The sequence below is a fragment of the Spirosoma arcticum genome (genome assembly GCF_054779955.1).
In genome coordinates this window covers 1-57,671 of the sequence record NZ_BAAGXG010000013.1, presented here as the reverse complement: position 1 = coordinate 57,671, position 57,671 = coordinate 1, and the positions used below count along the sequence as shown (strand labels likewise).

Sequence of the window (57,671 nt, the reverse complement as noted above, 5' to 3'; positions counted from 1 at the left end):
CCCAGAATCGGCACGTCGAGGTCGAACGTGCTGCGAACGGTGTAGGTCGTGCTGTCGATGTCTTTCTTATCCAATGTCTTCAGCACCGTTGTCAGTTTGTCGATCAGCACCTTCATGGGCAGGGTTACGTAGGTGCTGTCGCCGGATTTAATCTCGATGGGTTTTTCGTACGAATCGGTCACGACGGGCGTGTTTGCCATCAGTACGGTGTAGTTGAGCCGCTTTGCTTTGAAACCAACCGGCAGCGGATTGTCGATCAACAGCCGGACAGTCATGTCGATTTTGTCATCGTCAATGTTGGTGATGTTCACGTTGCCCATTTCCAGCCGGGGCTTCAGCGTACCGTCGTTCGGCCCACCCTCGGCCAGCGCGTTGTTTTTCAGCCGGTTGTACCAAATGTAAGCGCCGATGCCACCCAGCAGGAGCAGCCCCAATGCAATGATCCATCCTCTTTTCATATCGTGTCGCGAGTTGTAAGAAGAAGATTCTAACGAAGAACATGGGCATACTGTTTGTCGGGTGGGCAGTCGAATGAGCGAGCGCTACCCCACCAGCGCCTTCCGGTACATGCCCGGCGTTTGGCCCGTTACGGCCCGGAACGTTTTGTTGAAGTGCGACAGGTTGTTGAACCCCACTTCGGTACTAACGTCAGCAATGGTTCGGGCGGAGTGAAGCAGCCGCCGGGCCTGATTGACGCGGTATTCATTCACAAAATCGGTAAACGTCAGGTGCGTCATGCGTTTAAAATAGCGGCAGAATGCCGGTACGGTCAAGCTGGCGAGGTCGGCCACAGCGCGAACGTCAATCGGCTGGGTGTAGTGCTCCTCCACGTACTGACACACGCGGCTGATGCGCTCCTGCTCTTTCGGATTGAGGTCGAACCGAATGCCGTTGGCATGAAGCGGCTCCACATCGGGCGCTGCCGCGAGCGTTTCGAGCACGCGCAGTAGCGTTAGCATCCGCTCAAATGGCGACTGGCCGGGGAGCTGCGCCAGCCACGGTCCCACGCGCTGCTTGGTGTCGACCCCGAACGTAAGGCCCGTGTGCGCCCGCTCAAACAACCGTCGGATGGCCCCCAATTCGGGTTTTTGCAGGAATGTGTCGCCTAAGAAATTGTCGCGCATCTGCACCACTACTTCTTCGTACTGCCCCTCTCTGCCGTAACTGAAATTGAGGTGGGGCAGATTAGGACCAATGAACACCAGTTCGCCCGCGTCATAGCATGACACGTTCGTGCCGACCCGCCGTTGACCGCTGCCCGTTGGCATGTAAACGATTTCGTATTCGGGATGGTAATGCCAGTACACCCGGCACGTCTCGGCTTCGGTAAGGTGAATGACCCGGAACGAACTCCCCGCTTCGGGTTCTATTTTCTCGAATTGTAATTTCATAAACTATCTACTCACGTTGTCGGCTGGCCGACGTTGGCAGGAAACCGGAACCACGTTTCAATCGTTTATACCGTAACTGATTGATAACAAGAAACGATATGAAACGAATTCATTTATACGTGCTAAGCCTGCTGTTCGTGGCAGGTTGCACCCTGGCCCAGTCGAACGATTACGCACCGGCCAAACTGCCCGCTCCCAAGCCAGACGAGGCCGTAGCGACCTTTGCGGGCGGCTGTTTCTGGGCGCTGGAAGAAGGCATGAACCAGATCAAAGGCGTTCGCGAGGTGGTTTCAGGCTACGCGGGTGGCACCGTCAAAAACCCAACGTACGAACAAGTTGGCACCGACCGGACCGGCCACGCTGAATCCGTTCAGGTTTATTACGATCCTGGTGTCATCACCTATGCCCAGTTGCTCGACGCGTTCTTCGCGGGTCATGACCCCACCACGCTCAACCGGCAGGGACCTGACACCGGCCGTGACTACCGTTCGGTGGCTTTTTACCGGACGCCCGCCGAAAAAGCAGAAATCTTGGCCGCCATCAAGCGCACCAATGCATCGAAACACTACCCCAACCCGGTGGTGACGGAAGTGACGCCCATCACCGTGTTTTACCCCGCCGAGAACTACCACCAGAACTACTTTTCGCTGCACCCCGACCAGCCTTACATTCAGCGCGTGTCGCTGCCTAAGGTGGAGAAGTTACGAAAAGCGATGGCTGGTCACCTCAAAAATAATACGTCGTTAACAATGAATTAGGACATTTTGCTTTCGGGAAAGCAATACAGCATTAATAACGGATAATAGATTGGAAAAATAGCCGGTGAGTACCGGCTATTTTTGTACCATGAATACAACCATGATAGCAGAAAGATCGTACCGAAATCCGTTCGTACGGAACCTGCTGACTTTTTTTCTAAATCGGCAGGCGCTGGCCATTGGACTGGTCTTTGCGTCGGACAGCGTTCTGTTCGGTAGTTGGGTAGCGCACATTCCCTACGTCAAAGCCAAGCTACATCTCTCCGATTCGGAGTTGGGCCTGCTTTTGTTCGCCATGCCCGCTGGTTTATTAGTTATGAATCCGATCACGGGCTGGATTATTGCCAAACTCGGCGAAGCCCGGACGTGTTTCTGGTCGGCGATGGGGCTAACGGTGGCCATCTGCATACCGCTCAACGCGCCCAATCCGGCTGTGCTGGCCACTGGGTTGTTTCTGCTGGGTCTCAATGGGGCGCTTATCAACGTAGCCATGAACACGCTCGCTACTAATTTAGAGCGGTCGCAGGGCATCGTCATTATGTCGTCGTGCCACGGCATGTGGAGCTTAGGCGGGCTGTTGGGGTCGGGCGTTGCCGGAGCTGTAATTGCCCTGCACGCAGCGCCCCCGGTTCACGTTATGGTTATGGCCGGGTTGGTACTACTGCTGACCTTTGCATTGCAACCCACGCTGGCGCAGATACCATCGAGTAGTCAGCGCGAGTCGGGTGAGAAAACAGGATCGTCATTTGTGCGGCCCAACCGCGACTTATTACTGATGATTCTGATTGGTTTAGCCCTGGCAATGGGTGAAGGTGCGGCTTTCGACTGGAGTGCGGTGTACCTGCGCGAAACCCTCGAAGCCAGCAGTCAGGTAGCAGCTCTTGGCTTCGCCAGTTTCTCCCTATCCATGACGGGGTTCCGGTTCCTGGGCGATGCAATCATCCCCAAAATTGGCGCGAAGCGCTGGCTCCAGATTGGTGGTGTGCTGGCCGCGTTTGGACTATTGTTCGCTATTGCCCTGCCCTACCCGCCAACGGCCCTGATTGGCTTTGCAGTGCTGGGCGCGGGCTGCTCGCTGGGTGCTCCCATTCTGTATGCGGCTGCGCTGCGGATACCGGGCATTCCACCCGCTGCCGGATTAGCCACCTTTGCCACGTTCAGCTTCATCGGTTTCCTCGCCGGGCCACCCATTATTGGCTTCATAGCCGAAGGTTTCGGGTTATACTACGGACTGAGCTTTGTGGCGGTGATGCTGCTGATTTCGGCGGGATTGTCGAGAATTGTAAATTTATTTTAAGGGAGTAAAGGGACGAGCAGAACAAAACGCGGCAGCATCCCCTCCTCCCTCTCCTCCCCTTACTCCCTTCCATTATGAAAGCCGTTATTTTTGATATGGATGGGGTGATTGTGGATACGAACCCACACCACCGCACCGCCTGGCGCCAGTACTACCAACGCTACAGTAAAACGCTGAGCGACGAAGACTTTGTGGAGCACGTTTCGGGCAAGCACAACGCCCATATCGTGGCGCATTTGTTCGCGGGTCAGACGCTGACGCCCGATGAAGTGCAACGACTCAGCAACGAGAAGGAAGCGCTGTTCCGTGAATTGTACCGCCCCGACGTTGTGCCCGTCGCTGGTTTGATCGACTTTCTGAAGGCGTTGAAAGCCGGTGGTGTCATAACCGCCGTGGCAACCTCGGCCCCGGTCGAAAATCTCGATTTTGTGATCGACGCACTCGAACTGCGCCCTTACTTCGATGCTTTGCTGAACGAAAGTATGGTCAGCCGCCCCAAACCCGACCCCGAAATTTACCAGAAGGCGATGGCGATGCTGGGCGTAGAGCCGGGCGAAAGCGTTGTGTTCGAGGATTCGATGACCGGCATTCAGGCGGCAAAAGCGTCGGGAGCCACTGTTGTTGGAGTGGCCACCACCCAAACGCCCGACGAACTGCGCCCGTTTGTCAACGATGTAATCCGGGATTTCACGGCGATGACGCTGGACCGGTTGCTGCGGCTGGTTAACGTTTTTTAACGCCCTTCCTGCTGGTTACACCCCTAAAATTCATACTTTTACGCTACTAATTCGTGCCACGACGTCGGGTTGTGGCACGCTTTGTTTTGGCTCATTTCTCTTCGCTATGCGACACCGTCTGCTCCTATTTCTGCTTCTGCTGACTGCCGGTTGGTCGGGCAGAACTTGGGCGCAGGGGAAATACGTGATCGGGACGGTGATTGATCAGGTAACGAACAAAGCCGTGGACCGGGCAACGGTGGTGAATCAGCGCACCCGCCAACGCGCCCGCACCAACGTCACGGGCCGCTTTTTTCTGACGGTGCAGCCCGGCGACTCACTCATTCTGACCAGTCAGTTATATACGCGAACCGGTATTCGCTACGACGGTTCCGAGAATCCGACTATCGCGGCCCGTGCGCTGCCGCCCATGCCCTACCGCGTAATCGACCTGGCCGAAGTGACCGTAACGGCCAAGCGATACGAGGAAGTCAAACGCGAAATTGAGCAGATCTTAGCCGAGCCGACGGCCTCCCGCAAGGTGACGGGCGAGCAGGCGTTCGACCGGCTGGCCGACGGCGCGGGCGTCACGCTGTTGTACGAGATGTTCGGAAAACGACCCAAATCCGACCGGAAAGCGTACGTAATTATGCAGCAGGATCGTCGGCACGCGCTGGCCCTCGAACGACTCCGGCTGCTCATCGACCAGGCAACCGACCTCAAAGGCGACGACGTAGACCGCTTTGTGGACTTCTGCGAATTAGATGATGAATTTCTGCTCCAGGCTTCAGATTACGACCTCATCAACACCATCCAGCAACTCCGCAACCGCTTCCGGTACGGCTTTAACCGCCCCAGCCGGATTCAGGCCGACCCGGAGCAGTCGAAGCAACGATAGCAGTTGGCATAACCGTTACTTCATCGCCTATCCGAATCGTCCCGCCCCGAACTACCTTCGCCGTAAGCCCGCCGTGGCCGCGCATGGCGTTGTAGCCGCCCGGTCCCAGCACCGTTTCCATTTTAGAACAGGGATGACACTGACCGGTAATCTGAAGCACGGCATCGCCAATCTGTAATTGGTGATCTTTAAGGGCCAGCAGATTCAAGCCCGACACCACAATGTTCCGACGAACCAGGGCCGGGTCGAGCGAGTCGCGGCCGGTCAGGGCGGCTACCACGGACAGGTGTTCGGCCTGGATGAGCGTAACGTGGCGGCTGCCCGATTGCCCGCTGTAGTGGTCACCGATCAGTCCTTTTGTTTCCGAAACGTCGACAGATTGAACGGCCAAGACGGGTTCACGCCGTTCGGAACGGATACCGATCCACTCCACCCGGCCGGGGCGCGGAAACACGTTAAATAAGTCTTTGATGTTTTGCATTGTTGTCTGAACCGCACAGGCGGCCCTGCAGGATTAGCAGGATTCAACCGATTAACAAGATTTTGACACTTCACAGTCCCACTAATCGTTCAAATTTCGCACAACCCTACGTTACGCTCAATATTTTCGCAACAGCGCCAGCATTTTCTCGTCTAATTTCATACCCTCATGAATTTTGTAATCAACGTCGCTTCGATTGCTGTTGAGGATGCCAAACGCCCCCCGAAAATTCCACAGCGACCAGCCCCAGCCTGCCTCTTCCCAAAGTTTTAGCTGGTCTTCCATCCACCGCAACGCAATATCGTGGGGTGTTTTGTTGTAGCAGCCCCATTCGCCCACGTGTACGCCCACGCCCTGCGCCTGTAGTTTTTTCCACGGCTCAATGGCCACTCGTCGCAGCGTCCCGGTGTCCCAGCTTACGTTCATCCACGTAGCGGGCCAGGTGGGCGGGGGCAGGTCTTTGAACATCGGTGTCCACTCCGCTTTGTAATGGCTGACGTTCATCGGCAGATACCCACGGGTGCTTTGCCCCAGTTTTAACCCGGCTAATTTGGGCACCGGCTGATTGCCATACTGCAAACCATCGGCAATGATGAGCCGGTTGGGGTCGACGGAGCGAATTCCCTCAACCAGCGCCGTCACGACCCGGATATAGCTGGTTTCGTCGGTGTTGGGTTCGTTGATGAGGTCGAAGGTTACCTCCCGGTTGGATCGGCCTTTATAACGTTCGGCGAGGTGTTTCCATTGGGAAACGGCCGCTTCGAGCGCCCGCTCGTCGGTCCAGAGGTTGAGTGGTTCGGCGGGCGGATTGACGCAGTAACCCGGAATCCGGTGCAAATTCAGGTTGACGTGCAGGTTGTACTGCTTACCAAAATCAACTGCCTGATCAATCTCTTTCAAAACACGCTCGTCCAGTTTCGTCCAATGGGCCGGGTCAGGCGTGGCCCAGCAGTGGTACGACATGGGCAACCGCACGAAGTTGAACCCCCAGTCGGCAATCATGGCAAAGTCACGCTCTTTATATGGACCAGCCGGTTCGGGTCCTGTATTGCCCGCTACGAACTTTTCGAGCAGGTTGAAGCCCCGCCAGCGCGGTAGTTTCTCCGGCTTCGGTTCGGGCAGCGTCGCTGGTAGCATCAGGTTCAACTGGCTGATTCCGGCGGCTGCGGTGAGGGATGTTTGAATGAATGAGCGACGTTGCATAATGGTGTATCCAGGTGGTACGGCAACCCGGCGGCCACGTCCGGGTGGAAAAGGATTTCTTCACCCGGACGTGGCCGCCGGGTTGCCGTACCACCTGGATACGTTCATCGTCCGAACTTGAGTGTTGTGCCGATGCGGAAGCCCAGTCCCTGGTACTTCGCATTCTGCCACTGCGAGATTACCTCGACCCGGAAAAAGGGCAGTACCTGCGGAATCAGGCCATCCAGCCCGTAGCCAACTTCGGTGTAGTTTTTCGATGTTGGGGTGTACAGATAATGCACAAATACGTTTTCCTTTAAACCCGTCAGCCGCACTAAGGTTAGCTGCGTGATCAGGAATTTACGAAACTCGGCCAGTACGTGCGCTTCGGCAAACCGCTTGCCCGTGCTGTATTGATAGTACGGCAGCATCCGAAAGCCCGCCACGACGTCGCCCTGCTGAAAGAAGAACTTGTTGCCTGCGAAGTGCTTGAAATCAGGGAAATATAGCTTCCGGTCAGTCAGAAACGCCCCGGCGCTTAGGGTATAATTCAGCCGACTGCGGATGCCCGTCTCGAACGATTGCGAAATGCCCGCCTGCAAAAAGTCATAGTCAACCTGCCCAAACCCCTTCCGGTAGTTCACCGTCAGCAACGGGGCGTCGTTGTCGCGCCGGGCAATCCGCCGACCGTTGCGGATGACGTACTGTGTTGCGCCTAAACGCGTCGAGGCCGTCAGATTCAGGATAGTGGCCCGGTGGGTTGGAAAACTGGTTGTGGCCACTTCATCGTTGTTGGGGCGATTGGGGGTAAACGTGCGGTTGCGCCAGTCGATCCACGGTTTAATTCCTTCCTTAAAGTTTGCCAGTTCACTGCGTTGGGCGTATTCGAGACTTGCCGTTACCGTCAGGCGTTCCTTAAACGGTGATGCGCTGACGGTCAGGTTCAGAAACTCTTTCTGGTATAATTTCGCAAAGTTCTGCTCGAACAGCAGCGTCGTCAGCGTGTTCAGCGCGGGGCTAATGGGATTGTCGGGGTTGAACTGGTACAGATACCGCCCGCCCGACGCGCTGATTTTGGTCGTTTTGTACTGGTAAGTGGCCAGTCCGACGCCTACCAACTGCTGCCGCCCGAACTGATACCGCCCCGTGCCACCAACGTTCCATTCGCCCAGCGGAATCTTCGTAAACCGGTTCACTGAGTCCACCTTGGCGCGGTAGCGCAGGTTCAACGCACCCTCTACCGCATAGCCCTCCACGGTGTTGTATTCAATGCGCGTCAGCGGACTGGTGTATATCAGGGCGGTTCGTTTAGATAGGTTCCACGTCTTGCCAAACAGCAGTTGCTCCGGCGAAAACCGGTTCGGTGACTTGCGCGTGGTGTCACGTTTGCCGGTACTGTCAGTCTTGATTTTTTTGACAGTACCGACCGTGCGGACAATTTTCAGGCTGTCATTTTTCTGGTAACTTTTGACTTCAGCGGTCGTCAGCGGCACGGACCGCAGCGAATCCCAGAACACGTTCGAGCGTTTTTGCGCCAGCGAATCGACCACCAGTGAGTCGTCGCGCACGACGGTAACATCTTCCTTCCGATTTTTACGGGCTAATTTTTCCTGCTTTTCGTATTCCTTGACCATCTGCCGCAGGTTTTTGGTCGAGAACTCTTTCTGTTTTTTCACCAGCTCCTCTAACTGTTTTCCCTTAATGTCACCCTTGGCCAGCGTTTGAGCGGGTGGACCTTTCTTCTCGTCGGCCACCTGAATATCCTCCACAAACGCGGGATTAACCACAAACTCGTTGAAGGTGAGACTCCGCACAAACTGCGCGTTTCCTTTGACGCCGAGGTACGAACCGGCGACGTTGTAGCGCTGATTGGTGGGCATCCAGACACCCTTCACCGGGCTGCACAAATGCCGGATGATGAATGACAGACCGATATTATTAACTGTTTCCAACTGCAAACTATGGATCGCCCAGGTGTTTTCGATGATGAAAATCGTGCCCCGGAAAACGCCTTCTCCGTACTGGCGCGGAATCACCTGAATCTTGCTGATTTCTACCGGAGTGCCGTCGGCACCCTGCTCCCGAAACGTGCCTTTGTACTCAAATTTGTAATACGCGAACGCTTTCGGCGACAGGGGCGAAACAACGTCGGCTACCGTGGGCGAGTAAAAACTAACGTTGAAAAAGCGGCTTGGATTCAGAAAATCGCCCTGCGAGTTGCGGTTGGCAATCACCCGCTGCCGGTACGTATTGGGCTGACTAAATGCCACTTCGGACACATTTTCATTGATGATGGGCACCCCAACTTTAAAATTGAAATCACGTTCGGCTTCTTTCAATTGCTTGCGAAACGCCATTTCGGCGAGGTTTGGCAGGTCGGTAACCGTCGCGCTCGACTTGGTGTACACCCGCGCCCGGAACCGCGACACCTGCAACTGATGGAACCGGCTTTTGGCAATGGCCCGGCGCATGATGGTATAGGCCGGGTCTTCGTTGCCCGCTTTCGCCTGCACCTCTGCCAGCCGAAACGCTTGTTCCTCCAGCGTGGCGTCGAGCGTAGCGAAACCCGTGCTGACTTCCACTGGTTTCTGCACCGACTGAAAACCAAGAAACTGAAAGACAACGGTATAACTGCCCGGTGCCAGTGCAATTTCGTAGCGCCCCTCGGCATTGGTTATGGTTCCGTTAGGTCGGTCCGCCGATGCGGTGCCTTTTATAATAACGGCCGCGTAAGGCAGCACCTCGCCCGCTGCGCTTTTGACCGTTCCGCGCAGCCCGGTTTGGGCAGTTTGCGCATGGGTTATCAGACTGTATGTGAGTAAGAATAGAATCAATAAGCAGTGTTTCATGAACTAAGGGGGTGCGTTGGGCATCCGGCTATAGCAAACTAACGAAAGTACGGCGGTATTTCAGCTACAACCGGTCGATTTCGGGCAGTTGGCGTGGGCACGGTTCACTAACGGGGAAGATGCCGCTTTTCCGGGAATCGTTGCCCGTGTGTTTTGTTAAAAATACCTAACGGCCTGCGTATATTGCCCCAAACTGAGTTCAACTCCAATGATTAAATACGTTTACGCGCTTGGGCTTCTTGTGTCCGCTTCCATCCTAACCACTGCTCAGCCAGCCGCCACGCAGGACCACACCATTCTGCCCGAACGCGACCGGGCGCGAGTCGTGGACGACATCCTCGAAGACCGGTTCACCAACCTGCTGCCCCAACTCATGCGCCGGGAAGGGCTGGATATGTGGATCATCATCTCCCGCGAATACAACGAAGACCCGGTCCTGCGAACCATGCTGCCCAGCACGTGGCTCTCGGCCCGCCGACGCACCATCATGGTCTTTTTTGACCGTGGCGACGGTGATGCGGCATTCCGACCGACCGGGGGTGACAAGGGGATCGAGAAATTAGCCATTGCCCGCTACGACGTGGGTACGCTGCTCAAAGGCGCGTGGGACATCGACGTGCGGCCCAATCAGTGGGATGCGCTGGTAAAAATTATCGAAGACCGAAAGCCAAAGAAAATTGGGCTAAACACCTCCACTAACTACGCCCACGCCGACGGGCTGTCGTTTACAGAGCACAAAGAATTTTTAGAGAAACTGCCCGCCGAGTATCAGAAGCGCATTGTTCCGGCCGAAAAAGTAGCCATTGGCTGGCTCGAAACGCGGACGGAGAAGGAAATGACGCTTTATCCGATGATCTGCCGACTGTCGCACCAGATTATTCAGGAGGGCTTCTCGGAAGCAGTTATCCAGCCCGGCGTCACCACCACCGACGATGTGGTGTGGTGGTTCCGGCAGCGCATCACCAATCTCGGCTTAGATACGTGGTTTCACCCAACGGTGGACGTGCAGCGGGCGGGGGGCAACGAGTTTGAGCACCTGCGCACGTTCTCGAAACGACCCGACAAACAGGTGATTATGCCCGGCGACCTGATTCACGTCGATTTCGGGATTACCTACTTACGCCTGAACACCGACCAGCAGCAACACGCCTACATCCTGCGCCCCGGCGAAACCGACGTTCCCGATGCCATCAAAGCGGCTTTCAAACAAGGCAACCGCCTGCAGGAAATCCTGACCGGTCAATTCAAAGCTGGGCGGACGGGCAATCAACTATTACTGGCGGCTCTGGACCAGGCCAAAAAAGAAGGCATCAACGGCACCATTTATTCGCACCCAATCGGCGTTCACGGGCACGCAGCCGGGCCAACCATCGGCCTGTGGGATCAGCAAAAGGGCGTTTCCGGCTCCGGCGACTACCCACTGCTGGCCAACACGGCCTATTCCATCGAACTCAACGCGGCCGTTGACCTGCCCGACTGGAAAAAAACCATCCGCATCATGCTCGAAGAAGACGGCTTTTTCGACGGACAGACGTTTCGCTACATCGACGGGCGACAAACCGAGATTTTCACCATTCCGAGGAAGTTGGGATATGTGAAGTAAATAAAGTAAGGTGTAAAAAAGGTGTAGGGTGTAAGTAGTGTCACCAGAGCACTTACACCCTACACCTTTTTTACACCTTACTTTATTTCTACCGAAATACCTTTTTCAGATCAATCGATATACCATTGGTTGGGTCAGTTAAGGTATCATTATGGAAAACCAGTTCGTCACCATCTGGCAGCAGCACAAAAATGGTTCGCAACACCGGTTGAACGAGCCAGTACGACTTCGTACCAGCAGCAAAATAGTCACGGGCTTTCAGTATCAGTTCTGTATCCGTTTGAGAAGGGGAAACGATTTCAATTACGGTCAACGGCACCTCGCTTACTTTCACCTCATCCTCGCGCCAATTAGACGGTCCGGCGGGAAATAAGCACAAATCGGGTATGTAAGGTGGGTTAGGCACGGTCAACGACAATTCGCTGTACGTTTCGTAGGTGTCACCATAATGAACAGCAATCTCAACGCCGATTCGTTGTTGTAGTTTTCCGTGATTTTTACTGGGCATAGGCTTACCTCGTTCGATCTCATATTGCGAGCGGATAACCTCCTCAGCCACCTGTTCTGCTACTTCAACCGCTTCCATCGTTTATGAATTTGTTTCCTGCAAGATAACAAAAAGGTGCCGGATTCTGCCGACACCTTTTTGTTGTTCAACGTGGCAAATCAGCGCTTACGCCAGCCGGTTGAGGCAGTTCAAATCCTCGAACGCAATTTTCAGCCGCTGCACCATGCTTTCCTCGCCTTTGCGCAGCCATACGCGGGGATCGTAATATTTTTTGTTAGGCGAATCAGGTCCGTCGGGGCTGCCGAGTTGGGTTTGCAGGTAACCTTCCTTCGACTTGTAGTAGTTCAGAATACCTTCCCACATCGCCCACTGCATGTCAGTGTCGAGGTTCATTTTTACGGCCCCGTAGCGAATGGCCTCGCGGATTTCCTCACGACTCGACCCCGACCCGCCGTGGAACACGAAGTTTACCGGCAATGGTCCCGTGCTATAATGCTCCTGAATGTACTTCTGCGAATTGTCTAAGATAATCGGCGACAGCTTCACGTTACCGGGCTTGTATACGCCGTGAACATTGCCAAAGGCGGCCGCAATGGTGAAGTTGGGCGAAATTTTGCTCAGTTCTTCGTAGGCATACGCCACTTCCGAGGGCTGGGTGTAGAGCTTGGAATCGTCCACGTCGGAGTTGTCGACGCCGTCTTCTTCGCCACCCGTCACGCCGAGTTCAATTTCGAGCGTCATCCCGATTTTAGCCATCCGCTCGAAGTATTTGGCGCAGGTTTCGATGTTCTCCTCGATTGGCTCCTCCGACAAATCGAGCATGTGCGACGAATACAGCGGCTTGCCCGTTTCGGCAAAGTGTTTTTCACCGGCCGTCAGCAGCCCATCGATCCAGGGCAGGAGTTTCTTGGCGCAGTGGTCGGTGTGCAGAATGACGGGTACGTTGTAAAGTTCGGCGACGTGGTGCACGTGCAGCGCCCCCGATACCGACCCGGCGATGGCGGCCTGCTGCTTGTCGTTGGGCAGGCTTTTACCGGCGTAGAAAATACCGCCCCCGTTGGAGAACTGGATAATGACCGGCGAATTGACGGCACGGGCCGTTTCGAGCACGGCGTTGACGGAGTCCGTGCCGACGACGTTGACGGCGGGCAGGGCGTAATCATTTTCGTTGGCGTGACGGAACAGTTCGGTGACGCTGTCGCCGGTTACTACGCCCGGACTGAATCGGGTGGCTACTTCGCTCATAAGAAGAGGCAATTTAGAATTAGTTAAAGATAAAATTCGCCGAAACGCCGTTTACCGAACGAATCAGGTTGCGGGGGTAAAATTGGGGATAATATGGGGAATTGCTACCTAATCCACTTTAAGCCGTTTCCTGTTCTGTATTCATGACCTCTTTGACGAACTCGATTAAAGCCTTTGCCCGAATGACTTCATCGCGGGCGTGTTCGCGTAAACGCAGCACGAATATTTCCTGCTCATTTTGGGGCAGCGACTCAAAATGTGTATCATATTCGTTCCGAATTTCGGCTATTTCTTCCGGCGTGGTAGCGAGCCGGATGCGATTGTAATGACGGTCGAAATCAAATAATTCCATCGTTTTGCTGGTCTGATTCAAAGTTGTTCAACATAGCAGTCAATTCATCGCGCTTGTCCATAAGTCGCTCAATCTCATTCCACGGTGCTTTTTTAGCCATCAGGTCATTAATCTCAACGGTTGTCACCTGAATTTGTGCTTTCAGCATTCAAATCATTACGTCCCGGATGTGCTTCGGTTCATTCATCAGATCTATTCGGTGGGTACAAGCCTTTCAATCGTTTGCCAAGTACGCCCTTTTCTGCCTACTTTGCAATGACTCATTCACCCCTTCGCCCATGAAAACCCGCTTCTTCTGCCCCCTGTGGGGCATGGAAAACATTCCTTATCCCGAAGCCGCCCGCCGGGTAAAAGCCGCCGGATACGACGGTATGGAAATTGCCGCCGGACCCGACAAACGCAAAGAAGCCGTGCAAGTCACCCGCGACAATGGCCTCGACCTGATCCTGATGGCATTTGGCGGGGGAAAGGAATTTCGCGAGCACAAAACCAAATTTCGCGACGATCTGCTCGACGTTGCCTCGCACAAACCCCTGTTTATCAATAGCCACACGGGGCATGACTACTTTACGTTCGAGCAAAACGCCGAGTTGATTCAGACGGCTGCCGACGTGCAGAAGCAAACCGGCGTCCGCATTCTGCACGAAACCCACCGGGGCCGGTTTTCCTACAGCGCCCCCGCTATTCAGTATTATCTGCTCAAAATTCCCGACCTGCGCCTGACGGCCGATTACTCGCACTGGGTTAACGTGGCCGAGTCGTACCTCGCCGACCAGTCCGACAACGTAGACCGGGCCATCGCCGTCAGCGACCACATCCACTGCCGCGTGGGTCAGCCCGAAGCCCCACAGGTTGGCGACCCCCGCGCCCCGGAGTGGAAAGACGCCCTCGAAAGCCACGCCAAATGGTGGGACGCCATCCGTGCCCGGCTGCAACGCGCCAACGCCCCCACGCTGACCGTTACTTGCGAGTTTGGCCCGGCACCGGGGTATCTGCCCACCCTGCCCTACACCAATCAGCCCGTGGCGAGCCAGTGGGATATCAACCTATTCATGAAAGACTACCTCAAAAAGCGCTGGCAGGTATAATTTTTGCCGGTGTAGTGACGCGGACGATGCCGTTTTTTATACGGGCTTAGGTTTGCAATCCACCCGCCGAAAAATCGTACTTTTGGTACGTTATGCTTTATCTCCGCTACATACTGCTCCTGTCAATCCTGCCCTTTGCCCTGCACCCGGCTCAGGCGCAGTTGGCGCAGTCGCTGCGGCTTGAGATTCCGTCGGACCCAAACCAGGCCGAAGCCTTCGACGTGACGCCCCTTGGCGAGCGCGGAATGCTGATGACGATCCGAACCGGTGGCTTTTATGACAATACACCCGCTCTGTTTGCCTTCAAAAAATACGATGTGAACCTGAAACCGCTCTGGGAGGCAACGTTCAAACAAGACCTCAAATACCGGCCGGTGCAGACCTATAACAACGACCAGTATGTGTATCACCTCTTCCGGGAATATGACACGAACCGGTTCCAGTTCGTCAGGCTCCACCTCGACGATGGCCTTATCGACGCCTTTGAAGGCATCCTGCTTGAGCAGTTCGACATTCAGCAGTTTAAGGTGATGGGTAATCAGGCCTACGTGGGCGGCTACCACCACGGCCGCCCGGTGGTGATGGCGTTCTCCTTCTTCGACAAGACCACGAAAGTGCTGCCCGGCATGTATGTCAATCACATGGAAATCAGCAGCTTAGAGATCGACGAAGCCCGAAGCGAAGTTAATGTGCTGGTGCACTCGTCCCGGCGTCGCTGCCGATTTTCCATCCGCACCTACAATTACGACAGCAAGCTGCTGCGGACAATCGACTTCGACGGTGCCCAGAACAGCCTGATTTCCGGCAAACTGCTGCCCGTTGATGACCACGAATCGCTGTTAGTGGGCAACTACTCCACCGACTGCACGCCCTACTCCCAGGGCATTTACGTAACCCGAATCCGGCACGGCGAGTCGGCGACCGACGCCGACGCATCGGCCGAAGCGGTCAAGGCGATTCAGTACGTCGAGTTTTCGCAGCTTCAGAATTTCTTCAACTACCTTAAGCCCCACCGGCAGCAGAAGCTATTAGCCAAAGCAAAAAAGAAAAAAGAAGAAGGTAAAGATTATAAATTCCGGTATCGGCTGCTGGTGCACGACCTCAAACCCACCGCCAACGGCCTGACGCTCGTGGCCGAAGTATACTACCCGCAGTACCGGGGCAGCACGCTGGCCTACGGTGGTTACCTGCGCGGGGCCGACCGCTACGAAGGGTTCCGTTACACCCACGCCTTCGTGTGCGGTTTCGACCGGCGGGGTAGTTTACTGTGGGACAACTGCCTGCCCATTAAAGAACTTATCAGTCCCGAGCTGACCGAAATGGTTCAGCTCTCGCAGCAGGGGGACCGAATCGTGCTGGCGTATCCCAACGACGGCGAAATCAATACCGAAGTAATTCAGGGCAATAAAGTGCTGCAGGGTACCGAAAAATTTAAAATCAGAACTGGCACCGACGATGAGAAGGTAACCTTTTCGGCGCAGGATAACCTGATGGCCTGGTACGACCGGCACTTTTTGGCGTGTGGCTTTCAGAAGATTGCTCCCTCCAAAAATTACGCTAATCCACGCGAAGTCTTTTACCTCAACAAACTCACGTACAGCGCCGAATCTGTTCCTGAGAAGCCATCCAGCGCCACTACCCGAAAAAGCACCGGACCAGAACGGTAAGACTCGTAGACGGTGGGCCGACGTATACCGCCCAACCTCAACTCAAACACCCAAATACTCACTTTGCTACCCCATTGCTGGCCACGTCCTTGCTGGCCAGGTCCTCACTGACCTGCTCCTGCTGAAATATGAATTCGCGGGCTTTGGCCGACCGCTCCCGGGTTTCGCGGGCTTTTTGAGCAAACTGCTCCGCAGCAATAGGGTTACCGCCCTCGGCAAATTGTCGGCTCGACTGTTCAAGCAGAATAATCGTTTCCTCCAGACTGCGGACAGCTTTCCAAAATGAGGCTTCAACGGTTTTCGTCACGTCGGCCAGCAACGTACTGGCCGTGTAGGCGTGGCCGGTGTGACAGCGGTAACGAATAAGCTTGCCTTCCCGGATGCTAACCAAAGCCCCGCTGCATTCGGGGCAGGTTAGCGGTGTGAGTTCGCCCAGTTCCAGAATACCCAACTCGAATGCATTGTCCTGAGCGGCAATGCCCACTTCGACCTCCATTCGGTTCAGTTCGTTTTCCACCAGATCAGACTTATCAGGAACGGTTTCTTCAATTAATTGGCATAATAATGGGGCCAGTTCGGCAACGGGCACCTGGTAATCTACATCGACGTGCTGCAATACATTATCGGGCATGCTTGGGTACAGGGCATCCTCCGGGGCCTGAACGATTCCCAGCCCACCCAGCCGCTTAACCGACCAGATGCCGGAGGTGCCGTCGTCGAGCAGGCCCGTCAGCACAACGCCAATAACGCGGGACCCGTAGGTGTAAGCCGCCGAGCGAAACAGCGCGTCGATGGACGGTCGAAACCGGTTCTCTTTCGGACCCTTCTTAACAATGATATGGTCATGTTCCACCAGCAGGTGATGGTCTGGCGAGGCCACGTAGATACGCCCCCGCTGAATGGACTCGCCATCTTTCGGGTGGGACGCCTGTAGCGGACCGGCGTGGTTCAGAATATCGGGCAGGTGACTTGGCGAATGGGGCGATAGGTGCAACACGACAAAGATAGTAGCGTCAAAATCCGGGGGCAGGGCGGTTGCCAGCGCTTTGAGCGCATAAACCCCTCCCGCCGACGCACCAATAACAATAATATCACGTTTTGACATGCTCTTTTTATAGTAACTTTACAAACCGACTTTGCTTAGATAAACAATTATACGAGTCTTTTCAGGGACTTTCTATAGCCTTTTTTTACAGTTGGAAAGCTTCGTCAACCGCGTTAATGGTTTACTAAACCAATCAGCTAAGCATTAGTTTCAGTGCAGGTAATTTCACCATGACCAACCAGACCATTACACCACCGGACGAACAACTCACTTCATCGGTTGCTATCGTTGCCATTGGAGCCTCGATGGGAGGGCTGGAGGCCGTATCGGAACTGATTGCTAACCTGTCGCCAACGACCGGCCTGGCTTACGTATACATCCAACATCAGGACGGTCCGACACTCGACGGCCCGACGTCCGAAGATGACCCGCTGCTCGTTCTCGGCCGCGCAACATCCATGCCGGTGGTAAAGGCCGAAGATAAACTGCCGGTTCTGCCAAACCAGGTATACGTGATTATTTCCGGCGCTGTTCCGGCGGCAAAGCAGACGCAGGCCGACACTCAGGATGAGCCGACGTGTGATCTGGAGGTGATCGACGGTGTACTGACGCTGGTGCCGCGCCAGCAGGTTGGCCCAACGGCCGGGAGCCTGCCCATTGACCGGTTTTTTATGTCGCTGGCAGCACGGCAGCGAGCCGGAGCCGTTGCCGTGCTGCTATCCGGTGCGGCCTCCGACGGAACACTGGGAATGCGGGCCATCCGGGCTGCGGGGGGGCTGACATTCGCCCAGGACGAAACGGCCCGTTTCCAGACCATGCCCCGCTCCGCCATTGCCGAGGGCGTAGTAGACCGGGTACTGCCCCCCACCGCCATTGCCCATGAACTGCAACAGCTAAGCCAGCACCTGACCACGTTCCAACAGGCTGCGGGAGCCAACGCACTCGAATTCGGCGGATCATCTGAATCCATTGAATGGTCGGAACAGGACAAAAAAGAGCTCGTAGAAACGGCCTCATCGGGCAATGCAGACCCGGCTAACAGCGCGTCGGCCCGTACTGCACCGGCGCGGGGGGCAGATCTGGACGATAGTCTGGATGAGTCCGACGCGTCGGAAGAAGATACCCAGGAGGCTTTGCAGATCATTATTCAGTTGCTCCGAAAGACCACAGGCACCGACTTCAGCCACTACAAAATGACGACCATCCGGCGCCGGATCATTCGGCGGATGTTGTTATTGCGGCTGGAAACGCTGCGGACTTACGCCGACTACCTCCTCCATGACTCCGACGAAACGCTGGCGCTCTATGATGATCTGCTCATCAACGTGACCACGTTTTTCCGGGATGCCGACGCCATGGATTACCTCCGGAGGGTGGTGTTGCCCCAACTCATTCGCCAGCGAACGTCCCAGGAGCCGCTGCGCATCTGGGTGCCCGCCTGTTCAACGGGGCAGGAAGCGTACTCCATTGCCATGCTGCTGCTGGAAACGCTCGGCGAACGGGCAGCGACCATCCCCGTTCAGTTGTTTGCCACCGACCTGAGCGAGTCGGCGGTGGCCAAGGCCCGGCTCGGTTCCTACACGCGCAGCGAAATGATGGATGTGTCGCCCCGGCGGCTGCAACGCTTCTTCAACAAAGTAGGCGATCATTACCGCGTCAACAAAGCCGTTCGTGAACTGTGCATGTTTGCGCCCCACAACCTGCTGAAAGATCCGCCCTTTTCGCGGCTCGACTTCGTTAGCTGCCGCAATCTACTCATTTACTTAGATCCCCAGTTGCAGCGCAAAGCCATTGCCACGTTTCATTATGCACTTAATTCCAGCGGTTATTTGCTGCTGGGAAAATCGGAAACGGTAGGCCCCTCGTCCCCATTTTTCTCCGCACTCGAAACGACCCATAAACTGTACATCCGCAAAAATGATGTTACGGGACGGGCACTGTTCGACATGAATGCCCGATTTGGACTAAGCCGGTCGGTTAGGAACGACTCAGCCCAGCGATCCTCCGCCCGGCCCGGACTGGATGGTCTCGGACTGGATGGGCCTGGGTTGGCCCCGACCGATCCTGCCCAGGACGCACCCGTTCAGGACCATCCAGTCCGGGACCATCCAGTCCGGGCCGGGTCAGACCAGGCACTACCGGATGAACAAGTCGATCAGCATCAGGATGCAGCGGATCTGGATCAGTTCAGATCGGCCAGATTAACCCCGCCCCCCCGACGAACGAGACCTGCCCGCCCGACCAATACGTTAGACAAAATGGTGGACAGCCTGCTCAGCCAGTATGTGCCAGCCAGTGTGGTTGTCAACGCCGACTTGGATATTATACAGTTTCGCGGGTCAACGGGCCTGTTTCTGGAACCCGCGCCGGGCCGCGCCAGTCTGAGCCTGTTGAAAATGGCCCGTCCGGCGCTGGTGTTCGAACTGCGCAACGTGATCCAGAAAGCCGGGCAGTCGGGTCAGCCGGTGCGCCGGAGCGGAGTGGAAATTAAAGTTAAAGACCAGGTTCATTACGTAGCCGTCGAAGCCGTGCCGTTCAATACGGATATGGATGAGCGGTTGTTTCTGATTTTGTTTGAGGAAGTAACGGCCATTGTCACCGCCGAGAGCGACGCGGCCGACGTCCGCAGCCGACGCATCAGGCAGTTGGAGGACGAAATGAGCACCCTGCGCGAAGACATGCACTCGGTGGTTGAGGGGCAGGAGGCCGCCCATGAAGAGTTGCAATCGGCCAACGAGGAGATCATCAGCTCCAACGAGGAGTTGCAGAGCATCAACGAAGAACTCGAAACGGGCAAGGAGGAAATCGAATCAACCAACGAAGAACTGCTGACCATCAATCAGGAGTTGCAGGTGCGCAACGAACAGTTGTCGGAATCCTACGCGTATGCCGAGGCCATCTTCGGCACCATCCGCGAGGCCACGCTGGTGCTCTCCCCCGACTTACGGATCAAAAGCGCCAACCCGGTGTTTTATTCCTTGTTTGGGTTGAGCGAAGAAACAACCGAAGGGCGGCTGATCTACGAGTTAGCCAACCGCCAGTGGGACATTCCTCAGTTGCGCATCCTGCTGACCGACGTGGCCACGCGCGACATGCAGGTGCAGGGCTTCGAGCTACGGTATGAATTTCCGGGCGTGGGCGAAAAAGTGCTGTTACTCAATGCCCGTCGGGTGGTGCGGCAAAAGGAAGCTATTCTGCTGGCCATTGAAGACATCACCGAGCACCGCCGGTCGCAGCAGTTTCTTAAAGAGCGCGAAGCCTGGTTTCGCCAGATTGCCAACAATGCCCCGGCGCTTATTTGGGTGGCCGGGCCTGATGGTCGCTATACGTTCCTTAACAATGTGTGGCTGGATTTTACCGGCCGCTCTTTAACCGACGTAATGGACACGGGTTGGGCGCACACGCTGCACCCCGACGACCGGGCAAGTTACGAACAGACGTATCGGGCCTACTTCGAAAACAGACAACCGCACCAAACCGAATATCGACTGCGCCAACACAACGGTGAGTACCACTGGATGCTTGAAAAAGCGCAGCCAACCTTCACGCCCGATGGTCAGTTCAGTGGATTCATCGGCACAGCCGCCGACGTACAGGGACCAAAGGAACTCAACGCCGAACTGAGTACACTCGTGGTGGAACGAACGGCGGAACTTACTCACACGAATGAACGGCTACAGTTAGCCAACGACCAGCTGCAAAGCGTGCTGAATGGCGTACCGGCGGCTGTTACGCTGCTGGAAGCCGTAGTGCCGAACGGGGGCGATGCGGTAGTCGGGACACCGGAGTCTCAAACACCGGCGGTCGGCGTCCCCGTTGATTTCACGACGTCTGGCTTTAACCAGCGGGCACAGCAACTCCTTGGCGATGCCCCCGCCATGATACGGGCAAAGTCACTGCTGGAGATCAACCCCGAATTCCGGGAAAACGGATTGTTTGACACCTACGTTGCCGTGTACCAAAGCGGTCAGTCGGCCTATCGGGAGGTGGATTTTGAGACCCAAGACGGTACGCGCTGTTTTGCCTTTTACGTTACCCGGCAGGTCGACGGTCAGGGGGTGGTGGTTACGGCCCTCGACATCACCGACCGTAAGGAAATTGAGGAGCGCGTACGGCAAACCGCCAAATCACTGCAGGCCGTACTCGACAATTCGCCCGCGTCCATCGGTCTGCTGCAACCCGTTCGTACGTCGTCCGGGGCTATTTCTGAGTTCAGAGTAGCGGTCGCCAACCAGCGATTTGCCCAGTTGATGGGTCAGCCGCTAAAACAGATAAACGAAATAAAACTCAATCAGTTAACAGATCAGTTGTGGGGGCAGCAAACATTGGACAACCTCACCCGCGTGATTGAAACCGGCGAACCGGTGTATGCTGAGCAGCAACAATCAAACGGCAGCTGGCTTGCTTTGTCGGTTACCAAACAGGAGGATAGCGTGGTGATGATCGGTTTTGACATTACCGACCTGCGGCAGATGCAGCAACAGCGCGAAGACCTGCTCAACCAGGTTAGGCAATCGGGTGAGACGGTTGAGGAACTATCCGTTCTTCAGGAGCAGGTGCGGGTGCGGGGCGAGTTGCTGCGCACGTCCTCCCACGATTTGCGCGGTAGTCTGGGTATCATTCAGGGCGCTACTGACCTGCTGGCCTTTGCCGACTCCGACGAAGAACGGGCGCAGATGCTGGACATGATTCAGCGGAACGTGCTGGAAACAACCCGGCTGATTACCGAACTGCTGGATTTTTCGCGCTTAGAAGCTGGTCAGCAACAGGTGCAGTTGGCTTCCTTCGACGCGGCCGAACTCCTGCGCAAACTGGGCGAGAACATCAGGCCGCTGGTGGAAAACAAACGGTTAACGCTCCGGTTGTCCGGTGAGAAACAGCTACCGGTAGAAGGCGACGCACTTAACATGCTCCGGATCGCGCAGAACGTGGTGCTCAATGCACTCAAATACACCGATCACGGCAGCATTACCCTGCAGTGGGGCAACAGCGAACCCGACGAGTGGTTTTTCAGCGTAGCCGATACCGGACCGGGAATGGATCAGGCCTTAGTCGATAGGCTCTCGCACGAGGGTCGTGCCAGCGAGGCTGTTCTCAACTACCCAACCGTTGCGGGCGCACCCACTGCAACGGCCTTATTGGATAACAAACCCGTGCTGGGTTCAGCACCGGGCGAAGGCATTGGTTTAGTCATTGTCCGGCAGTTGTGCGATTTATTGCGGGGTCGCTTACTGGTTGAAAGTCAGCCCGGTCAGGGTTCGGTCTTTCGGGTGGTGTTTCCCCGGCGCTATTGAGTGTGTTGGATTGACGTGAGTATGGCTGACTAAAGATGTGTATCGTTGATTATAAGTGAGTTGCTGACGCGAAGCCCTTCGACAGACCGGGTACGTCAGATCGGTCAGTAATCATTAAAAAAGTTGATTTGTATGGATATGCCAACGAACTCACAGCGTGACGCGTCCATGGTATATATTGTGGACGACGGAGCCGACTACCGGTTTATGGTGCAGAAGGTGTTTACCCAGTTTTTGCCCCAGTACAAGGTTATCCTGTTTCCGGGTGGTAACGCGCTGCTTCAGCACCTGCAAACGAATCCGGTACTCCCGTCCCTGATTCTGCTCGACCTGCACATGCCCGGCATGAGCGGTCTTCAAACATTGACGCAACTCAAGCAGGAGCAGCCTGAAAATGGCTCAGGAGCGGCTACTACCGCCCCAGCGGCAGCATCGCCCACGTCCGTCGTTTTCACCCCAACCAGTTGGCCGGTGCGGTCGATTCCGGTTGTTGTGGTGACCAGTTCATCATCGGCTCGGGAAATTCAGGCGTGTTACGAAGCCGGGGCAAATTCGTGCCTGGCAAAACCGGTTGGTTTCGATCCGCTGCGCCAGCGGTTAACGCTGATCTGTGATTATTGGATGAACACCAACCGGACGTTTCTGGCCTGACGCGGGCAAACAGCGCATAAACACGTCCGCTTTACACCAACTACACACTTCAATAAACACCTTACGTGCAGTTTATTAGTCAGCTTCTCGAACATCCCTCGTTACTTGCTTACTTCTCGGGTGCTAACAATTATACCTGGCTGCGGTTCCGAAACGGCGAACGGCGGCTACTGGCCAAGCCCCTGACTTATTTTGAGGAACGATTGCCCACCTTTATCCGGGTTCATAAAACGGCCCTCATCAACCCAACCTGCGTTGTGGGCGTAGCCCATCCGTCGCGTACTAAAATGCCCGGCACCGTCCGAATGCACGACGGCACCGAACTGCCGGTGAGCCGTCGGCGATGGAATGATGTGATTCGGCTGTTAGAAGGCAGTTTGGACGACGTTCGTGCGGCAATGGCAGCAACGCCTGAGCTGCCCCCTGTGGAGCGGAAGTCAACCCGGCGCGTTCTCTACAGCCCGCCCCCGCTGGTGTTGCTGACCGTGATGACGGGCGATGCGGTGCTGCTGACCCGCGAACGCATTGGTTTATCGGGGATGAATTGTGTGCTGCAACACGTTGAACAGGGGGCAGAACTGGCCTCCGCCCTCCTGCTTAGCTCCGCCAACGAGCGGCCGGGGCTGATTCTGCTGGACTCCAGAACGAACCGGCCCGACCGGATGCTAACCTTACGGGCGCTCAAAAGTCACCCCCGGTTGCGGGCGATTCCGGTGGTTTGGCTGGCGGCACCGGGCGAGGATACGACGCAGGCTTATGCCCTGGACGCTAACTCGGTAGTGGTGATTCCTGACAGTCCGGCTTCGTTCAAAAAAATTATTGAGCAGCTTTGCCAGTACTGGCTTACGGTGGTGCAGCTCCCCCCGGAAGCAGATGCCGGTTGAGTGGACTCAGAACGAGGAAATCCCGACATTGGGCAATGTCACGGTTTCCCACCAGTAGGTGCGGACCATTCGGAAATAGGCCAGCCAGTCTTCATACATCCTCGGCTTCACTAAATACGACGAGCAGCCCCGCTCGTAAGCTTCGATAACGTCGCTCCGGTTGCCCGACGAACTCAGAATAACAACCGGCGTTTTGCTCAGAGCCATCGGCATGGCTCTGATTTGCTCCAGCAGTCGCCAGCCGTTTTGGCGGTCGGGCAAATACAAGTCTAATATAACCAGTTTGGGTATGTCCCACTCCTCCAAGCGGCAATGGTCTAAGTAGGCCATTACTTCCTGCTCGGTTGGGATAAGAACAATTTTTAGCTCCGGCAGGCATTGCCGAACGGCATTGCTGATGATGATCCCGTGGTCAGGATTATCTTCAATAATCAGTAATTGAGCATTCTTGAAGTTATTACGAGTCGTTGAATCACGATAGGATGAAGTAGTCATTCGGCTAAGGAAATTGTCTTTTGTTTATAAAATGATAAACAAATTTAGTATATAATATTAGTATACCAAGCGGGGGGGGGGGGGGGCCGTTGCCTCACTTGCAGTTAGTACTCATTCGCTTATATCCGTCCCCTATGTGTTCTCTATAACATAAGGCTCTACTCAACGGAACGCAATTGCGCACGAATAAGCAGCTTGCAAGAACGCTACCATCTATGAACGACTCGAACCAACTACTTACCTCATTATCAGTAAAAGAAACATCACGTGTAAATTTACCCAGTACGTTAACCATACCAGCCGGAACAACGGGCGAGTCGTCGCAAGCATTCAGTATGGGCGAACCCGTCGATTTGATTTGTTTTTCGCACCTGCGCTGGAACTTCGTGTACCAGCGACCACAACATCTGTTGAGCCGGGCCGCCCGGCGCTGGCGCGTATGGTATGTAGAGGAACCCATCTGGACCGACGCGCCCGGCCTGTCGATCCGTTCAGTGACCAACCAGCTTTCGGTGGTCGTTCCTCACCTGCCCCACGGTCTCCGGCCAGACGAGGTCGTGGGGCAGCAGCGAGCCATGATCGACCAACTCTTAGCCGAACAGCACATTCGGGACTATGCGCTCTGGTACTACACCCCCATGGCCCTGCCCTTCAGCGATCACCTGCGGCCCCGGCTAACGGTTTACGACTGCATGGATGAGTTGTCGGCCTTCATGGGTGCTCCGCAACCCCTGATCGAACAGGAGCAACGGCTCATGAACCGGGCCGACGTGGTGTTCACCGGCGGCTACAGCCTGTACGAAGCCAAGCAGAAACGCCACGCTCACGTATTTGCTTTTCCAAGCTGCATTGATTACAAGCACTTCTCCCAGGCCCGGTCGGACCAACCGGTATCGCACTGGCCGGTATCGCACCGGCGCACCGACCGGAGCGGAGCGGACGGCGGGGCACAGTCGACAAACCAAAGCGGAGCAACTGACGCGGTACAGCCCGGCTTGCCCGACCCGGCCGATCAACAGCCTATTGCGGGGCCGCGCATTGGGTACAGCGGTGTTATTGACGAGCGGTTAGATCTGGCGCTGATTGCCGACGTAGCCGCCCGCCGACCCGACTGGCAGTTTGTTTTCCTGGGACCGGTCGTGAAGATCAACCCGAATGAACTGCCCCAGGGACCAAACCTGCATTACCTCGGTATGAAGTCCTATGAGGAACTGCCCGCTTACTTCAGCAACTGGCAGGCTGCGTGGATGCCCTTCGCCATTAACGAAGCCACGCGCTACATCAGCCCCACCAAAACGCCGGAGTACTTAGCGGCTGGCTTGCCGGTGGTGTCAACCCCCGTCCGCGACGTCGTGCGCACCTACGGCGGCTGGGAACGGGTGGTCATTGCCGACTCAGCGTCGGCGTTTCAGTGCGGTCTTTCGCTGGTGCTGCGCAACGCCTTCGGCAGCGACCAGCCGCAACTGGATCGGTTTCTGCTTGAGCAATCGTGGGAAAACACCTGGCAGCAGATGCAGCGCATTCTGAACGGTCAGTTAAAGGCCGTGGCAAGTGAGCAATAGAAAGGTTGGCATTTAAAACCACACACGGATGTCGCTTGCTGAATTTCGTGAACTGCCTTTTGGCCCACAAATGTGCTTGCTGGCCCAGGACGGCATTCCGCTGTTGTCGCGTTCTCCGGGCGGGGAGCAGGGCGTATTATTCAGCTTCGGCACCTACTTTATTGAAACAGGCTGGGACCAGGCCGGTCGTCTCCAGTTTGTGCGGTCGTTTGCGCATACCAGTGGTCTGGACCCGTATCTGGCCCAACTCGACTGGCACGAGCTGGCGTGAACCGCGGGGGTCAGTGGGTAGGCCGGGCAGCCAATTCAAATCGGTTGCCCGGCCTACCCCGATCAGGCCTGAGCCGCTTTCTGGTTAATGCCACCCGTTGCAATCTTGGTGAGCTTCTCGTCGGTCGCTTTTTCCTCGTCTAAGGTTTGCTCCAACAGGTCGGCCACCTGCGTTTGCCCTGCCTGCTGAGCCAGCGTCCGGGCCGGGCCGTAGGCCGCAATTTCGTAGTGCTCCATTTTCTGAGCCGCCCCAATGATTGCTGCGTCGGCAAGCTGACCCGGTTCCAGTTGAGCAAGCAAATCCTGTGCTTCCTCAATCAGCCCCTGCATGGCCATGCAGGTTTCGCCGTCGGGTTCGATTCCCAGTTGCTGGGAAATCTGTTCTAAGCGCCGTACCTGCACTTCAGTTTCGCGCTGGTGTACCTGAAACGCCTGGCGGAGTTCGTCGCTCTGCACCTGTTGCAGCAGTTGCGGCATAGCTTCCAGCGCCTGCTGTTCGGCGGAGTACAGCTCCTGGATCGTGTGCTCCATGAATTCGTCCGCTCCGGCGGCCCAGCATTGTTTTCATTGTGTGCGGGTTTTAACGTTGTGTATGCAGTTCATTTAAACAGGTAATGCTTCGTAGATTTTGGCGCTGGTTTGCCACCAGCCCAGGCCGGGCGGCACCAGCGTTGCCACCGGTCGCCCAGCCGCAAGCTGCCGGACCATGCTGGCCAGTTCGGTTGGTTCGGGCCGACCGCTCCGCACGTCGAATGCGCCGGGTTCGTGGCGGTCTTCCCGGCGGGTGAGCAGGCAATGCCAGTCGTAGAGACCCAGCAGCGCCCAAACCGTAACGGCCCGCACGTCGGCACCGGCCAGCCTTGCCGCTTCGGCCTGCTGCCAGACTTCGCCCAGCCACCGTTTTTGCTCATCGACACAATCACCGAGGTGCGCTTCGGTAATGGTCAGCGGGATGCCGTAGCGTTCCCAGGCTTGCTGTAGCAGAGCACCCACGCCGAGCCGCTGTTCGGGAGCCGCCCGCACCACTTCGGTGTCTACGTAGCGATGTGTACCATTGGTACTGGTCATCCAGGCTCCGTACGCACTTAAGTCGGCATCTAAGTAGCGCTCACTGGTGACGTAATGGTTTACACCAATCAGGGAAGGTGGACACCGATTTTCGACGTGATACCACAACTCACGCTCGGTTGCTCCCGCCCGGCGCAGGTAATTCCACAACGCATGGCCGGGCGTTACCAGGCCACGAAGCAGGTCCCAGGTAAGCCAGCGCCGGGCGTTTTCGAAATCAGCCTGGTACTGAAGCGGAGGTGTCGCATGAACATATCCCAAATCATCGGTTTGCACCAGTTGAGCGTCGGGCTGTACAGCCCGGATCTCAGCCATTGCCTGGACCGTAGCCCGCACCTGCCGCAGGAGGAGCCGCACAAACACCTGGTCTGACCGGCCATGCGGATACCAGAGTCCATACAAACCAGCGAAGCGGGCCGTCGTGAGCGGCTCGTTAACGGGTGTGTAGGCCTGAATCCACGGGTAGCGTTCGGCCACGCGCCGGGCGTAGCGGGGTAGTTCCTGCTCAAAGGCCGGCGTATCGAAGGTGGCGTAGCGGGGGCCGCAGCCGTGGTGCACCAGACCGACTACGGGCCGGATTCCCAGCGTTTGCAGCCTGCCCAGCCTCTCATCGGACCAGCGCCAATCCAGCGCGTCGGGGTGATTGGGGGCGGTGCGCTCCCACAACACAGGATAGCGTAGCGTTTTAAGGCCTAATTCGGCAAAGCAGTCCAGGTCGGCGGGGCGGTCGTGGTGACCAGTTCGCAGAACCTGATCCTGATACACGTCGCCCACCCGATTGACGGTACACTCAATCCCTCCCCAAAGGGCCAGATCTGCCACCCTGGGGGGCATCAGCACCATTGATTCTCCAGTTCTATTACTCATCCGCTCCTGTTCCACCCGACCGCTTTCGAGCCGTGCTCATGACTCTGTGCCGCGCCCCAGGTGCCCGCAGGAAACACGTTGGCCCCTGACGCGATTTGTCGAATTACTCCACTTAGTACAAGCAGCATAACTCCGGCTGAGCAGGTCAAACCCCGAATTAGAAGGGTCCAAGTGAGGCAACGGCACCGCATAAAGGCATACCTCCACTCACGAACGGGCTAACCCGATTGCTGACCTGCTAATTTTAACTGGTGGACGGTGCTATACAAGCGTCGCTGCCCGTGACAGCGCGTCATGAGAGTGATTTTGTACAAACCGGGCCGTAGCATAAGACTGCTTCGCTCAATGGTGCACCAGTAACCAGGCTGGAATATGCCGAGCAGGCTGCGATTGGGCTGAGCGGGGAAAACGTACGTTTGCTGCTCATTATGGAGAATAAAATAAGCGCCGTCATTTGGCTCGGCGCTGGGCAGTAACACCGCCACCGGAGGGTGTTTCAGTTCCAGCCGGGCCGTCAGATTCGTCGTATCGAACGACACAGAAACAGTTGGGCTGGAATTATGCAACTCGTTGCACAGCGTTGAAACCGACTCCGTACCGTGCCCGTTAAGCTGGTACATCCCTTTGTCGACGGCCAGTTGCATTATCGAATCGATATTCCCGTAGAAAGACCCATATACCGGCCACGTGCCGTTAACCTGCATACTATACAAGCCGCTCAGGGCGGTATTTCGATTAGTCTGAATCTGGTTTATGTGCTGAACGTAGCTATTCACGCAAATTAGTATGCTCACCACCAGCAAAACGCGGTGAAGCCTCTTTCGGGTTGCTTCCCGACGAGCGCTGATCAACAGCACGCTGTAGACCAGAATGAGCAGCAACGGAGCATACACTTTATATCGGATGGCAAAACTTTGCGCCAGCGATACCTCCAGCCGGCCAATGGCGACGATACTGGCCGACAGCAGAATGAAGGTGATGCTGGCCGCTAAAAATAGGCTTGCCTCCCGGTGGTAAATAAAGGGTCGGGCGGTGCGTTTAGCAAACCGGAGCAGCCAGCGAACCTGGGGCGGGTTGTTTACCAGCCAGTCGTTGAGGCACCACCGCAGCACGAACAAACCGCTTCCCAACACCAACAGCAGGCCCATAACAAACGGTAGCATCAGTCGCAGGCCGAACGCGGCAGACTGATACCACGGGGCATCTCCAGTGGCAGACCTCATCAGGACGTTGGGCAGCAAGTCGAAGTAACTTCCGCAAAAAAAGATGATGAAGGCGGCAAACTGAGGCAAATGCGTCAGCAGGAAATAAGGGCTGTAATTCGGCGTAACGGAGTGCAGATTCCAGAAATAACCAGCCAGCGCTATGCCTCCGATCACAAGTCCACCGAGCGCATACGTCCACTGACGGCGAATCACCAGCGTCAGCAGGGCCGTTGCCAGCACAAACATACCGTTGCCACTGGTGTAGATGGCAACAATAGCGACCAGCAGGGCAGCTCCCAGACGCCATCCCCGCCCGTCGGCCACCCACCAGAACGTTAGCAATGCCCAAAGCAGAATGGTCAGGTTCTGCAGCGCCATCATCGCCGTGAAGGTATTGTGATGGTAGTGCATCTGAAACAGAATAAACGGGACGGGCAAAAAATACCGCTCCAGTTTCCAGCGCTTAAACCAGGCTCCCAGAATGATGATGACGCCAATCAGGCTTAGATTACCAATTAGCCCCATCCAGACAAAATTGATGCTCCCCGTCAGGCGGTGAACAGCAACGGCAATCAATCGGACGTAGGCAATCCGGTGTTCACCATAGCTTGAAGTTAACCACTGAAGCAAGTTGTCTGCTTCGTCAAACAAGGCAGCGGAACGAACAACCGTTTGGAAATCATCAAACTGGGGGGCGTTGATACCGAAGTAAAAAAAGCAAAAGAAGTAAAGTGCAACGGGCAGGCAGGAAAGCAGCCAGGGCCAATAAGGGCGTGCCTGATCCAATAGCACACTTTCCTGAATGATCTGTTTGCGAGAAACGGCTTGTAGAAGCATGTCATGGGCGGTTGAGGAGGTTACTGATACGAAGCACTCCTACGGTTTATAGGACATCCGGTTAATAGGTGAGTGAGCGGGGCAACTAACTGTGGTGGGTTGGATCGTATGGGATTCTATGGGGTATTGTGCAGTACCAAAGCAAAAAGCTGACCACGTTTAGCAGATTGGCCAACGCACCCTTTTCCCGACAGGCTGCTTCTACAATTAATACAATAATTAATGCCCTACACTTGCTATTTTCGATTATTAGCCTTACTTTTGCACCAGATTTACAAGCGACATCCGTCGCATCTCTGTCTCTCTCCTTTTTTACACGCTGAGTTAGGTCTGACAGAGTCCAGTACGGATGTACAAGATGGGTTTTCTGTGTGGACGTCCCGCCGTGAGCGGGACCTTGCGCGTGGGCTAACAGTCATTCAAATACGTTGTCTTCTCCCTCTTGGATAGGTTAGGGAGGTTGGGCCTTGGTGGGTCGTTTTGGGCAATCATTCGTTGGGCAATTCCTGCATTATCGCGCCGTTCACAGGCACATACTCGTCTTCGCTTGGACAGTTCATTAATCAATTTTCCAAGTAATGAAAACGAAAAAAAACAAAGACGATGCGCAGGATAATGTCCTGACGCTCGACCAGATTGAACAGGTAGCCATCAACATGGCCGCCAGTGCGGGCGCTCCAACCAAGGCCGCCGAACAGGAAGTTGCCGATTTGGAACCTGCCGAAGCCGAGTCTAAACCGGCTAAAGTCACCAAGAAAAAAACAGCAAAAGCAGCCACAACGGATGTTGCCGCAATGGAGGTTGCCACAACAGAGCAGTCCGCCGATGCGGTTGCCCCAACGGATGTTGCCGCCGAGCCAACGGCTACCGTGGCTGCCCCAGCCGACACGAATGCTATTACTCCCAGTGATACGGCCATTGAGGCCGTTGTTGATGAAGTGATTGTTGTGGAAGATGCCCCCCTCGCTCATTCGGAAAAACCCGCACCGGTAGCAACCGCACAACCTGCCGCCGACGCCACGGCCAAAACCACCGATCCGAACCAGGTTTTATTTTCCGATCTCGACATTTCCGACGAACTGTTGCAGGCCGTAACGGACATGGGCTTTGTTAGCCCTTCGCCCATTCAGGCCGAAGCGATTCCGCCCATTCTGGCCGGTCGGGACGTGATTGGACAGGCGCAGACGGGCACCGGCAAAACGGCCGCGTTTGGTATTCCTGCCCTCGACCTGATCGACGTGCAGGACCGCAGCGTTCAGGTGCTGGTGCTGTGCCCCACCCGCGAATTAGCCGTACAGGTATCGGAAGAAATCAAGAAGCTCGCCAAATACAAGCGGGGGATTCGCGTCGAAGCCATCTACGGTGGGGATTCTATTGAACGGCAGATCCGGTCGCTTAAAACGGGAGTTCATATCGTGATCGGCACGCCCGGTCGCGTCATGGACCACATGGAGCGCAACACGCTTAAACTCGGCAACGTGAAGATGATGATTCTTGACGAAGCCGATGAAATGCTGGACATGGGCTTCCGCGAGGATATCGAGAATATTCTGACAGAGATGCCCGAAGAGCGGCAGACGATTCTGTTCTCGGCCACGATGTCGAAGCCGATTCTGCAAATTACCCAGAAGTTTCAGAATGATCCGGTGCTGGTGAAAGTCGTTAAGAAAGAACTAACGGCTGTTAACATTGAGCAGGTCTATTTTGAGGTGAAGCCGAAAGCGAAAGTGGAAGTGATGTGCCGCCTGATCGACATGTACGACCTCAAGCTGCTGCTTGTCTTCTGCAATACCAAGCGTAAAGTAGACGAGATCGTTGAAGACCTCCAGAACCGGGGCTACCAGGCCGAGGGCCTGCACGGTGACCTGCGCCAGTCACAGCGCAGCACCGTCATGGGCAAGTTCCGCTCCGGTACGACCAGTATTCTGGTGGCTACGGACGTGGCCGCCCGGGGTATTGACGTGGATGATGTCGACGCTGTTATCAACTTCGACATTCCGCTCGACGAAGAGTATTACGTACACCGTATCGGCCGGACGGGCCGCGCCGGCAAGTCGGGCCGGGCGTTCTCGATGGTTGGCCGCGATGAGAAATACCGCTTCCGCGAAATTCAGACCTACACGAAAGTTCGGGTTGAGAAAGGCGTGATTCCTTCTTTTGAAGACATTGTTGGTGTTCGCAAAGCCCGGTTTATCGAGCAGTTACAGCAAACGATTCAGGAAAGCAAAGACCTCAACCTCTATGACGACCTGCTGACTCAACTGCACCATACGGGCTTCTCGACCGAGCAGATCGTGGCCGCACTGGTGAAACGCAGCATGGGCTTGGAGAAAAACGAGTTTGCCGACCAGAACTTAGGGTTGGAAGACGACCGTGACCGTCGCCCGGCATCGGGTGGACGCGACCGCTACGACCGCAATGAGCGCGGACCCGGCCGTTACGAGGATCGCCGGGGTGGTGGTCGTGATGGTGATCGCCCGGCTTACGGGGATCGGGGCAGTTCCCGCTTTGGGGATCGCCCCGCCTACGGTGACCGGGACCGCCCGGCTTACGGCCGTAGCGACGGAGCAGACCGGGGTAACTCGCGCTTTGGGGACCGAGATCGTCCAGCCTATGGGGATCGGGGTGGGCGCCCGGAGCGTCCGGCTTTTGGAGACCGTGACGAGAAACGTGCGCCACGCGAAAGCGACGCGAACATGACCCGCCTGATGGTTAATATTGGCCGTAAGGATTACGTCCGGCCGGGCGACATCGTCGGTGCCATTGCGGGTGAAGCCAACATTCCGGGCAACACCATTGGCAGCATCGACATTTTTGATAAGCACACCTACGTCGACGTGCCGAAGGACGTTGCCAACCGCGTTGTAGACGTGATGGAAGGTAACACCATCAAAGGCCGCCGGGTGAGCATCGAAATTGCGCGGTAAGAGGATAGTCGGTAAGTATAGAAGTCAATAAGTCAAAGAGTCGGTAAATCATAAGTGGATGACGTGAGCGTATTGCTTTCGCGTCATCCACTTATGATTTACCGACTCTTTGGCTTATTGACTGTTTTTACTCCTCATAATAATACCCAAAAATAATACCCATCTCGTCTTCGCTGGTCAGGCCGAAGCGGACGGCTTTGTTGGTCGGGTTGTTATACGTTATTTCGGAGGTTAGCCCCTCACCCTTCTGAAAACTGAGTGGGGTTTTAAACGTGATGATTTCCGGGTGCTCCCAGTCGGTGGAGGTGTAAACGACCTCGCCATTGCGGGGGCCGCCGTTGATCTTTATCACAAACTTCTCGCCCAATTTGTGCATGTGCGAGGTTAACGTCAGCACCTTACGCGGCCTGTCGAACGTAAATGACTTCGTGATGGTCACGCGGTTGTTAGCGGGAATTGGTAGGTTCGAGTTGCCCAAGTCGAGCGCCTGAACCACGCGCTGCACGGTCGATTTGTCAACCGTGTACAAATTGATCTGCGCTTCGCCTTTCATCACGGCGTCGGTTTTGTTGACGTAGTGCGAGTTTAAATCAAGTGAACTTCCCGCCGGAATCAGTAGCGCTACCCCTTCCGGGAAAGTGTACTCCTGCTGTTGCTGCTGTGAGCCAGCCAGAAAAACGTGGTTCGACATGGACAGCACCGTCAGCAGGTTCACGGAATTGTCCGGGTTGCGAATGTCACGAATGTCGTTCAGATTGGGCAGCAGCGATTTATTTCGGAAGTCGTAGGCGATGAAGTGATGGCTGCCGCTGCGCATTTTTATGGCGTAGCGGTTGACATAGATGTCCTGCGCGTTGCCAACCATCCTGCGCGTGAACAGTTCCCGCTCAAAATTGGGCTGAATGTCGAACGGCGCAATGCTGAGTTGAACACCCGTTCCGGTCGACGGCACCGGCAGGGGTTCATAGGTTGCGATACTCACCGTTTTGTCGTCCAGCAGTTTGGCGTCAGCAACGCTGCCCGTTTCGGGTGCTCCGGCTTCGATCCAGCGCCGGACGAACTCGATCTGCCCATTGGATAAGGGTTGCCCGCCCAGCGGCATTGGATTGCCATACTGTTTGCCGCTGTGGTGACTGGCCGCTACGTTTAATTTATGATACAGCAGGCTCTCCAGCGACGCAAACGCTTTTACCCGCTTCAGTCCGTCAGCCTTAGCCGCGCTGTTTTTCGGGTCAACACCCACCATGTTTTTATAGGCAACGCCCGCAGCCAGCACCAATCCGTGCTGTGCGAACGACGGGTCGCGCTCCGACGCATGGCAACCCGATGTGGCGCAGGACGGCGTCAGAATTTTTTGCTGCATCAGACCGAACGAAGATAGTGCATCGGGTTCGCTCACATCGGTGCCGGACTTCTGACAGGCCGTTAGGTTGGCCAGCAGGAGGGTTATGCAAAAACCAGCAAGGAGACGCGTATAAGTCAAACGTTTCATATGTTTTTTGGAAGGAAATCCTTACGGAAAGGTAACGAAATTTTGGCCATTTGCGCGTAGCGTCAAATCCGTCGGTCCGCCGATACGGTTCCATTTCGCTCAACCGTCAGAACCGCAGCATAAAATCCTGTTTGGGCTGCTCGTGTCGAAAAAATACCAGCCCAACCCAAAACAAGTCTACCGTGACGCTGACGGCCGGGTGGTTTTTAATATACGCCCAGGCCTGTTCCATCTCGCCTGACCAATGGATGTCATCGAAAACGAAAATCGTATCGTTATTGATTTTAGTCAGGCAGGTCTCAAAATACCGGACGGTCGGTTCGTAGCGGTGATTGGCATCGAAAAAAGCGAAGTCGACAGCCGCAAGTCCGGCGATCTGCGGAGCCAGCGTTTGGTCGATGTTGTCGACCACGACCGTCACGTTCTGAAGGTCCAGTTGCTCAAAATTCCGGCGGGCCACGGCGGCCGTCTGTGGGCAGCCTTCAAACGTCAGCACCTGTCCTCCGTGGGTGCGGGCTGCTTCGGCTAAGTAGGCCGTTGTGATACCCAGCGACGTGCCTAAGTCAACGATTGTTTTGGCCCGGAAATGACGGACAAGCCGGAACAGCAGCCGACCGAAGCGAGCCGGTTTCTGCGAATGGCGGGCAATGCTGGCGATGGTGCGCTGCTGTGATGCATTTACTTTTGACCCGGCACCAAAGTCGGTGATGGTAATGGTTTCCCGGTTTTGGCGTAATAGGGCTTGCAACGTTCGGATGGGCATAAACGTCGGTTCGCGTCGGTTGTCAGATCGAATAATCCGGGTATAAAGCGAAAACAAGAAAGGCGAATGAAGCGCGTGTTCGTCGCGGGCGCGAGCGAGGTAACGGAGGTAAGCGAGGAGCATAATAAATGGATAATGAATAATGCAAAATGAAGCGCACGGGCGCCCCCGAACGCTACTCGTCATCATTCACCCTGCATACTTCGTTACCCATTATTCATTTTACATTATTCATTAATTTAATCGGTACGGCACAACCATCATAAATTCGGGGATGGTAACGCGGACCTGTTTACCATCGATGATGCGTTCGACGAGGTACGTTCCAGCCATTTTGCCCATACTCGACCGCAGGTTGCAGCCCGACACGTACTCGTGGATTTCGCCCGGTTCCAGCACGGGCTGAAGTCCAACGACACCCTCGCCTTCGACCTCGCGGACGGTACCGTTGGAGTCATAGATGGTCCAGTGGCGCCGGAGCAACTGAATGGTGTAGTCGCTGGCATTCTCGATTGTGATTCGGTAGGTGAACACGTAGTGAGCCTGGAGCGGACTGGAGTAGTCCGACTGGTACTCGGTCTTTACGCTAACCTTCACGCCTTCTGTGACTGACGAAACCATAAATTTAGTGTCGTTTGGCAACCTTAGAACGAAAATTAGGTTGTTAAGTTTTGTAACGCAAGATCCGCTCTCAAAATATTTTTGGGTAGTGGTTTCCGGCGTTTGAGGGCATATACTGCTCACCCAACCTATTCGTTCCCGTTTATGAAAGTTTCCATCGCCGAATCGTGGCAACCCGCCCTGCAACCCGAATTCGACAAACCTTATTTCCGACAATTGGCTGAATTTCTTCGGCAGGAGTACAGTACGCAACGCGTGTATCCGCCGGGCAAATTAATTTTCAATGCGTTTGACCAGTGCCGTTTCGGCGACACGCGCGTCGTGATTTTGGGGCAGGACCCGTACCATGGCGAGGGACAGGCGAACGGGCTTGCGTTTTCGGTAGCCGACGGCATCAGCAAACCACCGTCATTAGTCAACATTTTCAAGGAAATTCAGGATGACCTCGGCAAGCCGGTTCCCAAGTCGGGCAACCTCGAACGGTGGGCGAGTCAGGGCGTTATGCTGCTCAACTCAACGCTTACCGTGCGGGCAGGTCAGGCGGGCTCGCACCAGAGCAAAGGCTGGGAAACGTTCACCGACGAGGTTATTAAGCTCATTTCCGACCAGCAACAAAACGTGGTGTTTATGCTCTGGGGTGCGTATGCTCAGAAGAAGGGAGCCGTTATCGACAGCAAAAAACACCTGATTCTGAAAGCCAAACACCCATCGCCGATGGCCGCGCAGTGGGGTGGCTGGTTTGGCAATAAACACTTCAGTCAGGCTAATGAGTATTTGGTCAGCAAGGGGTTAGTACCGATTGAATGGTAAATGAAGTAGTAAGTCGTGAGTGTATAAGTGGTAAGTGGCTGACGCGTAAGTTCTGCTCACGCGTCAGCCACTTACCACTTATACACTTACGACTTACTATTTTTAGTACAACACCCACGTATCCTTGCCGCCCCCGCCCTGCGAGGAGTTGACGACTAACGATCCTTTGCGTAGGGCTACGCGTGTGAGTCCGCCTGGAATAACGTTAACGCCATCGCCGTAGAGGATGTAGGGGCGCAAATCAACGTGACGACCCTCGGCATGGTCGCCCACGATGCAGGGCACCCGCGAGAGCGAGATGGTTGGCTGAGCGATGTAGTTGCGCGGATTTTCCTGAATCTTTTCGCGAAACAGGTCGTGCTCTTCGGGCGTGGCTTTGGGGCCTATCAGCATTCCGTAGCCACCCGCTTCATTCGCTTCTTTGACCACCAACTGCGCAATATTCTCCAGCACGTATTTGCAGTCTTCCTCCTCCCGGCAGATGTACGTTTTTACATTCGGGATGATGGCTTCTTCGCCGAGATAATACTGGATAATGCGCGGTACGTAGGCGTAAATCACCTTGTCGTCGGCCACGCCGGTGCCGGGGGCATTGGCCAGCGCAACCCGGCCTTTTTTGTACACTTCGAAGATACCTGGTATCCCAATCATGGAGTCGGGATTGAAGGCTTTCGGATCGAGAAACGTATCGTCGATGCGTCGGTAAATCACGTCCACAATCTGAAACCCTTTTGTCGTGCGCATCTTTACGTACCCGCCCGACACCACCAGATCGCGGGCTTCAACCAACTCGACGCCCATCTGCTGCGCTAAGTACGAATGCTCAAAGTAAGCCGAGTTATAAATGCCCGGCGTCAGCACGACGACGGTCGGGTTAGGTCGGTCGGCAATAAACTGGAGCATCTGAAGCAGTCGCATCGGGTAGTCCGATACCGGCCGAACACCCGTCTGGGCCAGCACTTCGGGAAAAGTCTGCTTGGTGAGTTCCCGGTTTTCGAGCATATACGACACCCCCGACGGGCAGCGCAGGTTGTCTTCCAGCACCATAAACTGACCATCATCACCCCGGATGAGGTCGGTTCCGGTGATGTGACACCAGATGCCCTTGGGCGGGTGCAGACCCATGCAAACGGGCAGAAACGACTTGCTCGACTCGATCAGATCGCGCGGCACAACGCCGTCGTTCAGAATCCGCTGCTCGTTATAAACATCGTCGATGAAAAGGTTAATGGCTTTGATACGCTGAATCAGTCCCGCTTCGAGCCGGTCCCACTCCGCCGACTCAATCACGCGCGGGATGATGTCGATGGGCATAATTCGCTCGGTGCCTTCCCCTTCGGAGTAGACGTTGAACGTAATGCCCATGCTCATCAGGGCGCGTTCGGCTGCGTGCTGCCGCCCAATGAAATCATCGCAGGTCAGTTGCTCAACGCGCTGACGGAATGGTGCGTAGCCCGCCCGAACCTGCGAACCAGTGGCGAACATCTCATCGAAAAAATTATCGGTCTGGTAATCGGTGAAGGAGAAATTCGCGGAAGTCTGACCCTGCGACTGAGTCATTCCATTAAGCGTTTGCGACTGAAATTGTAGGGCAGATTTTCGTTTCATGCAACAATATATTGTGAATTATGAGAATAGCCAAACGAAAAATTGCCCAGCAAGCCATTGTACAAATTGAACGATGCAAAAGACAAAACCAGTGATTTATTAAATTTTGTTAATCACCTAATCGCTTCCAACTCCTTAAGCATCATTTGTACTCACTTAACCAATCAATAAACATATCTTACTATCATGAAAAACTCAATATACATCCTGTTGCTGGTAACAGTAAGTCTGTCGATTGCTACGGCACAAACCGAAAGAGGGCGCTGGACGGTTGGTACCCAAGTAGGTGGCTTATCCTACTTCGACCAGGGTAACATCAGTTACAAGTCGTTCTCCGCAAACCTGACTCCATTGGCTGGCTACTTTGTATCAAACGGTCTGCTTATTGGAACAGGACTGCCATTAAATCTATCTATTATCAAATCGGGCAGTTCAACTTTTCGTGATGAAACTACTACTACGGGAATCGGCCTGTCACCGTTCATTCGCTATTACTTTGGCCCATCCGCACTGAAACCATACGTCGGTTTGTCCTATAGCTACGTTCGTAGCGGCAATAAATTTGAGACACCATTTGGTGATGTATCGGGCAAAGGTTATTCCACAAACCTATCACCCACTGTGGGTATCGCGTATTTCATAAATCGGAATATCGCGTTGAACGCTGGATTGAATTATAACATCCAAACCAGTGAGACCAGCTACATACGGTTTGTAGGTTCATCACAACCCGCACCGATGGTCACTACCACAAAATCCGATTACAAATCGCTTTCGCTAACCATCGGCTTTCAACTATTTTTTGGAAAGTGAGCGGTGCTGCCGTGGCTGGGTACCATGACCAGCCACGGCAGCACCGCGTTACCACAGGTAATGAACTGGATTTTTGATACGCTTCTCGTAAGTGTATTTCACGGCGGCTACTTGCTCGGGCGTGGGCTCAGGGCGTTCGGCAGCCTGTAGATTGGACGTCAGATGCTCCGATTTCGATGCACCGGGAATGATGCAGCTCACGGCGTCGAAGGTTAAAATCCAGCGCAGGGCGTCGAGGGCTAAATTTTGGTTATCCGGGAAAGCGGCTTTCAGTTCGTCAACGGCGGCTAAACCAGTTTCATAGTCGACGCCCGAAAACGTTTCGCCCTTGTCAAAACCCGCCCCGTCGCGGTTGAAGTTGCGGTGATCTTCTTTCGAGAAGGTCGTGTCCCGGCTAAATTTGCCCGTCAGCAGGCCACTCGCCAGCGGCACCCGAACGATGATGCCCACGTCCCGGCGCTGGGCTTCGGTGAAAAACAACTCGGCGGGCCGTTGCCGGAACATATTGAAGATAATCTGCACAGTCGTTACGTTCGGGAACTCGATGGCCTTCAAGGCTTCTTCCACTTTCTCGACACTAACGCCCAAGTTCTGAACCTTGCCTTCGGCCTTCAGGCGGTCAAATTCCTCAAATATCTCCGGGCGGTAATACACCTCCGTGGGTGGGCAGTGCAGTTGAATCAGGTCCAGCGTTTCCAAACCCATATTGCGCAGACTGTTTTCCACAAATTTCCGCAGGGCAGCGGGCTGGTAGGCTTCGTTGACGTGTGGCTTCAACTGGCGACCGCATTTGGTGGCTACGTAGATGCGTTCCGACCGGGAGCGCACGAGCCGCCCCACAGCTTTTTCGCTTTCACCCTCACCATACACGTCGGCGGTGTCGATGAAGTTAATACCGCCGTCAACGGCCGCGTTGAGGATGCGGTCGGCGTTAGCGTGATTGAACGGATCACCCCATTTGCCGCCCACCTGCCAGGTACCCAAACTGATTTCGGAGACGTTAAAGCCTGTCTTACCGAGTCTTCGCTGTTGCATAAAGTTTATTCGTTACTGCGACTGATCACGCTACACAGTGGCAACCTCTATACGGACCGAAGGGTTACAAGTTTATTCCGAAACGTTCGCCCAACTCTTGTAAACTTTTCACCACCGGCTCCACCAGCGGAATACCCGTAGCCAGTCGGTCGGCTTCCATCATCCGTTCGGGATCGCCCGGAATCAGTACGCGCTGACCGAGAACCGCTTTGGCCTGCCGGAACCGTTGAATCCACGTGTCCATGTGGGCTTTGAACTCGTCGGCGGGCCGGAACGCGTCGATGCGCATCGCCCCAAAAAAATGGCCCGTCCCCTGCCCCACGCCTTCGTTGGCTTCCATGAACCCAGCCGTCGCAAAAGGCGGCACCCACGGGCCATAGTTAGCACCCGACAGCACCCCCGAAAAAATATCAACAATGGCCCCCAAGCCGTACCCTTTGTGGGAACCGTGTTCGCGGTCGGTGCCGAGGGGCAGCAGCGCTCCACCGTTGCGGATGGCGTTGGCATCGGTTGTTGGCCCACCGTCGGCATCCTGCGCCCAGCCTTCGGGAATACCCTGACCCTTGCGTTGCAGAATTTCGAGTTTACCGTAAGCCACCGCCGTCGACGCAAAATCAGCCAGAAATGTCGGCTCGGTAGCCGCCGGAATCGCCACGGCAATGGGATTCGTACCGAGCATTTTTTCCAGCGAAAACGTGGGGGCCACCAGCGGGGCCGCGTGAGTCATGGCCTGACCGATCATGTCGTGCTCAGCCGCCAGCAGCGCGTGGTAGCCCGCAATGCCGAAGTGATTAGAGTTACGCACGGCCACCCAGCCCGTTCCGGCAACACGGGCCTTTTCGATAGCAACCTGCATGGCCCAGGGTCCAACCACGAGACCGAGACCCTGATCTCCGTCGACAACGGCAGTGGACGGTGTTTCGTGAACAACGCGAATGCGGGGCTGAGGATTGATGCGGCCATTGTCGTAGAGCCGGACGTAACCGGGCAGGCGGGCCACGCCGTGCGAATCGACCCCACGCAGGTCAGCGGAGACGAGCACATCGGCGGCCAGCCGGGCGTCGGTTTCGGAGCAGCCGATGGCAATGAATATCTGTTCGGTGAATTGGCGGAGTTGGGGAGCGGTGATCATAGACGCAAAAGTAATTGTCAATTAGTTGCCCACGGATTTATTCATGGGCAGTCATTTAAACGAATTACCACCGGATGGGGTCTATGCACTAACGTACTCCCCCATTCAAATGACTCGATTGCTCCCGGCACTATTCATTGCCATCCTATTTTTTCAGGTTACCACCATTGCCCAGGTCAGCCGCGATCAGGCCGACGACGAGCAGCGCGTTCAGGCCACGCTCCGACAGGCAACAGTGTTCCTGACCCGCGCCCAACTGTCGGCCCGCGCCACGGCCACCGTTGATGCGGGCACCACCCGGCTCATTATCGACAACGCGCCCGCCCAAACCGACCCGCAGAGCATTCAGGTGTCGGGCAGGGGCGACGCCGTTATTCAGGGCGTTCAGTTCCGTACCAATTTTCTGACCAAAGCCACCAAACCAGTCTCACTGCAACGGCTGGAGGATTCGCTGAAAATTAACCGCGAAGCCCTCGAAGCAATGGCCGTGCAGGAAGAGGTGTTGCTGGAAGAGAAGAAACTCATTTTAGCCAATAAGCAGGTTGGCGGCAAAGACGCGGGTGCAACCGTGAAGCAGATCGCCGACATGGCCGCATTCTACCGCGACCGGCTCACCAAAATTGGCCAGGAAATGCTCGTGCTGACGCGCCGGATGGTAGAACAGAAAAAGCGGGTGGACCGGCTCGACGCGCAGGTGAGAGAGCAAAACGCCAAACGCGAACAACCGGTGGGCGAAATAGAAGTGACGCTCACCGCCCGCAGCCGCACCACCATTGAGATGGATCTCAGCTACGTGGTTCGTAATGCAGGCTGGACACCCATCTACGACGTTCGGGTGCGCGATACAAAAGGTGCGGCTTCGCTGGCCTACAAAGCCCAGGTCTATCAGAATACAGGCTTCGACTGGCAGAACATCCGCCTGACACTCTCCACCGCGAACCCCGCCCTGCCCGGCTCACAACCGGAGTTAAGCACTGATTACGTGAGTTTCTATGAGCCGAAACCGCCGGTTTTGTATCAGCAGCGGGACGTAAGCACGGCGTATAATTCGCGGGCCAAAGCCACCGTGAGCGCTCCCGAAGCCAGTGCCGCTGCTCCCGCGCCTAATCTGGAAAACACCGCCGATGTGACGCAGGCCGTTGACCAGCCAACCAACGTCAGTTTTGTGATTGCCCTTCCGTACACGATTCTGACCAACGGTCGTCCTCAGTTGGTGGATATTCAAACCAGCGATTTGCCCGCTACCTACCGCTACGAACTGACGCCCAAGCTCGAGACCGACGCGTTTCTGACGGCGCAGATTACGGGCTGGGACAAGCTGAACCTGCTCAACGGCGTAGCCCGGATTTATTTCGAGGGGACGTTTGTGGGTGAATCGCGGGTGAGTCTGACCGAAGCGAAAGACACCCTGTCGCTGTCGTTGGGGCGCGATAAACGCATCATTGCCAAACGTGAACAGATCGAAGACCTCAACAGCCGGAAATCCGTTGGCAGCAACCAGCGCGAAGGCCGGGCGTACCGGATCAGCCTGCGCAACACCCGCCCCGAACCCGTCAGCCTGACGCTCTACGACCAGATTCCCGTCTCGACCGACAGCCGCATCGAGGTCTCGCTCACCGACGCGGGCGGGGCTGAACTAAACCCAGAAACTGGTAAACTGACCTACCGGTTGACGCTGAAACCCAATGAAAGCCGTGCGCTGACGTTCCGTTACGAAGTAAAGTACCCTAAAGGGCGCACGCTGGCGCAGCAATAAGCCGTTAACGTTTGTTAAGAAACAAAGCCGGTGATTTTGGGCTTACTTTACCCAAAATCACCGGCTTTGCCCGTTTTTAGCTTATGCGTTTCCGAAACTATTTGTTCCTCGTCGGTCTATTTCTACCTTCATTAACTCACGCCCAACCCCGCGATACGCTCACAACCGAGCAGCTTTTGCAGCGCCGGGGTACCGCCTACTCGGCCCTGCTCCGCCCCTCGCGCTACCTCGCCCTCGACGTAAACCACACACTGGGCGGCTTCCACCGGTACCGTTTTTTTGAGGGTGACGAGATTCATTTCAAAGCGCAGGGTCAGAAATATCGCGAACAACTCTACGACGTCACCGACAGTACATTTAGCGTTCTGATGGCCAACGAGGTGATGAACCGCGACGAGCCGGTGACGTTCAGGATCAGTGACGTTCAGCGTTTCTACCTGCACCGCCGGATTCCGTTCGTGACGGCGGCTGGCAACCTGTTTCCCATCGCCGGAGCGGTTTATCTGATCGCGGATGTGGTCAATCAGGGCGGGCTTTACCGCAATGTCCTGCCCGTTGTGGGCACACTGGTGTTGAGTGGCGTGCTGTTCAACCGGCTGAGTAACCCGCGCTACAAACTCAACAAAAACCACCGGCTGAAGGTGTTACGGACGTATTGATGGAGTAAGAGCGGTGGTTTTTCACTTGTTACGGCGGCCTACGCCCGTAAGTGCTCCATTAAATACAGTTAATAATTCCATAATCCGTTCGCAACAAATTGTAACTGGAACAACCTGATCTTTATGGCCAATCATACCCCCATTGCTCATGAAGAACGTTCCTCTACTCTCCCTTTCATTCCTACTCCTGATGGCATCCTGTTCGGATCACAGAAACCCGGAGGGACAAGCGTACAAAACCCTGACCGGTCAGCGCCCCTTGGTTATTGGTCACCGGGGAGCGTCGGGTACGCTGCCGGAGCACACCCTCGAATCTTACCGGCTGGCGATTGAACAGGGGGCCGATTTCGTCGAACCCGACTTGGTGGTCACCAAAGATGGGGTGCTGATCTGCCGACACGAACCAATGCTGTCTGGTACGACCGACGTCTCGGAACGGCCAGAGTTTGCCAACCGTAAGACAAAAAAGTTGCTGGACGGCTTCGAGGTTGAGGATTGGTTTGCGAGCGATTTCACCCTGGCCGAAATTAAAACGCTGCGGGCGAAGCAGGCTTTCGCGGAGCGGTCGCAGCAGTTCAATGGGCTGTATCTGATCCCTACGTTTCAGGAAATGATCGATCTGGTAAAAACGGAATCCACCAACAGAGGACGGCAGGTCGGTATTTACCCAGAAACCAAGCACCCCACGTTTCACGAGAATCTGGGTTTAGCCATTACGGACAAGCTGCTCGCCACACTGACTGCTGCGGGCTGGAACTCGAAAGAGGCACCGGTGTACGTGCAGTCGTTTGAAGTGTCTAACCTCCAGTACGCCCGGACGAAGTCGACGGTTAAACTCGTTCAGCTTTTCGACGCCTACGACGTTGACCGGAACGGCAACCTGCTCATGGACCTGCCCAACGGAAAGCCGTATGATTTTGTGGTTAAAGGAGATCCCAGAACTTACAACGACCTGGCGAACGATGCCGGGCTGGATTTTATCAAAACCTACGCGGACGGCATCGGCCCCTGGAAACCGTATATCCAGCCTTACACGTTCGCGGATGCCAACAACGACGGCAACCCGGACGACATTAACTCGGATGGCCGAACGACGGATCAGGACTACACCAAACTACCGGCCACTACCCTGATTGAGCGGGCGCATCAGCGGGGCCTGTTGGTTCACGCCTACACCTTCCGGGACGAGTTGCGCCGGTTGCTGAGCGACTACAACAATGACCCGCGGGCGGAGTACAAAAACATCTACGACCTGGGCGTAGACGGTGTCTTCAGTGACTTCCCGGCTACGGCTATTTCGGCCCGGTAAGCAGTGGATTGGCTCGACAACTGTCGTTAAACTACCTGTTCAATTACTAATCACTTCCCCGTGCGTTTGCCGCATTACCGTCCGTAACGCGGGTTTGAACGCACCAAACGCCCACGCACCCGCTTCGGTTAGCCACGGTTTGCCGAATAGTTTCTGCACCGTACGACCTACCCACAGCCGCCGGGCAAACCGCTCCGACCATCCCCGTTGATACTGGCCTTCCAACTCGGCACGGGTGAGTTGATTCCGCAAAAATGCGCTTGACAGTTCACTGACCAACTTGGCTCCGTGAATGGCCATTGCCATACCGTTGCCGCAAAGGGGCGTAATCAGACCCGCCGAATCGCCCGCCATCAGCACGTGATTTTCGACGGCCTGCTTGGGTGCAAACGATATTTCGTTAATGACTTCGGGCTTCTCGTATAGGAATTCTGCCGTCGAAAATAAAGATTTCAAGTGCGGGTTTTGGTGCAGAATGGCCCGTTCCATGTCGGAAATGTTGCCATGTCGTCGCAGATTTTCGCGCGTTGTCAGGTAGCAGACGCAGTATTTGCCGCCCTCAATGGCTGACATCCCGCAGTAACCATCCGAAAAATTATGCAGGGCAATGACATCGTCCGGCAGATCGACCCGAACGTGGTATTTAACGCCCACATAGGGCGATGGCTGACGCGTAAACGCCCGGTTGAGCGATTTATCCAATTTTGAACGTTTGCCGAAGGTGCCGAGTACCAACCGGCTGGTCAGCGTAGCACCATCGCTGAGTGTAACGGCGAACTGATCATTGGCAAACTGGACGTTATCGACCGATTTGCCCAGCCGAAAATCTACCCCAGCCGCCAAGCCAAGCTGATACAGTTCGTAGTCGAGTACGTAGCGGCTGATGCCGAAACCACCTAAATCCAGCTTGCTTTCGAGCAGCCGTCCCGACGGAGCCGACACCTGAAACCGGCGAATGTCGGCTGCACCCAGACCTGCCAGATCGACACCCAGCGACTCAATATACCGCTTAACCTCGTTGGAGACGTACTCCCCGCATACTTTGTGAAACGGGTAGGTTTTTCGCTCCACGAGCGTGACCGCGTGGCCTGCCCGCGCCAGTTCCAGCCCACTCACCAGACCGGCCAGTCCTCCGCCAATGATAATAACATCCTGCATACGTAGTGAACGGTAAACTTTGCCAACAGGCTAAAGGTTGGCAAAGTTTATGAGGGTCGTGTACATTTGCCCCATGCCGATAACCTTCATTGATCTGCTGACCGACTGGCAGCAAAACAGCTATCGCTACACCGACGCCTACCAATCAGGCCGCTCGTCGTTCGTGGCGACCCTGTTGCCCCAGACAGCCGTACAGTTTGGCGTCTACCAAACGCTGGAGATGCTGCACAAACGGCTCGGTAACGACGCGATCCGCCGGGCATTGAACCCCAACGAAACCATTGACAGTCCCGCAAAAGGCCAACCCGACGGTTCGTGGCTGAAGCGGAGCAATATGGCAGGTATCAACGTTCGCACGATTGGGTCGTTCTGGAACGTGGTCAACTACGCCCTTACCCTACCCGCCAGCCACGACAGCATTCACCTGCTGCCCATCTGGGAACCGGGCGTTGTGGGCAGTTTATACGGCATGGTGAGCTGGCAAATCAACGCCGAATTCTTCGACCGGAGCCTCGCTCAGTTCGTGCCTGGCTTGGACACGGTCGAGAAACAGTTGAAAGTCGTTGTCAATCTGCTTCATGCGATGGGACGTACTGTTGGCATGGACGTTATTCCGCACACCGACCGCTTCTCGGAGATGGTGCTAACCTGCCCGTCGCTCTTCGAGTGGGTACACCGCGACGGTCCCAAAATTATCGACCATACCAGCACCGTGTACCGGTACGTTGAGGAAGCCATCTGGCAGTTTTTGAAGTACCACGGCGCGGCCGACGGAACGCCCCTGACATTTGGCAAAGACGTTTTCTTTTCAACAGAAATTCCTATTCTGACCGACAGCCATCGCCATCGCATTCTGTTTGGCTATCCGCAGGACTTCCGGGGGAGACTGCGTCGGCGGGTCGATCTGATCCGGCACCTGACGGCGCAGGGTCTGGAAACGCTGCCGATGACGATGGCCCCGCCCTACCGCGCCCTGCACATTGACCCCGACGATTTCGTGACCGATGAATACGACCAGATCTGGTATCAGTACGCGTTCGACAAACCACAGGCAATGTCGCGGGTGTTTGGGCCGCTGGCGCGGTATCGGTTCTACGAGTCGAAAGACAACAATCAGCAGTGGGAACTGGATTTCGAGCGGCCCAATTACCCCGCCTGGGCGTACATGGGCCAGAACGTGTACGACTGCCAGCGGGCCTACAACTTCGACTTCATGCGGGGCGACATGGCTCACGTGCAAATGCAGCCGGAAGGCGTACCGGCCACAATCGGCGACTATTATGATCCGCTGCGGTTCATCAAACGCTACGTTCAGGACAAGGGTGTTACGCATTTCGCTTTCTTCGCCGAGACGTTTTTGGCCCCACCCGACACAATGGGATACGGCGACGAAGATGACCATCTCGATGCCATCGAAGCCGATTCGACACTGGGCGATTTGCAGTCGCTGGGGGTTGGGTCGGACGAGTTCAAAAGGCAGTTCGCCCGCTATGACCAACTACGACGGACGCGCCGGTTTGCCCCTAACTTCACGGTGATGACGGCCGATAAAGACGATCCGCGCTTTGATGAATTCTACCGAACGGGCAACCTGTTTCGGTATTTCACGGCCCTGTTCCTGACTGATATGCCCAGCTACGTCGGGCTGGGATTTGAAGTGCGTAACCTTCACGAAACACGCGGGGCCAACGAAGAGTACACCAAACTCTACGTGTTTGACATCGGTGACGACCGGCAACCCGACAAGGTGACGCACGGCCCATTTGTATGGGGTCAGAACGCCGAACAGTTCGCAGCCATCGGACGGATGCGCACTTTTGCCGAGAGCATCTGGCCTGAAGTCGTTGGCAAAGAAACGCGCTGGCTCGTGGCACCAGACACGGCGGGTTATAACTACATCGTCTGGGCGCATACCGAACCGACCGGCTACGTATTTGCCGCCAGTATGAGCGGAGAACTGCCCGAAATAGTGCCCGGTGTTGACGGGGAAACCGTCGTTTTTGAAGAAGCAGGGTACCGGATTTATAGGCTGCTATAGATTGCCCGCTCGAACGGTTTTCGTTATATTTCAGAAAATTAAATCAGTCAACAAAATGGAAGCAGTTGTTGAGCAGCCCGTTCTGACGGATTACGAAATAGAGAGAGGGAAACCCATGCCCAGTTTTAATCACGCTATTATTCAAGCCAGAATTTCGCAGCAGTTATTAAACGGTTATGAAGACCAGTTTACCGTTGGTAGCGAAATGTCGTTGATAAGCACCACGCCACCGACCGTTCCTGATCTGAGCATATTTCCCGAAGCGCCCATAAACTGGCTACAGGATGAGATCAAAGTAGACCGTGTGCCGCTAACCGTCGTTGAGATCATGTCGCCATCCCAAACCGTAACCGAGCTGACCGACAAAGCCAGATTATTTTTCGGCACAGGCGTAAAGTCATACTGGCTGGTGCAGCCGACGTTCCGCTCGGTCGTGATTCTCCAACCCAACGCCGACGAACTGGTTTTCCATAACGACGTTCTCACCGACCCAACCAACGGCATTTCGATTGATTTGAAAAAAGTATTTCGGTAGAACAGACGACGCGTACCATTATCAAATGAACCGCAACCTCTTCGACGGCCTTAACTTCGCTTCCAAACTGACACCCAAACGCGTAGCCAACGCGCTGAAGGTGGTCTATAGCTATTACGAGTCACGGCGCACGGGCAAACCCGTGCCACGCGGCCTGCCAATGTCGGTGTCGTTTGAGCCGACGACGAGTTGCAACCTGCGCTGCCCCGAATGCCCGAGCGGTTTGCGGTCCTTCACGCGCCCAACGGGGATGCTCGGCGAGGACCTTTACAAACGCACAATCGACGAACTGCACGAAACGCTGCTGTACCTGATCTTTTACTTCCAGGGTGAGCCGTATCTGCATCCGCAATTTCTGGACCTGGTCCGCTACGCCACCGACCGCAACATCTACACCGCCACCAGCACCAACGCCCATTATCTCACCGACGCCAACGCCCGCAAAACGGTGGAGTCGGGGCTAGACCGGCTCATTATCAGCATCGACGGCACCACTCAGGAAACGTATGAACAATATCGGATTGGCGGAAAACTCGAAAAGGTGCTGGAAGGCACGAAAAACATCCTGCGCTGGAAAAAAGAGTTAAAATCCCGGACGCCCCACGTCGTGTTTCAGTTTCTGGTGGTGAAGCCCAATCAGCACCAGATCGCCGAAGTTCGGCAACTTGCCCGTGATCTCGGCGTGGATGAAGTAGGCTTAAAAACGGCTCAGATTTACGACTACGAACACGGCTCCGACCTGATACCAACCCTGGACCAGTATAGCCGCTACGCCCCGCAGGCCGATGGCACCTACCAGATTAAGAACGGCTTCGGCGATCACTGCTGGAAAATGTGGCACTCCTGCGTCATCACTTGGGACGGACTGGTGGTGCCGTGCTGCTTCGACAAAGACGCGCACCACCGCATGGGCGATTTACAAACCCAATCCTTCACCGACCTCTGGCATGGTCCGGCTTATCAAGACTTCCGGCAGACCCTACTCCGCTCCCGCTCCGAAATTGAGATGTGCAAAAACTGCACCGAAGGCACGCAGGTGTGGGCCTGAGCTAATTAGTGAATGAGTGAATTGGCGAATGAGCGAATAGCTGGCCGCACCGGCGGACCGGCATTCAACCATTCACTCACTCGCCAATTCACTCATTCGCTCATTATACCCCGTGAAACATTTTGGATTCGTGGAAACTAACCGGCATCTTTGGGACTGCAACGCACAGACCCATGGGTAAAGTCATTGCTATCGCCAACCAAAAAGGGGGCGTCGGTAAAACTACAACAACCATCAATTTAGCCGCCAGTTTGGCCGCCCTCGAATTTCGAACGCTCATCGTTGATGCTGACCCGCAGGCCAACTCAACGTCGGGACTGGGGTACAACCCCAAAGAAATTGAGAACAGCATTTACGAGTGTATGGTCGAGGGGGTTCGCCCACACGACGCCATCATTCAAACGGAATTTCCGAACCTGAATCTGCTTCCCTCGCACATCGACCTCGTTGGGGCCGAGATTGAGATGATCAACCTTCAGAATCGGGAAGACAAGATGAAAAACGCGCTCGACAGCATCCGCGACGAGTACGATTTTATCATCATCGACTGCTCCCCGTCATTGGGTCTGATTACCATCAATAGCCTGACGGCGGCTGATTCGGTCATCATTCCGGTACAGTGCGAGTATTTTGCGCTCGAAGGCTTAGGGAAGCTGCTCAATACCATCAAAATTATCCAGTCGCGGCTCAACACGAACTTAGCCATTGAAGGTATTCTGCTCACAATGTATGATTTACGGGTGCGGCTGTCGAACCAGGTAGTCGGCGAAGTGACGACTCATTTTCAGCAAATGGTGTTCAGCACGATCATTCCGCGCAACATTCGCCTGAGTGAATCGCCCAGTTTCGGCGTTCCCGCTTTGGCACAGGACGCCGACAGCAAAGGAGCCGTCAGTTACCTGAACTTAGCCCGTGAGATTTTGATCAAAAACGGCCTGATGCCTCAGGAAGCCTAACTTATGTATGATGTAGTATGTATGATATAGCTGTGCTTTAAGGCTGTAATATATACTACATCATATATCATACATACTTGTCTTATGGACAACGCGAACACCAAAGCACCGAATAATAAGAAGATGATTGGACTGGGCCGTGGCTTGGGTGCGCTGCTGCACGATAGCGACGCGGTGAACCGGCAAACGAAAACGTCGCCCTTCGAGACCATCAGCACGATGAGTGAGATTGGGCTGTCGCTGATCGAAACCAATCCATTCCAGCCCCGGACGCGCTTCGACGAGGAAGCGCTTCAGGAGTTGGCCGACTCCATTCGTACGCAGGGTATTATTCAGCCCATCACCGTGCGGCAGTTAGGCAAAGAACGTTACCAGCTCATTGCGGGCGAACGGCGCTTACAAGCCTCTAAAATTGCTGGGCTGACCCATATTCCGGCTTACGTTCGCACGGCCAACGACCAGCAAATGCTGGAAATGGCCCTGATTGAGAACATTCAGCGCGAAAACCTCAACGCCATCGAAATTGCGCTGAGCTACCAGCGGCTCATTACCGAGTGTAGCCTAAAGCAGGAGGAGTTGGGCGAACGCGTCGGCAAGAACCGAACAACGGTCAACAACTACATCCGACTGCTGAAACTGCCGCCCGTGATTCAGGCATCCCTGCGCGACAACAAAATTTCGATGGGCCACGCCCGCGCCATCATCAACATCGACAACCCGGACCAGCAAATTCGGCTCTTTAACCGGACCGTTGATGAGGAATGGTCGGTGCGCAAGGTTGAAGAAGCGGTGCGAAACCTCGGCGACGAAGCCGACGAACCCACGGCTTCGACCCGGCGTGTAACGCTGCCCAAGCAGGAAATGCGGAGCCTGCAGTTTAAGCTGTCGTCGCTGTTCGGCACAAAAGTTTCAATCAAAGCCGACGAAAAACACAAGGGCGAAATCAAAATTCCGTTTACTACTCAGGAAGAGTTAACCAAAATCCTGGAAGTGCTGAACTCGCAGACTCAATAGTGTTAACGTATCTTAAACGAGCAGGCGGGTACGCACAACGAGGGAGGACCGGGCGTTACTCGGGGATGAAACAACTCATTCTCTTTATCGGAGTCGTCTGTTTGTTGGTCGTGTCAATCCGGTCTTCGTTTGCTCAAAATCCGGCCCTTGTTCCAGCCATTACCCCGGTAACTGTCGATTCAACCCGGCAATCGCGCTCAGCAGCGGACACAATTCCACCAACGGTTCAGCGTAATGGGATACGAGTCAGCACCGGCGTGTCACCGGCTACTGAAGGTTCGCTGAGTAGTGAGGGGACAACCGAGGTATCGCCGAAGCAGGAAGCCGCGATCCGAAAAATCATCCCCCGTCAGGCTACCCTCCGGTCGTTGATGCTGCCCGGCCTGGGACAGGCCTACAATGGCCAATACTACAAAATACCATTTATCTACGGGGGGTTTGGGGCCATTGGCTACTTCTTTGTTCGCTACCGACGCCTGTCCCGCGAAGCGGCAACCGGTTATCGTCGTTTACTCTACGGCGATGTTACGCCCAGCGACACAATTCCAGTGACGGAGGTGCTCATTAACGGAAGTGTGTTCCGGCGGGCGACGCAGGCGAAAGCAGCTTATGACTTCTACCGTCGCTACCGGGATTTGAACGTTATTCTGGCAGTTGTCATATACGCCGTCAACGCAGTGGAAGCCAACGTAGCGGCCCATCTGAAAACATTTGATTTATCCGACGACATTTCGATGCGCATCGAACCAACCGTGTTGCCCATGCCCGGAACCGGTCTCGTGCCAGGCATTCGGGTCGCGTTGACGTTTAAATAATGTTCGTGGCTTGTAGTTTGTGCGGTTCCCCGCCGGGATTTGTAGTTGGCTGACGCATGAGTTTGATGCGTCAGCCAACTACAAATCCCGGCGGGGAACCGCACAAACTACAAGCCACCAAACCAAAGGAACATGAACATTCTCCTCCTCGGCTACGGCAAAATGGGTAAGACCATTGAGCAGACTGCGCTCGAACGGGGTCACCAGATTGCCGGGCGCATTACCATCGACAACGTCGCCGATCTGGACCAAATTCAATCGAGTGATGTCGATGCGGTAATTGAGTTTAGCTCGCCCGAGTCGGCCGTCGCTAATCTAACGCACTGCTTTGAGCGCGGCTGGCCGGTGGTTTGCGGCACAACGGGCTGGCTTAGTCATCGTGCCGACGTAGAAGCGCTTTGCCGGGAAAAGAACGGCGCTTTTTTTTACGCATCTAATTATAGTATCGGTGTCAACCTGTTTTTTCGGTTGAACAAAACGCTGGCGCAATTCATGCGCAACTACCCGTCGTATCAGGTGTCGATGACCGAGATTCATCATACCGAAAAAAAGGACGCGCCCAGTGGTACGGCCATTACGCTCGCCGAAGGCGTGCTGGAGCAGCTACCCCACAAACGCCGGTGGGCTGTGACTGAACCGGGCGGCAAATCGGTGGACGCGGCCGACCAAGATGTCATTGAAATTGAGTCGCTGCGCGAAGAAACCGTACCCGGCACGCACACCGTTCGTTACGACTCGGTCGTTGACCGGATCGAAATTTCGCACGTAGCGCACAGCCGGGAAGGGTTCGCACTTGGTGCCGTCATTGCCGCCGAGTGGCTCATTGACCGCGAAGGCGTATTTGGCATGGATGATCTGCTGGGAAGTGATGACCGCTGAGCGATACGTGACGAACGGTTGCGTTACAGCCGCGCATCTTTCGTAACTTCGCGGTTTGCCACCAAAATGACATTTCTTAGTCACTAATTTATAGCCGACGATCCTGTGGAAGTAAGAACAAAAGCTGTAACCAGACCAGCTAAGTCCCAAAAGTCACCTATTCGCGAGTGGTTCGATTCTGTTCTGTTCGCCGTTGTAGCGGCCACGCTTATCCGATGGCTGTTTATGGAAGCGTTCACGATTCCGACGCCCTCCATGGAAAACAGCCTGATGGTCGGTGATTTCCTGTTTGTCAGTAAGCTGCACTACGGCACCCGGACGCCCCGGACACCCCTTCAGGTGCCGCTCACGCACCAGAAAATCTGGGGAACCGACATTCCGTCCTACAGCACGGCCATCCAACTGCCCTCCTACCGGTTGCCCGGTTTCACGCACGTCAAAAATGGCGATGTGGTCGTGTTCAACGTGCCGCCCAGGTACCTCAATGACAACATCGACTACCCCGTTGATTTGAAAACCAATTATATTAAGCGGTGCATCGGTATTCCCGGCGACGTGCTGGAAGTGCGTCAGCGCGAGGTATTCATCAACGGCAAGCCGTTTCCGACTCCGCCCCGTGCAGAGCAGAAATACTTTATTAAAACGGCGGAGGTGCTCGATGCGGCCTTCTTCCGCAAGTATGACATCGTCAATGACTACCGCGACCCCAGCCAGCCAACCGAAAACTGGAAGCCTTTAGAGCAATATAACGACTCGACCAAGTCAGCGACGATGGTTGGTTACAGCATTAACACGACGGAGGACGTTATTGCTAAATTTAAGGACTTCGACTGGGTGAAGGGCATCGAACCCATGATGGACAAGCCCGGTGAAACGGGGGCAAGCATCTACGGCACACCAGCGTTCAAGTGGAACCACGACAATTTTGGGCCGATTACCATCCCGAAAAAAGGCGTGTCGATTTCCATCAATGCCCAGACCCTTACGCTCTACGGGCCAGTGATCGAACTGTACGAGAACAATGCCGCCGTAGTCAGAACGGACACGAGTATCAGCATTGGTGGCAAAGCGATCACGTCCTATACGTTCAAGCAGGATTACTACTTTATGATGGGCGACAACCGCGACAACTCGCTCGATTCGCGGTTTTGGGGTTTCGTACCTGAAGATCACATTGTGGGCAAAGCCGTGTTTGTGTGGATGTCACTTGACCCAAATCCGGCCAACATCTGGAACAAAATTCGGTGGAACCGGCTGTTCAGAACTATTGACTGATTGAACCGAGTTCTGCATAGTGAGCCGGTTAGTTGACTCGTAGACATACGTTCGGCTAACCGGCTTTTTTGGCTCCATAGTCCAAAATAGTAGCTGCCGATTAAGTAGTTAGTTGAATTAGGCACGAGTCATGGCCGGAGACAATACGGTTTTAAGAGGTGAAATCGTTGTACTACAAATGTCTTAAGTCTATGCGATTTATATACTCAGTTGCCGTGTTCAGCGTCTTCGCAGGAGCCGTTCTGTGGCCTGCTCTGAGCCAGGCTACCCACGTGCGGGCGGGCGAGATTACCACCCGGCGCACCTCCGAAACATCACTCACCTACGAGATCACTCTTACTGCTTACTACGATGAAACACCCAAAGGACGGCAGGCAGCCGCCGAAGGAGCGGACGAATACACCATTTGTTTCGGCGATGGCACCACGCAGGTGGTTCGGCGTGACCCCAAACGATTCATCAACGGAGGTACCTCGTCAATAAACACCTACCGGGTCACCCACACCTACCCCGGACCCGGTGCTTATACCATCTCGGTTGCCATTCCGAACCGGAACGAAAACACGAAGAATTTGCCCCCGCCTGACCGGTCTGACGACATCATATTTTACGTGTCGACGACAATCTTCATCAACCAAGGCCTGGGCCTCAACTCCACCCCCCGCCTGCTCAACACACCCCTCGACTCGGGACGCGTCGGCCAGCGCTTCTGCCACAACCCGGCCGCCTTCGACCCCGACGGCGACTCGCTTGCCTACCGACTGAGCGTACCACAAGAGTTGATTGGCACGTCGGGTTGCCGGGGCCGGGCGATCCCCGCCTACCAGGACCCCACCCGCTTCAGCACCGTCAACGAGGCCGGTGCCCCCACCCCTACCTTCGCCATCGACGCCCGCACGGGTGAGCTGTGCTGGGACGCCCCCGGCCAGGAGGGCCAGTATAACTTCGCCTTCATCGTTGAGGAGTGGCGCAATGGAGTGCTCATTGGCGAGGTCACCCGCGACATGCAGATCATCGTCCTCGACCAGCCCAACAAACGGCCCCTCATCGCCCCCCTACCCGAACTGTGCGTGGTGGCCGGTACGCTCATCAACCAGCCCATACAAGCTACCGACCCCGATGGCAACCGCGTGCTGATCTCGGCCTTTGGGGGCGTCTTCAACGTAGGACCCGACGGTCAGCCCCTGCCTCCCGGACAACTGGTGCCCCCGGCCTTCGCCCGCCTGACGGGTGGGGGCAGTGTAACCAGTCCCTTAACGCAGCCCGCCACGGCGAGCTTTGTGTGGCAGACGGGCTGCGAGCAGTTGCGGCTGGCACCCTATGATGTGACCCTGAAGGTGACCGACGTACCGGCGCGGGGCATCACCCCGTTGGTTTCCTTCCAGACCCTGCGCATCCGGCTGATTGGTCCACCGGTGCAGAACCTGAGCGCTCGCCCCACGGCCACCGCCAACGGGCGGGCCATCCAGTTGCGCTGGACGGCCTACACTTGTGCGCCCCGCACTGATCGCGACACGACCAGTCTGCTCATTTATCGCAAAGAAGGCTGTGCGCCCTTCACTCCCGAGGCTTGCGAAACGGGCCTGCGTCCCGGTTTGGGCTACCAGTTGGTGGGGCGGGTGGGAGCGGGCGCTACCAGCTTCATCGACACCTCAGCACTGAGCCGGGGAGTGTCCTACTCCTATCGCATCGTAGCCCAATACCCTGACCGCTCAGGCAACTTGAACGGGGGTGTTAGTGTGACCTCCCAGCAGGCTTGTGTGGAACTACCCCGGCTGGCCCCGGTACTCACTCAGGTAACGGTTGACAGCACCAATGCGCAGCGCGGGCAAATCACCGTGCGCTGGAGCCGCCCCATCGGCCTACAGGCGGGTGATTTGGGTGGCCCCTACCAGTACCGTCTGGAGCGAGCCACCGGTCAGACGGGCACCAACTGGACGCCCTTAGCTACCATCAACACCAGCCTCACGCCCGGCGCAGCAGACACGGTCTACATTGACCGGGGCAGTTCGGCGCAGCCATTGAACACGGAGGCCGAAGCCTACCGCTACCGGCTGGGCTTCTATTACACGGACCCCACGACGGGCCAATTGACGCGGCTCGACATCACCGACCCGGCTTCGAGTGTGCGTCTGACCGCCATGGCCGCTCAACGGCAGGTGCGTTTGAGCTGGGCGGCTACTGTGCCCTGGTCCAACGACAATCAGACCCACACCGTCTTCCGATCCCGCACCGGACCCAACGGCCCTTTCAATGCCATTGCTGATGTGCCCGTGAGGGGACCCGAATCGTACACCTACGTTGACACCGGAGGAGATACGTTTCTGGCTGATGGCAACACGAGCCGGGTGCTGTCGGCCGACTCAGCCTACTGCTACCGGGTGCTGACCAGGGGGACCTACGCCGATCCCACTCTGGCGGGATTGGGGGCGGGGGGCCTTCTGCTTAACTACAGCCAGATCCAGTGTGCTACCCCCACCGATACGGCCCGACCCTGCCCCCCCCAACTGGGCCTGGATAGCCTCAACTGCGCCAGCCTGACCACCGAGAGCCTCTGCAACCAGACCAGCTTCACCAACACCCTGCGCTGGCAACCCACCACTGGACCCGCCTGCGACCCCAACATTGCCGCCTACCGGCTCTACTACAGCCGCTACCAGACCGACTCCCTGACAGCCCTCACCACCGTAGCCGCCCCTACCACCAGCTTCGCCCACTCCAGCCTGAGCACCGTCGCCGGCTGCTACTACGTGACGGCCCTCAGTGGCCGGGGCATCGAGAGCCGACCCTCCAACCGGGTCTGCCAGGAGGCCTG

General features: G+C 55.6%; 48 protein-coding genes (1 of these 48 running past the window's edge). 27 read left to right on the top strand and 21 right to left on the bottom strand.

Features of this window, described 5'->3' with window-relative positions; translation table 11 throughout:
• Nucleotides 1-458, bottom strand: the beginning of a protein-coding gene (locus tag ACYVHB_RS24595) for an LEA/WHy family protein (RefSeq protein ID WP_461054469.1). 583 nt of this gene lie to the left of the window's left edge; the window shows 458 of its 1,041 coding nt (coding positions 1-458); it begins with the start codon at nucleotides 456-458; its stop codon lies beyond the left edge, outside the window.
• Nucleotides 459-542: 84 nt separating this feature from the next.
• Nucleotides 543-1,391: an AraC family transcriptional regulator gene (locus ACYVHB_RS24590; protein WP_461054468.1), complete on the bottom strand. Its 849-nt coding sequence runs from the start codon at nucleotides 1,389-1,391 to the stop codon at nucleotides 543-545.
• 98 nt (nucleotides 1,392-1,489) lie between these two features.
• Between ACYVHB_RS24590 and msrA the strand changes: the two genes are divergently transcribed.
• The 4 genes from msrA to ACYVHB_RS24570 all read left to right on the top strand — a co-directional run bounded on the left by msrA (nucleotide 1,490) and on the right by ACYVHB_RS24570 (nucleotide 5,060).
• The gene (gene msrA / locus ACYVHB_RS24585; protein WP_461054467.1) at nucleotides 1,490-2,149 is read left to right on the top strand and encodes a peptide-methionine (S)-S-oxide reductase MsrA; all 660 of its coding nucleotides are present in this window, start codon (nucleotides 1,490-1,492) and stop codon (nucleotides 2,147-2,149) included.
• A gap of 88 nt (nucleotides 2,150-2,237) precedes the next feature.
• Nucleotides 2,238-3,446, top strand: coding sequence for an MFS transporter (locus ACYVHB_RS24580; protein WP_461054466.1), 1,209 nt, complete (start codon nucleotides 2,238-2,240; stop codon nucleotides 3,444-3,446).
• A 74-nt stretch (nucleotides 3,447-3,520) separates the two neighbouring features.
• The gene (locus tag ACYVHB_RS24575) at nucleotides 3,521-4,183 is read left to right on the top strand and encodes an HAD family hydrolase (protein WP_461054465.1); all 663 of its coding nucleotides are present in this window, start codon (nucleotides 3,521-3,523) and stop codon (nucleotides 4,181-4,183) included.
• A gap of 106 nt (nucleotides 4,184-4,289) precedes the next feature.
• A complete protein-coding gene (locus ACYVHB_RS24570) occupies nucleotides 4,290-5,060 on the top strand; it encodes a peptidase associated/transthyretin-like domain-containing protein (protein ID WP_461054464.1) in 771 nt (256 codons plus the stop codon).
• Here ACYVHB_RS24570 and ACYVHB_RS24565 read toward each other — a convergent pair.
• From ACYVHB_RS24565 to ACYVHB_RS24555, 3 genes are all read right to left on the bottom strand, one after another.
• Nucleotides 5,008-5,541 (bottom strand): MOSC domain-containing protein, encoded by a 534-nt coding sequence (locus ACYVHB_RS24565; RefSeq protein WP_461054463.1) that lies wholly within the window; start codon nucleotides 5,539-5,541, stop codon nucleotides 5,008-5,010. The genes ACYVHB_RS24570 and ACYVHB_RS24565 overlap by 53 nt on opposite strands.
• 117 nt (nucleotides 5,542-5,658) lie before the next feature.
• Nucleotides 5,659-6,744, bottom strand: a complete 1,086-nt coding sequence (locus ACYVHB_RS24560) for a glycoside hydrolase family 5 protein (RefSeq protein WP_461054462.1) — start codon at nucleotides 6,742-6,744, stop codon at nucleotides 5,659-5,661.
• 104 nt (nucleotides 6,745-6,848) lie between these two features.
• Nucleotides 6,849-9,572, bottom strand: coding sequence for a DUF5686 and carboxypeptidase regulatory-like domain-containing protein (locus ACYVHB_RS24555; RefSeq protein WP_461054461.1), 2,724 nt, complete (start codon nucleotides 9,570-9,572; stop codon nucleotides 6,849-6,851).
• 208 nt (nucleotides 9,573-9,780) lie between these two features.
• On the opposite strand from ACYVHB_RS24555, the gene ACYVHB_RS24550 reads away from it, so the two are divergent.
• A complete protein-coding gene (locus ACYVHB_RS24550) occupies nucleotides 9,781-11,175 on the top strand; it encodes a M24 family metallopeptidase (RefSeq protein WP_461054460.1) in 1,395 nt (464 codons plus the stop codon).
• Nucleotides 11,176-11,263: 88 nt separating this feature from the next.
• Here the strand turns inward: ACYVHB_RS24550 and ACYVHB_RS24545 are convergent, their stop codons facing one another.
• The 4 genes from ACYVHB_RS24545 to ACYVHB_RS24530 form a co-directional block, all read right to left on the bottom strand.
• Complete coding sequence (locus ACYVHB_RS24545; protein WP_461054459.1) at nucleotides 11,264-11,761, bottom strand: Uma2 family endonuclease; 498 nt, start codon at nucleotides 11,759-11,761, stop codon at nucleotides 11,264-11,266.
• Between the two features lie 87 nt (nucleotides 11,762-11,848).
• Nucleotides 11,849-12,928, bottom strand: coding sequence for a class II fructose-bisphosphate aldolase (gene fbaA, locus ACYVHB_RS24540; RefSeq protein WP_461054458.1), 1,080 nt, complete (start codon nucleotides 12,926-12,928; stop codon nucleotides 11,849-11,851).
• Between the two features lie 118 nt (nucleotides 12,929-13,046).
• The gene (locus ACYVHB_RS24535; protein WP_461054457.1) at nucleotides 13,047-13,280 is read right to left on the bottom strand and encodes a hypothetical protein; all 234 of its coding nucleotides are present in this window, start codon (nucleotides 13,278-13,280) and stop codon (nucleotides 13,047-13,049) included.
• Nucleotides 13,267-13,428 carry a hypothetical protein gene (locus tag ACYVHB_RS24530; protein ID WP_461054456.1) on the bottom strand — a complete coding sequence of 54 codons (162 nt, stop codon included), beginning with the start codon at nucleotides 13,426-13,428 and terminating at the stop codon, nucleotides 13,267-13,269. Before ACYVHB_RS24530 ends, ACYVHB_RS24535 begins: the two co-directional genes overlap by 14 nt.
• A gap of 130 nt (nucleotides 13,429-13,558) precedes the next feature.
• On the opposite strand from ACYVHB_RS24530, the gene ACYVHB_RS24525 reads away from it, so the two are divergent.
• Together ACYVHB_RS24525 and ACYVHB_RS24520 are read left to right on the top strand one after the other, a co-directional pair.
• Nucleotides 13,559-14,368 carry a sugar phosphate isomerase/epimerase family protein gene (locus ACYVHB_RS24525; protein WP_461054455.1) on the top strand — a complete coding sequence of 270 codons (810 nt, stop codon included), beginning with the start codon at nucleotides 13,559-13,561 and terminating at the stop codon, nucleotides 14,366-14,368.
• Nucleotides 14,369-14,460: 92 nt separating this feature from the next.
• Complete coding sequence (locus ACYVHB_RS24520) at nucleotides 14,461-16,035, top strand: hypothetical protein (RefSeq protein WP_461054454.1); 1,575 nt, start codon at nucleotides 14,461-14,463, stop codon at nucleotides 16,033-16,035.
• A gap of 58 nt (nucleotides 16,036-16,093) precedes the next feature.
• Here ACYVHB_RS24520 and ACYVHB_RS24515 read toward each other — a convergent pair whose 3' ends face one another.
• Complete coding sequence (locus ACYVHB_RS24515; RefSeq protein ID WP_461054453.1) at nucleotides 16,094-17,140, bottom strand: chemotaxis protein CheB; 1,047 nt, start codon at nucleotides 17,138-17,140, stop codon at nucleotides 16,094-16,096.
• A 170-nt stretch (nucleotides 17,141-17,310) separates the two neighbouring features.
• On the opposite strand from ACYVHB_RS24515, the gene ACYVHB_RS24510 reads away from it, so the two are divergent.
• The 3 genes from ACYVHB_RS24510 to ACYVHB_RS24500 all read left to right on the top strand — a co-directional run bounded on the left by ACYVHB_RS24510 (nucleotide 17,311) and on the right by ACYVHB_RS24500 (nucleotide 23,909).
• Nucleotides 17,311-22,374, top strand: a complete 5,064-nt coding sequence (locus ACYVHB_RS24510; RefSeq protein ID WP_461054452.1) for a CheR family methyltransferase — start codon at nucleotides 17,311-17,313, stop codon at nucleotides 22,372-22,374.
• 138 nt (nucleotides 22,375-22,512) lie between these two features.
• A complete protein-coding gene (locus ACYVHB_RS24505) occupies nucleotides 22,513-23,025 on the top strand; it encodes a response regulator (protein ID WP_461054451.1) in 513 nt (170 codons plus the stop codon).
• A gap of 65 nt (nucleotides 23,026-23,090) precedes the next feature.
• Complete coding sequence (locus ACYVHB_RS24500) at nucleotides 23,091-23,909, top strand: response regulator transcription factor (RefSeq protein ID WP_461054450.1); 819 nt, start codon at nucleotides 23,091-23,093, stop codon at nucleotides 23,907-23,909.
• A 6-nt stretch (nucleotides 23,910-23,915) separates the two neighbouring features.
• On the opposite strand, the gene ACYVHB_RS24495 is transcribed toward ACYVHB_RS24500, so the two are convergent.
• Nucleotides 23,916-24,404: a response regulator gene (locus tag ACYVHB_RS24495; RefSeq protein WP_461054449.1), complete on the bottom strand. Its 489-nt coding sequence runs from the start codon at nucleotides 24,402-24,404 to the stop codon at nucleotides 23,916-23,918.
• A 215-nt stretch (nucleotides 24,405-24,619) separates the two neighbouring features.
• On the opposite strand from ACYVHB_RS24495, the gene ACYVHB_RS24490 reads away from it, so the two are divergent.
• Both ACYVHB_RS24490 and ACYVHB_RS24485 read left to right on the top strand, forming a co-directional pair.
• The gene (locus ACYVHB_RS24490) at nucleotides 24,620-25,966 is read left to right on the top strand and encodes a glycosyltransferase family 1 protein (protein WP_461054448.1); all 1,347 of its coding nucleotides are present in this window, start codon (nucleotides 24,620-24,622) and stop codon (nucleotides 25,964-25,966) included.
• A 28-nt stretch (nucleotides 25,967-25,994) separates the two neighbouring features.
• The gene (locus ACYVHB_RS24485) at nucleotides 25,995-26,237 is read left to right on the top strand and encodes a hypothetical protein (RefSeq protein ID WP_461054447.1); all 243 of its coding nucleotides are present in this window, start codon (nucleotides 25,995-25,997) and stop codon (nucleotides 26,235-26,237) included.
• A 62-nt stretch (nucleotides 26,238-26,299) separates the two neighbouring features.
• On the opposite strand, the gene ACYVHB_RS24480 is transcribed toward ACYVHB_RS24485, so the two are convergent.
• The 3 genes from ACYVHB_RS24480 to ACYVHB_RS24470 all read right to left on the bottom strand — a co-directional run bounded on the left by ACYVHB_RS24480 (nucleotide 26,300) and on the right by ACYVHB_RS24470 (nucleotide 30,213).
• Nucleotides 26,300-26,767 (bottom strand): ferritin-like domain-containing protein, encoded by a 468-nt coding sequence (locus tag ACYVHB_RS24480; protein ID WP_461054446.1) that lies wholly within the window; start codon nucleotides 26,765-26,767, stop codon nucleotides 26,300-26,302.
• A gap of 72 nt (nucleotides 26,768-26,839) precedes the next feature.
• A complete protein-coding gene (locus ACYVHB_RS24475; protein ID WP_461054445.1) occupies nucleotides 26,840-28,171 on the bottom strand; it encodes a family 1 glycosylhydrolase in 1,332 nt (443 codons plus the stop codon).
• Between the two features lie 218 nt (nucleotides 28,172-28,389).
• Complete coding sequence (locus ACYVHB_RS24470; protein WP_461054444.1) at nucleotides 28,390-30,213, bottom strand: hypothetical protein; 1,824 nt, start codon at nucleotides 30,211-30,213, stop codon at nucleotides 28,390-28,392.
• Between the two features lie 578 nt (nucleotides 30,214-30,791).
• Here ACYVHB_RS24470 and ACYVHB_RS24465 point away from each other — a divergent pair.
• The gene (locus tag ACYVHB_RS24465) at nucleotides 30,792-33,140 is read left to right on the top strand and encodes a DEAD/DEAH box helicase (protein WP_461054443.1); all 2,349 of its coding nucleotides are present in this window, start codon (nucleotides 30,792-30,794) and stop codon (nucleotides 33,138-33,140) included.
• A gap of 127 nt (nucleotides 33,141-33,267) precedes the next feature.
• On the opposite strand, the gene ACYVHB_RS24460 is transcribed toward ACYVHB_RS24465, so the two are convergent.
• From ACYVHB_RS24460 to apaG, 3 genes are all read right to left on the bottom strand, one after another.
• Nucleotides 33,268-34,632 (bottom strand): monooxygenase, encoded by a 1,365-nt coding sequence (locus ACYVHB_RS24460; RefSeq protein WP_461054442.1) that lies wholly within the window; start codon nucleotides 34,630-34,632, stop codon nucleotides 33,268-33,270.
• Between the two features lie 106 nt (nucleotides 34,633-34,738).
• Nucleotides 34,739-35,518 (bottom strand): O-methyltransferase, encoded by a 780-nt coding sequence (locus ACYVHB_RS24455; RefSeq protein WP_461054441.1) that lies wholly within the window; start codon nucleotides 35,516-35,518, stop codon nucleotides 34,739-34,741.
• Between the two features lie 111 nt (nucleotides 35,519-35,629).
• Nucleotides 35,630-36,016, bottom strand: a complete 387-nt coding sequence (gene apaG / locus ACYVHB_RS24450) for a Co2+/Mg2+ efflux protein ApaG (protein ID WP_461054440.1) — start codon at nucleotides 36,014-36,016, stop codon at nucleotides 35,630-35,632.
• A gap of 144 nt (nucleotides 36,017-36,160) precedes the next feature.
• Here apaG and ung point away from each other — a divergent pair, with 144 nt between their 5' ends.
• On the top strand, nucleotides 36,161-36,826 hold the full coding sequence (gene ung / locus ACYVHB_RS24445) for a uracil-DNA glycosylase (protein ID WP_461054439.1): 666 nt from the start codon (nucleotides 36,161-36,163) through the stop codon (nucleotides 36,824-36,826).
• A 102-nt stretch (nucleotides 36,827-36,928) separates the two neighbouring features.
• Here ung and ACYVHB_RS24440 read toward each other — a convergent pair whose 3' ends face one another.
• Complete coding sequence (locus ACYVHB_RS24440; protein ID WP_461054549.1) at nucleotides 36,929-38,386, bottom strand: circularly permuted type 2 ATP-grasp protein; 1,458 nt, start codon at nucleotides 38,384-38,386, stop codon at nucleotides 36,929-36,931.
• Nucleotides 38,387-38,620: 234 nt separating this feature from the next.
• Here ACYVHB_RS24440 and ACYVHB_RS24435 point away from each other — a divergent pair, with 234 nt between their 5' ends.
• Nucleotides 38,621-39,247 carry an outer membrane beta-barrel protein gene (locus tag ACYVHB_RS24435; RefSeq protein ID WP_461054438.1) on the top strand — a complete coding sequence of 209 codons (627 nt, stop codon included), beginning with the start codon at nucleotides 38,621-38,623 and terminating at the stop codon, nucleotides 39,245-39,247.
• A 48-nt stretch (nucleotides 39,248-39,295) separates the two neighbouring features.
• Here ACYVHB_RS24435 and ACYVHB_RS24430 read toward each other — a convergent pair whose 3' ends face one another.
• Both ACYVHB_RS24430 and ACYVHB_RS24425 read right to left on the bottom strand, forming a co-directional pair.
• Nucleotides 39,296-40,282: an aldo/keto reductase gene (locus tag ACYVHB_RS24430; protein ID WP_461054437.1), complete on the bottom strand. Its 987-nt coding sequence runs from the start codon at nucleotides 40,280-40,282 to the stop codon at nucleotides 39,296-39,298.
• 64 nt (nucleotides 40,283-40,346) lie between these two features.
• On the bottom strand, nucleotides 40,347-41,414 hold the full coding sequence (locus tag ACYVHB_RS24425; protein ID WP_461054436.1) for an Ldh family oxidoreductase: 1,068 nt from the start codon (nucleotides 41,412-41,414) through the stop codon (nucleotides 40,347-40,349).
• Between the two features lie 109 nt (nucleotides 41,415-41,523).
• Here ACYVHB_RS24425 and ACYVHB_RS24420 point away from each other — a divergent pair, with 109 nt between their 5' ends.
• The 3 genes from ACYVHB_RS24420 (at nucleotide 41,524) to ACYVHB_RS24410 (ending at nucleotide 45,138) form a co-directional block, all read left to right on the top strand.
• On the top strand, nucleotides 41,524-43,170 hold the full coding sequence (locus tag ACYVHB_RS24420) for a DUF4139 domain-containing protein (RefSeq protein WP_461054435.1): 1,647 nt from the start codon (nucleotides 41,524-41,526) through the stop codon (nucleotides 43,168-43,170).
• A gap of 83 nt (nucleotides 43,171-43,253) precedes the next feature.
• On the top strand, nucleotides 43,254-43,829 hold the full coding sequence (locus ACYVHB_RS24415; protein ID WP_461054434.1) for a hypothetical protein: 576 nt from the start codon (nucleotides 43,254-43,256) through the stop codon (nucleotides 43,827-43,829).
• A 148-nt stretch (nucleotides 43,830-43,977) separates the two neighbouring features.
• The gene (locus ACYVHB_RS24410) at nucleotides 43,978-45,138 is read left to right on the top strand and encodes a glycerophosphodiester phosphodiesterase (protein ID WP_461054433.1); all 1,161 of its coding nucleotides are present in this window, start codon (nucleotides 43,978-43,980) and stop codon (nucleotides 45,136-45,138) included.
• A 39-nt stretch (nucleotides 45,139-45,177) separates the two neighbouring features.
• On the opposite strand, the gene ACYVHB_RS24405 is transcribed toward ACYVHB_RS24410, so the two are convergent.
• Nucleotides 45,178-46,296, bottom strand: coding sequence for an NAD(P)/FAD-dependent oxidoreductase (locus ACYVHB_RS24405; RefSeq protein WP_461054432.1), 1,119 nt, complete (start codon nucleotides 46,294-46,296; stop codon nucleotides 45,178-45,180).
• 73 nt (nucleotides 46,297-46,369) lie between these two features.
• Between ACYVHB_RS24405 and ACYVHB_RS24400 the strand changes: the two genes are divergently transcribed.
• From ACYVHB_RS24400 to ACYVHB_RS24360, 9 genes are all read left to right on the top strand, one after another.
• Entirely contained in the window at nucleotides 46,370-48,334 is a 1,965-nt protein-coding gene (locus ACYVHB_RS24400; protein ID WP_461054431.1) for a hypothetical protein, read from the top strand.
• A gap of 55 nt (nucleotides 48,335-48,389) precedes the next feature.
• Nucleotides 48,390-48,869 carry a Uma2 family endonuclease gene (locus tag ACYVHB_RS24395; protein ID WP_461054430.1) on the top strand — a complete coding sequence of 160 codons (480 nt, stop codon included), beginning with the start codon at nucleotides 48,390-48,392 and terminating at the stop codon, nucleotides 48,867-48,869.
• Nucleotides 48,870-48,894: 25 nt separating this feature from the next.
• Nucleotides 48,895-49,917 carry an SPASM domain-containing protein gene (locus ACYVHB_RS24390; protein ID WP_461054429.1) on the top strand — a complete coding sequence of 341 codons (1,023 nt, stop codon included), beginning with the start codon at nucleotides 48,895-48,897 and terminating at the stop codon, nucleotides 49,915-49,917.
• Nucleotides 49,918-50,090: 173 nt separating this feature from the next.
• On the top strand, nucleotides 50,091-50,873 hold the full coding sequence (locus ACYVHB_RS24385) for a ParA family protein (RefSeq protein WP_461054428.1): 783 nt from the start codon (nucleotides 50,091-50,093) through the stop codon (nucleotides 50,871-50,873).
• Between the two features lie 84 nt (nucleotides 50,874-50,957).
• Nucleotides 50,958-51,887, top strand: coding sequence for a ParB/RepB/Spo0J family partition protein (locus ACYVHB_RS24380; protein ID WP_461054427.1), 930 nt, complete (start codon nucleotides 50,958-50,960; stop codon nucleotides 51,885-51,887).
• Nucleotides 51,888-51,952: 65 nt separating this feature from the next.
• Nucleotides 51,953-52,702, top strand: a complete 750-nt coding sequence (locus ACYVHB_RS24375) for a DUF5683 domain-containing protein (RefSeq protein WP_461054426.1) — start codon at nucleotides 51,953-51,955, stop codon at nucleotides 52,700-52,702.
• 132 nt (nucleotides 52,703-52,834) lie between these two features.
• A complete protein-coding gene (dapB, locus tag ACYVHB_RS24370; RefSeq protein WP_461054425.1) occupies nucleotides 52,835-53,581 on the top strand; it encodes a 4-hydroxy-tetrahydrodipicolinate reductase in 747 nt (248 codons plus the stop codon).
• Between the two features lie 105 nt (nucleotides 53,582-53,686).
• Nucleotides 53,687-54,856: a signal peptidase I gene (gene lepB, locus ACYVHB_RS24365; protein ID WP_461054424.1), complete on the top strand. Its 1,170-nt coding sequence runs from the start codon at nucleotides 53,687-53,689 to the stop codon at nucleotides 54,854-54,856.
• A 191-nt stretch (nucleotides 54,857-55,047) separates the two neighbouring features.
• Nucleotides 55,048-57,671 (top strand): fibronectin type III domain-containing protein (locus tag ACYVHB_RS24360; RefSeq protein ID WP_461054423.1); only part of this gene is annotated, 2,624 nt, incomplete at its 3' end.

Excerpts from the sequence above, each read along its gene's own strand:
- ACYVHB_RS24530 (WP_461054456.1), bottom strand. The coding sequence starts at position 13,428 with ATGCTGAAAGCACAAATTCAGGTGACAACCGTTGAGATTAATGACCTG.
- ACYVHB_RS24380 (WP_461054427.1), top strand. The coding sequence starts at position 50,958 with ATGGACAACGCGAACACCAAAGCACCGAATAATAAGAAGATGATTGGA.
- ACYVHB_RS24495 (WP_461054449.1), bottom strand. The coding sequence starts at position 24,404 with ATGACTACTTCATCCTATCGTGATTCAACGACTCGTAATAACTTCAAG.
- msrA (WP_461054467.1), top strand. The coding sequence starts at position 1,490 with ATGAAACGAATTCATTTATACGTGCTAAGCCTGCTGTTCGTGGCAGGT.
- ACYVHB_RS24550 (WP_461054460.1), top strand. The coding sequence starts at position 9,781 with ATGATTAAATACGTTTACGCGCTTGGGCTTCTTGTGTCCGCTTCCATC.
- ACYVHB_RS24525 (WP_461054455.1), top strand. The coding sequence starts at position 13,559 with ATGAAAACCCGCTTCTTCTGCCCCCTGTGGGGCATGGAAAACATTCCT.
- ACYVHB_RS24520 (WP_461054454.1), top strand. The coding sequence starts at position 14,461 with ATGCTTTATCTCCGCTACATACTGCTCCTGTCAATCCTGCCCTTTGCC.
- ACYVHB_RS24590 (WP_461054468.1), bottom strand. The coding sequence starts at position 1,391 with ATGAAATTACAATTCGAGAAAATAGAACCCGAAGCGGGGAGTTCGTTC.
- ACYVHB_RS24465 (WP_461054443.1), top strand. The coding sequence starts at position 30,792 with ATGAAAACGAAAAAAAACAAAGACGATGCGCAGGATAATGTCCTGACG.
- ACYVHB_RS24560 (WP_461054462.1), bottom strand. The coding sequence starts at position 6,744 with ATGCAACGTCGCTCATTCATTCAAACATCCCTCACCGCAGCCGCCGGA.
- ACYVHB_RS24390 (WP_461054429.1), top strand. The coding sequence starts at position 48,895 with ATGAACCGCAACCTCTTCGACGGCCTTAACTTCGCTTCCAAACTGACA.
- ACYVHB_RS24420 (WP_461054435.1), top strand. The coding sequence starts at position 41,524 with ATGACTCGATTGCTCCCGGCACTATTCATTGCCATCCTATTTTTTCAG.
- ACYVHB_RS24395 (WP_461054430.1), top strand. The coding sequence starts at position 48,390 with ATGGAAGCAGTTGTTGAGCAGCCCGTTCTGACGGATTACGAAATAGAG.
- fbaA (WP_461054458.1), bottom strand. The coding sequence starts at position 12,928 with ATGAGCGAAGTAGCCACCCGATTCAGTCCGGGCGTAGTAACCGGCGAC.
- ACYVHB_RS24575 (WP_461054465.1), top strand. The coding sequence starts at position 3,521 with ATGAAAGCCGTTATTTTTGATATGGATGGGGTGATTGTGGATACGAAC.
- ACYVHB_RS24535 (WP_461054457.1), bottom strand. The coding sequence starts at position 13,280 with ATGGAATTATTTGATTTCGACCGTCATTACAATCGCATCCGGCTCGCT.
- ACYVHB_RS24410 (WP_461054433.1), top strand. The coding sequence starts at position 43,978 with ATGAAGAACGTTCCTCTACTCTCCCTTTCATTCCTACTCCTGATGGCA.
- ACYVHB_RS24385 (WP_461054428.1), top strand. The coding sequence starts at position 50,091 with ATGGGTAAAGTCATTGCTATCGCCAACCAAAAAGGGGGCGTCGGTAAA.
- ACYVHB_RS24480 (WP_461054446.1), bottom strand. The coding sequence starts at position 26,767 with ATGGAGCACACGATCCAGGAGCTGTACTCCGCCGAACAGCAGGCGCTG.
- ACYVHB_RS24375 (WP_461054426.1), top strand. The coding sequence starts at position 51,953 with ATGAAACAACTCATTCTCTTTATCGGAGTCGTCTGTTTGTTGGTCGTG.
- dapB (WP_461054425.1), top strand. The coding sequence starts at position 52,835 with ATGAACATTCTCCTCCTCGGCTACGGCAAAATGGGTAAGACCATTGAG.
- ACYVHB_RS24515 (WP_461054453.1), bottom strand. The coding sequence starts at position 17,140 with ATGTCAAAACGTGATATTATTGTTATTGGTGCGTCGGCGGGAGGGGTT.
- ACYVHB_RS24415 (WP_461054434.1), top strand. The coding sequence starts at position 43,254 with ATGCGTTTCCGAAACTATTTGTTCCTCGTCGGTCTATTTCTACCTTCA.
- ACYVHB_RS24475 (WP_461054445.1), bottom strand. The coding sequence starts at position 28,171 with ATGAGTAATAGAACTGGAGAATCAATGGTGCTGATGCCCCCCAGGGTG.
- ACYVHB_RS24490 (WP_461054448.1), top strand. The coding sequence starts at position 24,620 with ATGAACGACTCGAACCAACTACTTACCTCATTATCAGTAAAAGAAACA.
- ACYVHB_RS24440 (WP_461054549.1), bottom strand. The coding sequence starts at position 38,386 with ATGACTCAGTCGCAGGGTCAGACTTCCGCGAATTTCTCCTTCACCGAT.
- ACYVHB_RS24430 (WP_461054437.1), bottom strand. The coding sequence starts at position 40,282 with ATGCAACAGCGAAGACTCGGTAAGACAGGCTTTAACGTCTCCGAAATC.
- ACYVHB_RS24485 (WP_461054447.1), top strand. The coding sequence starts at position 25,995 with ATGTCGCTTGCTGAATTTCGTGAACTGCCTTTTGGCCCACAAATGTGC.
- ACYVHB_RS24555 (WP_461054461.1), bottom strand. The coding sequence starts at position 9,572 with ATGAAACACTGCTTATTGATTCTATTCTTACTCACATACAGTCTGATA.
- ACYVHB_RS24565 (WP_461054463.1), bottom strand. The coding sequence starts at position 5,541 with ATGCAAAACATCAAAGACTTATTTAACGTGTTTCCGCGCCCCGGCCGG.
- ACYVHB_RS24455 (WP_461054441.1), bottom strand. The coding sequence starts at position 35,518 with ATGCTCCTCGCTTACCTCCGTTACCTCGCTCGCGCCCGCGACGAACAC.
- ACYVHB_RS24470 (WP_461054444.1), bottom strand. The coding sequence starts at position 30,213 with ATGCTTCTACAAGCCGTTTCTCGCAAACAGATCATTCAGGAAAGTGTG.
- ACYVHB_RS24400 (WP_461054431.1), top strand. The coding sequence starts at position 46,370 with ATGCCGATAACCTTCATTGATCTGCTGACCGACTGGCAGCAAAACAGC.
- ACYVHB_RS24405 (WP_461054432.1), bottom strand. The coding sequence starts at position 46,296 with ATGCAGGATGTTATTATCATTGGCGGAGGACTGGCCGGTCTGGTGAGT.
- ACYVHB_RS24505 (WP_461054451.1), top strand. The coding sequence starts at position 22,513 with ATGCCAACGAACTCACAGCGTGACGCGTCCATGGTATATATTGTGGAC.
- ACYVHB_RS24425 (WP_461054436.1), bottom strand. The coding sequence starts at position 41,414 with ATGATCACCGCTCCCCAACTCCGCCAATTCACCGAACAGATATTCATT.
- ACYVHB_RS24580 (WP_461054466.1), top strand. The coding sequence starts at position 2,238 with ATGAATACAACCATGATAGCAGAAAGATCGTACCGAAATCCGTTCGTA.
- ACYVHB_RS24460 (WP_461054442.1), bottom strand. The coding sequence starts at position 34,632 with ATGAAACGTTTGACTTATACGCGTCTCCTTGCTGGTTTTTGCATAACC.
- ACYVHB_RS24435 (WP_461054438.1), top strand. The coding sequence starts at position 38,621 with ATGAAAAACTCAATATACATCCTGTTGCTGGTAACAGTAAGTCTGTCG.
- ACYVHB_RS24570 (WP_461054464.1), top strand. The coding sequence starts at position 4,290 with ATGCGACACCGTCTGCTCCTATTTCTGCTTCTGCTGACTGCCGGTTGG.
- ung (WP_461054439.1), top strand. The coding sequence starts at position 36,161 with ATGAAAGTTTCCATCGCCGAATCGTGGCAACCCGCCCTGCAACCCGAA.
- ACYVHB_RS24545 (WP_461054459.1), bottom strand. The coding sequence starts at position 11,761 with ATGGAAGCGGTTGAAGTAGCAGAACAGGTGGCTGAGGAGGTTATCCGC.
- ACYVHB_RS24510 (WP_461054452.1), top strand. The coding sequence starts at position 17,311 with ATGACCAACCAGACCATTACACCACCGGACGAACAACTCACTTCATCG.
- apaG (WP_461054440.1), bottom strand. The coding sequence starts at position 36,016 with ATGGTTTCGTCAGTCACAGAAGGCGTGAAGGTTAGCGTAAAGACCGAG.